Below are 57,671 nucleotides of genomic sequence, written 5' to 3'. Positions count from 1 at the left end.
GGGTGACGAGTGCCACGGCGACCAGCCCCACGAGCGTGACGGTGAACTTCGACCGGACCCTCGATCCGGCCAGCGTGCTCGCCAACGGCAGCCAGTTCACCTTCGACAACGGACTGGTGGCCTCGGCCGCTACCGTGTCGGACCGCCAGGTGCAACTCACCACCGGTACGCAGGTGCCCGGTACGCTCTACACGGTGACGGCGGCCTCCAGCGTGAAGGACACCCGGGACAGCGGCGTCGAGCCGACGGGCAACAGCACCACCTTCAACGGGTTCATCACGCCCGCCGAGCTGATGCTCACCGAGATCGCCCCCGGCATTACCGGCGCCACCAGTAGCCTGAACGGTAAGGACCTGGTGGAGCTGCTCGTGGTGAAGGGAGGCTCCGTGGACAAGTTCACCCTGACGCAGGGCGCGAGCCTCGTCCTGGCCACCTTCCCGAATATCGTGGTGACCACGGGTGACGTCATCGTCGTCCACCTCAGGCCCACCACGGCGCCCGCCGACGCGTCCGCCTCCGAGACCACCAGCAAGAGCGAGTTCCCCGCGAGCTCCTACAGCGCCAACTACGACAACGCCTGGGACTTCATCGGGAACGGCAACGAGATTGGCTATTCCCAGCGCGTGATCCGCGTGCGCAACGCCACGGGTGCCACCCAGGATGGCGCGGCCTTCTACCGCACGGGCGGCACGCCTCCCTCTGACTTCCTCGGGCAGCTTCAGTCGCTCCAGGACGAGGGGCAGTGGCTGCCGGCCAACTGCGGTGGTGTGCCCTGCACCGGTGGCACGACCCCCACCGCGGGACAGGTCTCCGTCGACTGGAATGGGGCGTCGAGCGACAAGACCATCACGGTCCGCCGCGTCAGCGCGACGGACAACAACCTGGCCAGTGACTGGGCCGTGGGTGCCTCCTCGTTCGGGTCGCACACACCATAGTCCGTAACATCCACGTGGGAGGGGCCGGACAGTCCGGCTCCTCCCGCGTCCCCGAGGAAGACCCTCACCCCAACCCTCTCCCAGCGGGAGAGGGAGCGCAGCGCGGGTCACCTCAGCGCCTCGGCTGGCGCCTCGCGGCGATTCCGTTCGCCAGCGCCACCTGCTGCTTCCAGTGCCCATAGAGCCGGCCCTGGGACGCCAGCCGATCCAGTTCCTTCTGGGTCTCCTCGTCCACCGAGCCCGGTGGTGCATCCCGGTACGGCGTCCCCGGCAGCGGCATGAACGTGTGCCCGTGCACCTTCGCCCCCAGCTCCGACAACCGCCGCATCAGCTCCAGCGTCGCTCTCACGTCCTCCGGCGCCTCTCCCGGCAGCCCGAGGATGAAGTCCACGTTCGGCACGAAGCCCATCTCCACCGCCAGGCTCGCCGCCCTCACCACCGTCTCCACGTCGTGCCCCCGGCGGCTCGCCTGGAGAATCCGCTCGCTCCCCGACTGGCCTCCGATGATGAGGTTGTCGTTGTCCACGTAGCGCTTGAGCAGCGCCAGTGACTCCGGCGTCACGTGCTCCGGCCTCACCTCCGAGGGGAACGTCCCGTAGAACACCCGCCCCCCGGGGCTCATCGCCTCGCGCACCGCCGCCAGCATCCGCTCCACCGCCTCCAGGTTCATCGACTCGTCCGCCGTGCCGTAGGACATGGACGTCGGCGTGATGAAGCGCACGTCCCGCTTCCCCGCCTCCCTCAACACCCGCGTCCACCGCGCGATGTTCTCCACGCTCCGGTGCCGGAACCTCGCCTTGTTCAGGAACGGCGTCTGGCAGAACCGGCACGCGTAGATGCAGCCCCGCGTGATCTCGATGGCCCCGAACATCCGGTGCCTCGCCGCGAATGGCGGGTACGTGTCCAGCACCACGCCCTCCCCTCGCCCCTGCGACACCACCTTCCCGTCCACCAGCCTCGACATTCCCCGCGTCTGCCTCGGGTCCTCGCCCCGCACCAGCCGGCCGAGCAGCTCCAGCAGCACGGGCTCGCCCTCGCCCACCCCCACCAGGTCGAAGCCTCCCCGCAGCGTCTGCTCCGTCTCCGCCGTGGCGTGCACCCCACCCGCGATGCACAGCACCTCGCGGCCCTCCAGCCGCTCCCGCAGCCACGCCAGCTCCTCCACCGCCCCGGGGAAGCTCGCCGAGTAGAACGACCACGCCACCACCACCCGGTAGCCCGCGTCGTGGCACTCGCGCACCGCGGCCAGCAGCGTCTCCCTGTCTCTCGGGAAACGCAGGGCCACGTCCTGTCCCACCGCATCCGCCTCCACCGCCCCCGCCAGCACGGTGAGCGCGTACTTGCCCGGGTACTGGTAGCTCAGCACCAGCGCGACCTTGTTCTTCGACGCCATCTCCCCTGAAAACCAACACGGCCCCCCCTTGTCAAATGGGCCGTCCGCCCGTCCCTGGGACGTCCGGCCATGCCGGAGGCCGCGTCGCTACGTGCCGACGCTCTCCACGGCCAGCCGCAGCTCGCGGAACAGCCGTGCCAGGTCCACGGGCCGGTAGTGCGCATTCAACCCGCTCGGGTTGGGGAGCACCCAGACGCGCGTGCCACCCAACGTCCACGGCTGGGCCCCCAGCGAGGCCCGGGAGTGTCCGAAGGCCGTGCGCCAGGCGCCAATTCCCAACACCGCCACGCACCGGGGACGGTAACGCCGCACCTTCGCCTCCAGCTGCCTCCCGCCCGCGGCGAGCTCCTCCGCCGTCAGCACGTCCGCGGACACGGTGGCCCGGTCCACCACGTTGGTGATGCCATAACCGAGCGTGAGCAACGCCTCCTGCTCGGAGGGCGCCAGCAGCCGGTCCGTGAAGCCCGAGGCATGCAGCGCCGGCCAGAAGCGGTTGCCCGGCCGCGCGAAGTGGTGGCCCACCACGGCCGAGTACACGCTGGGGTTGATGCCACAGAAGAGGATCTTCAGCCCGGGCGCGATGAGGTCCGGCATGTGGCGCCCCACCGCGGCGAGCAGCTCGTCCTTCGTGGGCCTGCGAGGTGACTTCAGACGTTCCTCCCGTGAGGTGAACCTATACCGTCTCCCCCGCCCTGGCATCCCCTTCGAATGGTGCACCGGTGGACGGGAGCCCTCCCCCCAGGCCCCCTCCCCTGCCCGGCGGGCGGCTACAGTCTTTGAGCCATGCGCTCCCTCGATATGACGCACGGGCCCATCGCCTCCGTGTTGGTCGCCAACGAGCTCGCCTCGCCCCAGAGCGACAGTCTGGACGTCGTGGTCCGCCTGCGGGACGGCCGGCGCTTCGGCCTCACCCTCTTCACGCTCGAGCACCTGCGGCGCCAGCTCGGCACGGCGCTCTGCTTCGTCGCCCCCCGGATGCTCCTCGTGAAGGACTTCTCCGACGAGGCCATCCTCGACGCGGTGCGCGCGGCCCTGAGCCAGGACTTCGAGCGGCTCGGCGTGCTGCAGCCGCTCATCAACCAATAGTCACGAACCAGGCATCACGCGCCCTTCGCGAGCGCCGCGAGCTGCTCCCACACCGCGCGCACGTGGCGCTCCTCGGTGCGCGGGGCGCCGATGGCCATGCGCAGCACGTAGCGCGCCGGCGCGCCGTCCACCCCGGGCAGCACCGTGTGGGTGAGGAAGGCCTTGCCGCTCGCGTTCAACCGCTCCAGCAACTGGCGGTTGCGCGCATCCGTGGCCGCGGGCTCCTCGCCGGGCGCCGGCCGCAACCGGAAGCACACCAGGGCCAGCGAGCGCGGCGTGGCCAGCTCGAAGCGCTCGTCCGCCTGGACCCAGGAGGCGAACCGCTCCGCCTGCCGCACGTGCTCGCGGATGTAGGCCCGCAGCCCCCTGGCTCCATAGTGGCGCAGCACGAACCACAGCTTCAGCGCCCGGAAGCGGCGGCCGAGCGGCACCTGCCAGTCCCGGTAGTCGATGACCGCGCCGCTCGCGGTGGCCGCGTTGCGCAGGTACTCGGGCATGACGCTCAGCGCTTCCAGCAGGGCCTTGCGCTCGCGCGTGTAGAAGGCGTTGCAGTCGAAGTTGGTGAGCAGCCACTTGTGCGGGTTGAAGGCGAAGGAGTCCACGGCCGCCAGGCCCTCCAGCATTCCCCGGTGCTCGGGGCAGACGAGCGCCGAGCCCGCCCACGCCGCGTCCACGTGCAGCCAGCCGCCCGCCGCGGTGACTCCCGTGCGCTCCAGCACCTGGGCGATGGCGCGCACCGGATCCATGGCGCCCGAGGAGGTGGTGCCCAGCGACGCGCACACGAAGAAGGGCTGGCGGCCCGCGGCCAGGTCCTCGCGGATGGCCCGCTCCAGGTCCTCCGGGCGCAGGGCGTACGCACCGTCCGTGCCGAGCTGGCGCAGGTGCACGCCGTCCGACACGCCACGCGCCACGCCGCACAGCATGGCCGCCTTCAACACGGACGAGTGCGCCTGCGTGGAGGTATAGGCCACCAGCTCCACCTCCCGGCCGAGCTCGCGCCGCACCCGCTCGCGCGCGGCGACCATGGCCACCAGGGAGGCCTCGCTGGCGGTGCCCTGGATGACGCCGCCGCCCGTGCCCGAGTCCGAACGGAAGGAGGCCGGCAGCCCCGTCAGCTCGGCCAGCCAGTCGAGCACGCGCGTCTCCATCTCGGTGGCGGCGGGGCTGGTGGACCAGAGCATGCCCTGCACCCCCAGGCCCGCGGACAGCAGCTCGCCGAGCACCGCCGGCCCCGAGGCGTTGGCGGGGAAGTAGGCGAAGAAGGACGGCGACTGCCAGTGGGTGAGCCCGGGCAGCACCACGTCCTCCAGGTCCTTGAAGATGGCCTCCCAGCCCGCGTCTCCGCCGAGCCCCTCCTCGGGCGGGTGCGCGGGGAGCTTTGCCATGACATCGCCCGGAGCCACCACCGCGCGTACCGGGAAGGACTCCAGCCGGGACCAGTAGTCGGCGATCCAATCCACCATCCGATGGCCCAGTCTCCGGAACTCCTCGGGGCTCAGGTGGGGCACCGCCCCTTCACGCGCGTCGCTCATCTCGGCTCTCCTCTCGGGGGTGGCCTCTCATACGACGGCACACCGGGCACGGGTAGCACCGAGTGGCAACGCGCCCAACACCCCTCTCCCCTCGGGAGAGGGACGGGGTGAGGGTGCCCGAGCCCGTTCTCCTGACCCGCGGGTCCCAATGGCGTCCCCGAGTGGAAGACAGTGCGAGGGGACAACCTGATTACATCCGAAACCCTCACCCCGTCCCTCTCCCGGAGGGCGAGGGGATATGGCCGCGGATCAGCGCATGCTCCAGCGCATGCTCCCAGCGGCACACTTTCGCGGACCTGCTCAGCGGCGCCGGGTGCGATGCAACAGGCCCCCGAGTCCCAGCAACGCCATCACCCACAGGGGCCCGCTCGTGCTCGAGCAACCCACCTGCAGTGGTGCCCCCTCGAACGTCGGTGGGGTGGCCCCCGTATCCGGCAGCGGAGAGCTGGGCACGATGGGCGGCGTTTCCCCATCCGGCGGAGTGCCCGCGTCCGGCGCCGGCGTGCCCGCGTCCGGCGTGGGCTGGGACACTGGTGGCAGCACATCCTCCAGCCGCGTCCCCTGCGTGAAACCGTCGTGGTACACGACGCCCACCGGCTGCACGGTGTCGCTGCGGTACAGGCCCAGCTTCAGGTAGATTCCATCACCCGGGTACATCGTCGCGTATGCGTACCGCGACAGCACGCGCTGGCCGTTGTGCCACAGCTCGACGAAGCCCACGGAGGGATCCGACGACCACTTCACGTGGAAGATGAAGTCCTGCCACTGCCCGCGCACCAGCGCCGTCTTCCACGGCGTCACGCTGTTCGTGAGCGTCAGCCGGAGCTCCTCGCCGTACACGAAGAACTCCACCGGCGGCGAGCCGCAGCACCCATTGTGGTGCCACTGGGTGAAGACCTGCCACGTCTTCGCGCTCGGGTAGTCCCGCGGGAACAGCACCTGCCAGCGGTAGTAGTACTCTGAGCCCTCCTTCTCGTAACCCTGGTAGACGAGCTCGTTGCGGTTGCCGCTCGAGTTGATGGGGTCATCCCCCTGCCTCACCGTGGCCTGGAGCGCGTAGCGCCCCTGGAACACCGGCGACTGCACCACCTGGAGCCGATCCGCGCTCACCTGCTGGGCACGCGTGTACTGGGAACTGTTGCCCGTCTCGAAGTCCCCCCGCCACACGACGTCGGCCCACGCCGGCCCCGGCATCAGGATGGCGAGCAGTGAAACCAGCAGTGCTCTCAAGGCGCCCTCGCTAATGTTTGACACCCAACGGCAAGGGCCACGCTCCCACGTTCCTCCTTTATTTCAAGCGGCTGTTATTTCTTTTGCCTTGACAGCACTACAGGCAAGCAAAGGAGCGATTGTCCCTCGGGGACAGGCATTTCCAGAGATGGATGGGATTAGCTGAACCGGACAGCCAGGCAGGCGGGCAACGCATGCGACGCGCCGCGTCGAAGCGGTAGGGCAGACGAGCGGCTGACGGAGTACCCGGGTGGTGTAAGGTGCCCCCCTTCTGCGGTCTCCCCGTGCGAGGGGAGCTCCGGGTGCTCCCATGCTCGTCCTGCGCGATGTCCAGAAGACCGACCTGCCCGGCCTGAAGCGGCTCGCCGCGGTGCTCAACACCGTCAACCTGCCCAACAACGAGGAGACGCTCACCGCCATCATCGACAAGTCCGTGAAGAGCTTCGCGGGCAAGGTGAAGAATCCCTTCGAGCGCGAGTACCTCTTCGTCCTGGAGGACGTGCGCAACGAGCTCATCATCGGCACGTCGATGATCATCGCGCAGCACGGCACCTACGAGGCACCGCACACCTACTACGACGTCTCCGAGCGCGAGCACTACTCGGCCACCATCGGCCGGCACTTCCGGCACAAGGTGCTGTCCATCGGCTACAACTACGAGGGCCCCACGGAGATCGGCGGCCTGGTGGTGGACCCGCCCTACCGCGCCACCCCGGACAAGCCCGGCAAGCAGCTGTCCTACGTGCGCTTCCTCTTCATGGCCATGCACAAGCGGCTCTTCCGCCCCAAGGTGCTCGCCGAGCTGCTGCCGCCGCTGTTGCCAGACGGACGCAGCCTCTTGTGGGAGGCGTGCGGCAGGAAGTTCACCGGCCTCACCTACCACGAGGCGGATCGCCTCAGCCGGCAGAACAAGGAGTTCATCAAGGAACTCTTCCCCAACTCGGACATCTACGCGTCGCTCTTCCCCGAGCGCGTGCAGAAGGTGCTCGGCGAGGTGGGTCCCAATACCAAGGGCGTGCAGCGGATGCTGGAGCGCGTGGGCTTCCGCTACGTGGAGCGAATCGATCCCTTCGACGGCGGCCCGCACTTCGAGGCCAACCTGTCGGACATCACCCTGGTGCGCCGCTACCGCTCCCTGAAGCTGGCCGATCAGGACTTCGACATGGAGGGCGACGACGTGCTCGTGTCCTATGAGCGCGAGTCGGGGCGCAACCGCTTCCGCGCGGTGCGCACCACGGCGCGCCTGGACGACAAGAACGCCTACCTGCCGGCGAAGGCCAAGGAACTGCTGGAGGTCCCGGCGGGCGCGAAGCTGTCCGTGATTCCCTTCGACTGACCTCAGCGCGCCAGGGACTGACGCACCACGCGGCGCTCGCCACGCAGCAGCGCCAACCACCGCTCCCCGGCCTCCACCGAGGAGCCCCCTGGCTCGGTCACCGCGAGCGGCAGGTGCGTCTCCCAGGTGACGGAATCCAACGAGGTGGGATCCAGATCCAACGTGCCGCCTCCAGCGAGCCCCACGCGCACCCAGGCATGGGGCCGGCCCGGTCCTCCGTCCACGACGAGCAGCCCGTGCACCAGCGCCACCCGCTGTCCCCGCCGCGCCGCGAGGGCCGCGAAGCGCAGCGCATGGGCCAGACACCCGCCCGCCTCGCCCTCGCCCCGCTCGCTCCAGTCCGCCGCCCCCGGGCCCTTCTCCGGAAAGGCCGCGTGCACCGACTCCGCGAGCGCCCGCGCCTCTCCGGCCCGCCAGTCCGTCAGCCAGCCCGGCCGCACCACGAGAGGCCAGGCAGGGGAGAAGGCGAGCGGACCCGACGTCCCCTCCACGGGCACGCCCGCCGCGAAGAGCTCCGGTGGCGGCCTCAGCCGCACGCCCGGTGCCACCACGGTGAAGCGCGATTCCCCGACCTCCAAGGCCGCCATCCGCCCCCGCTCGTCGTAGCGCGCGGTGAAGGGCTGGCCGAACATCGTCCCTTCCACCGTGTCTCCCCGCACGGCGGTGACGCAGTGCGGCCCCTCGCGGCCGGACAGCTCCTCCCGCCCCGTCACGCAGCCGGGAGCACGGGGACCCCGCCACAGCCACAGCGCCTGCGGGATGCTCGCGCGCCCCACCACCGTCTCCCCCGGCCCCACCTCCAGGGAGACCTCCCTCACCCGCTCGCCCACGTGCGCTTCCCGGGTATGCAGGTGGCGCGAGGTATAGGTGAAGCGCCTCACCTCGGGGGCGAGGGAGAGGGTGACGGTGCCCACCGGCACACCCTTCCAGGCGAAGACGAAACGGGTGGTCTCCTGGGGAGGAGGCGGCGAAGCGCCCCCCGCTGGCAGGGCGAGCAGGAGAGCGGAAACGAGCGGAAGCACCCCCCCAGTCTGCGCCGATTTGAGGACCCCGGCGAGAATGCACGATACGTTGGGACTCCGTTCACCCATGGTCGCCAAAAAGTACCTCTTCACCTTCATGGTCGTCGGGGGGCTCACGCTCGCCGTCGGCCAGGGCACCCTCCTCGGGCTCTTCACCAGCCACCCCCTGGACGCGGGCGGCTGGGCCGTGCTGCTGCTGGGCACCCCGCCGCTGCTGCTCACGGCGAGCTACCTGTTCTGGTACAGGTGGGCCGGCGAGCGTGCCGCGCAGCGCAGTCAGCTGCTCACCCGGCTGGCCGAGGGTGACCTCACCAACAACGCCTACAGCGGCGTGGAGGATCAGCGCGAGGTCCGCCGGCTCCTCTTCTCGCTGCGCCGCGCGCTCAGCCAGGTGCAGCGGGTGACGAGCAACGTGCGCCGCACCTGCCAGGGCGTGTCCGAGGAGGTCCGGGTGCTGCTGGAGGCCGCGCGCCGTCAGGGTGGAGCGGTGGAGCGCTCGCAGGAGTCGGTGAACAGCATGGGCCAGAGCCTCCAGGCCGCGGGCAAGCGCGTGGCCCAGCTGGAGACCTTCGCCCAGGAGACGAACAGCTCGCTGGTGGAGATGACCGAGCGGCTCGGGCAGGTGGCCGAGGCGCTGCTCTCCCTGGACGAGTTCTCGCACCGCACCACGCAGCAGGTGCAGGCCATGAGCGAGCGGCTGCACCACATCGCCTCCTCGGGTGACGAGCTGGSGCGYTTCGCCAGCGAGGCSGAGGCCTTCGTCCAGGTGGTGCACACCGGCATCGACGCCGTGCGCCAYCGGGCCTCGGAGACCAACCAGCTGGCCCACGCCGTGACGGCCACCGCCGAGCGCGGCGAGGTGCTCGTCAACGACTGCGTCCAGGGCATGTACCGGGTGGAGGAGACGGTCCGCAAGGCCGCCGAGCTCGTGGACTCGCTGGGCGTCCGTTCCACGCAGATCGGCCGCATCGTGGACGTCATCCAGGAGATCGCGGACCAGACGAACCTGCTGGCGCTCAACGCCGCCATCATCGCCGCCCAGGCCGGTGAACAGGGCCGTCCCTTCGGCGTGGTGGCCGATGAAATCCGCAGCCTGGCCGAGCGCACCGCGCGCTCCACGCGGGAGATCGCCACCATGGTGGGCGGCATCCGCCGGGAGGTGAACACGACGGTGTCGCTGGTGAAGGAGGGCCGCGAGCAGGCCAGCACGGGCGTGCAGTTGGGAGACCGGGCGGCCGAGGCGTTGATGGAGATCCGCACCATCACCCAGCGCACCTTCTCCGCGGTGGAGGCGATGCAGGCCGAGACGAAGCGGCTGGAGGCGCAAGGCTCCACGGTGGTGGAGGCCAGCCACCGGGTGGCGCGGCGCGTGGACGACGTGACCCGGGCCGCCATGGAGCAGGCGGGGCACGGACGCGAGCTGGTGCACCAGACGCAGCAGATGGCCAAGCTGGCGCAGGAGGCCTCGCAGAAGGCGGAGGGCCAGGCGCGCACGGGCAGGGACCTTTCCGGCGCGGTGGTGCGGTTGAGCACGGCCATCGAGGAGATCCGCGCGGCGCACGGCGTGTTGATGCGCGGGGACGCGGCCATCGGCGAGGAAGTGGCGCGGGTGCGTGAGGACGCCCTGCAGGTCATCCGCATTGGCGACGGGCTGAGCCGCACGGTGGAGCAGCTGGCGCACGAGGCGGCCAGCCTGGATGGCGAGGTGTTCCGCTTCCGGCTTCCGGCCCCCCACGCGGGAGGCACGGTGCGCGCGGGCATCCACCAGACGGCCTTCGTCCGGGCGCTGGGCGGGTTGGATCCGCTCTTCGCCGTGGACAACCAGTTGCTGGAGATGAGCTGCTGCGTCTTCGCCAACCTGTTGCGGCTGGATGACGGCGTGCTCGTGCCGGACCTGGCCGAGCGCTGGGAAGCGGACCCCTCGGCGCGCCGCTACCGCTTCTACCTGCGCCAGGGCGTCACCTTCCATGACGGGATGCCGTTGACGGCGCGTGACGTGAAGCGCCACTTCGAGCGGCTGTTGGACCCGGCGGTGAAGTCGCCGGACCGTGGACTGCTGGAGGACGTGGAGGGTGCCCGGGCCTTCGCGTCGGGCATGGCGCGCGAGGTGACGGGCATCGAGGTGCTGGATGACCAGACGCTGGAGATCCGGCTGGAGGAGCCCAAGGCCTTCTTCCTGCAACTGATGGCGCTGCCGCGCACGGCGGTGGGCCGGGTGAGCGCGAGCGGGCGGGTGCTCGGTACGGGCCCCTACCGGCAGGTGGAGTTCGGGCAGGAGCGCATCGTGCTCGAGCGCAACCCCACCTACTGGCGCAAGGGGCAGCCGCTGTTGGACAGGCTCGAGTTCCATCTGGTGGACTCGCGCGAGCAGGCCGTATTGGCCCTGCAGGAGGACAAGGTGGACATCGTCTCGCACCTGTTCTCCATGCACGTGGGAGCGCTGGAGCTGGACGGGCAGCAGGTAGTCACCAGCACCACGCCGTCCACGTCGTTCCTCGGCTTCAACCTGCGCGAGGCGCCATACAACGACGTGCGGGTGCGCAAGGCGCTCCGGGCGGGAATGGACTTCCAGGGGCTGGTGGAGCGCTTCCACAAGGGAGCGCGCATCGCCCGCACGGTGGCGCCGCCGGAGCTGCTGGATGACGAGGGCCTGCTGCCCGAGCCACGGCTGGACATCCCCCTGGCCGAGCGGCTGCTGCGCGAGGCCGGTATCCGGGTGCTACCGCTGACGCTCTACTTCGCGAAGGGACGCGACACGTCAGCCGAGGACGCCGTGCTCTTCCGCCCGCTGATCGAGGCGGGGCTGCTGGAGCTCAAACACGTGGAGCTGCGCGCGGAGGAATTCGCGGAGCGGCGGCGCGAGGGACGGCTGCCCGCCTTCCGGGTGGGATGGATCGCCGACTATCCCGACCCGGACAACTTCCTCCACTTCCACCTCAATTCGAAGGCGCAGACCGTCTACTCGATGGGCTACCGCAACGCGGAGTTCGACGCGTTGACGGTGGAGGCACGCACCACCATCGACCCGGAGCGGCGCAAGCAGCTCTACCGGCTCGCGGAGAAGATCGCCTACGACGAGTGCCCCATCATCCCCATCTTCCATCACCGTGTGTACGCGGCGGCGAGCGGGAGCGTGCAGGGACTGCGGCTGCACCAGACCCCTCCGCAGGTGCGCTTCGAGGACCTGTGGCTGGAGAAGCAGGAGCAGCCGCTGGAGCGGAGGAGCTGAGACTCAGGGGCTCGCGCGCCGCGAACCGGAGACGCCGGACGCCTGGGGCCAACCGCGCGTCTCCGCCGTGATGAACGGCTCGAGGTCGAACGCCTCCAGCCGCCAGGAGCCCTCTCGCTCGAGGGCGACGTAGACGGAGTGCCCCGCGTAGAGGGCTCCCACCACACGGGGATTGCCGGGCAGCGGGCACATCATCAGCTGCTCGCCCTCCGCGAAGACCTGGAGGTGGGCCCGCGTCACGCCTCCGAGCCGCATGCTCGTCACGGTGCTCACCCCACCGCCCTGGACGAGCGCGGCCTCATGCAGCACCCCGGGAGCCTCGTCCGGGAAGAGGGGCACCTCCCAGCGGACCGCACCACCCCGCGCGTCGAACGCGCGCAGCAGCACTCCCTCCTCCTCCGGAACGCAGGCCGTGCCGTCGGTGCGCGAACAGGTCCGGGCGAAGGCGTAACCGGTGTCTTCCAGCAGCAGCACGGGCTCGTCGAGCGGCCGGACACCCGGGGCGCCAACGTCCCACCGCGCCGCGGAGGGCGTCCCCCCATCCACGCCCACGAAGGCCCGCGCCCCCGCGAAGAGCCAGTCCCCCGCCACGGCCAGCGAGGCCCCCGACTCCGGCACCTCCTCGAGCAACGGGATGGACCGGAAGCCCGTGCCTCCGTCTTCTGGCTCGGCGCGAACCAGGGGCCCTCCCGCGGCGAAGAGGAACACCTCTCCGCGCGAGTCCAGCGCCACCCGGGCCTCTTCCGCGAAACCATCCAGGGTGCCCTGACGCAACACACCGCCGTCCGGGGTGAGCACCACCAGCGCCGAACTTCCACCCGCCCACGACACGAGCGACACCACGTTCCCCTCGGGTCCGAGCGCGACGCGCCCCACCCCGGTGGAGGGTCCCCCTGCTTCCGGAGGCGCTTCGAGACTCGTGAGGGGAACGCGCCACTGGGGAGCACCCGTCACCGAAGAGGCATAGGACTCGAGCGCTCCCGGCTCGTGCAGCACGACGCCCGCGTCCGAGACGCCGAGCAGCGTGCGCGCCGAGCCCTCCGGATAGGGCGTCTCGAAGCGCAGGAAGCCCTCGCTCGTATAGGACACCAACCGGCAGCCGGCATCGCCGCCGCACACCGACGCGAAGAGGGACTCCCCTTGCGAGAGCAGCACCGGCCCACCGGGAGTGAACGAAGGCTCGCCGCCGAGCTCCTGGGCGAAGGCGGGCACGAGCTCCGTCACGTCCGGACGCACGCACTCGCCGGACTGGCAGTGGCCCTCCCCCTGACAGGGCGTTGCGGGCGAGCAGAGGAGCCCCTCGGGCGTGGGGACCTCGCGACAGGTGCCGGAGAAGCACAGCTGGGCGGTGACACAGTCCACCTTGCCGCAAACGGAGAGATCGCGGGCATCCACCTCGGTGCACCCCTGCTCGCGGTCACACAGGCCCACGCGGCAGGGATTGCCCGACGAGGGACAGACCACGGGCGAGGTGATGCATCCCTGCTCCGGTGAGCACGCATCCCGGGTGCAGGGGTTGCCATCGTCACACGTGCGCGGCGAGCCCACGCAGGCTCCGGCCTGACAACGGCCGTTCTCCTGACACCGGCTGCCGGGGATGCATGCCGCCCCGTCCGGAGAGTCCGACTCCACGCACACGCCCGGCTCCAGCTCGAAGCGTGACTGGCGGCACGGCGCAGAGGGCACGCACACCAACGGCCGCACGCCCTGGCCTCGCAGGGCGACCTCCACCGAGCGCCCTCCGGAGGACAGCACCAGCGTGGCCTCGGCTGGACCATTGCCCGCCGGGAAGAGCACCTCCAGCGCCACGGAGCTGGCACCCGGGACGGACACCTCGGTCTCGGCCAGGGAGAAGGGGCCACCGCGCACCGAGGCGGAGACGATGACGCTGGCGCGGCCGGTGCCCACCACCGTCACGGAGCGGCGCGCCGTGTCGCCCTCGAGTACCCGGCCGAAGTCGAGCACCCGCGCCTCCACGTCGAAGTCTCCGCGAGTACCGCCCACGGGCGGCTCGTCACACCGGCAACCGCCAGCGAGCACGACTGCCACTAGAAGCAACAACCCGGGATGGGAGCGGAGCATGACCGCCACTTGATCGCGGCTCCGCGCGTCCGCTCAACGCCTCCCGAGGGCGACGGATGGATGAACGACAGTTGAGGGTGTCAGTGCTCAGCCCCGTTGCGTGGCAACGAACTCCGCGGCGAGGTCGAGGAACTTCATGATCACCTTGCCGTGGTCGCCACCGCAGTCGTCGAGAAACTTCTTCACCCAACCTCCACCCTCGGGAAATTCGTGCTTCACGTCCACGAGCCAGTCCACGAACCGGCCCCACTCCTCATCGGTGAAGCCGTTGCGGTAACAGCAGTGCAGATAGCCCGCGATATAGGACCACATGTTCTCGGCGTTCTCGGCCCCGAAAAAAAACCAGAAGGGCCGCCCCCTCCGGGCCTCCTCCCGGATCCCCATCAACACATCCAACACGAAGACCGGACGGTCACGCTCCGAAGGTGTCGAGTTCCGCGCGCTCATAGGAGGCTCACCACTTCCCAGAGAGGAACACCATCGTGCGCCACCAACCGTTTGAGGTATTCACTCAGAACCATTCCCTCGGGCCCGGTGAAGGCATCATAGACCTTGTCCTTCATCATGACCGCGTAGTGCGTGCCCATGTCGGATATCTGAATGGTGCTCTTCGGGTCCCCTGCTCGCATCTCCCAAGCCAGATAGGGCACCTTTCCAGGGGGCTTGAATCGGACGTACTGCGGACTGCCGCCAAAGGCCTTGAAGCCGTTGGAGATATCCCGGGCAACCTGCTTGCAAGGCCCCATCGTCCTGTTCACCGCGTTGTAGGCGCTCTGCATGGCCTGTAGCGCGGCGGGAACGGTGTTCCGGTTCGTCTGGAGCTGCCAGAGGGAGATGGCGCCAGCGATATCTCCTCGCGCCAGGGCCGCCAGCATCTTGATGCGGACCGTGTCCGGCACCATGGCCAGCAACACCGTCGTGGGGAGCCCCGGCGGCGAGGCGTGGAGAACACCTGGAGCCAGGAGACAAACCACGACCAGGAGAAGCCTGCAGGCTTTCGCGAACATTCCACGAGACGCTACCGAGGCCGATGGCCGGTAACAATTTGCGCGGCCGGCAACAGGTCCCGCACCGTGCTCAGGTGGCCTGCGCCTTCCGCTTCGCCAGGGCGCGCACCAGCGCCGCCACCATGCCCACCGCCACCAGCCCGATGACGGCCCACTGGTAGCGCCACATCAACGCCTCCAGCCGCTCCAGGTTGCCGCCCACCGCCGCGCCCAGCGCCAGCACCAGTCCCGTGTGCGCCATGGCCGACAGCGCCCCGAGAATCAGCGCGTTGCTGCGCGGCATGTGCGCCGCCCCCGCCGCCACGAAAATCAATCCCCGCACGCCCGGGATGAAGCGGTTGGCCAGCAGCAACCACGGCCCCTTGTGCCGCATCTGCGACTGCACCGCCTCCAGCCGCGCATGGGAAATGCCGAAGAACACGTCCCCAGGCTTCCGCTCGAAGCGCCCCACCAGCCACCGCCCCACCTGGTAGTTGATGAGCGCCCCCACCACACTCCCCGCCACCACCACCAGGAACACCAGGGGCCAGGGGTGCTCACCCCGTACCGCGTACACCCCGCCCAACAGCGTGATGGTGTCCCCGGGGAACGGCGGCACCACGTACTCCACCGCCGCCGCCAGCCCGAGCACCAGCAGCCCCAGCAATCCGATGTGGGAAATGAGGTTGTCGAGGTACTCGACCATGCCCCGGCAACTTAACCAGCGGCCACCGGAGGCGGCAGCACCACGCCGCCATATTGTGAAGCTTCCAGCGTCCCGCACGCCGCCCCGATGTCCTTGCCTCCCGAGTAGCGCCGCGCAATCGGCGCTCCCAGGATTTGCAGGTGGTCCCGGAACGCCTTCAACTCCTCGGCCGAGGGCGGCAGGTACTTGCCCGTCGGATCCGTCACATCAATCAAATCCACCTTGATGGGGATGCCCTCGAACGCCGCCTTCAGCGCCTCGGCATCCTCGCGCCCCAGGTTGAAGCCGCTGATGGCCACGTAGGCGATCATCGCCCGCTCGCGCCGCACCGTGGAGTACTCGCGGATGGCGTCGATCAGCTCCGGCAACGGGTGCGTCTTCTCGATGGGCAGCACCTTCACCCGCTTCTCCGGGATGGCGCTCGTCACCGAGAAGGCCAGCCGGTACGGGTGCCCCTCGCGCACGTAGCGCCGGATGGCCTGCACATGGCCCGCCGTGGAGAAGGTGATGGAGGGCCCGGCAATCGCGAAGCCCGCCGGGTGGGAGAGGATCTGCGCCGCGCGCAGCGTCTCCGTGTAGTTGAGCAGCGGCTCCCCCATCCCCATGAACACCACGCCGCGCACCGGCCGGTCCGCCTCGGCGCGGACCTGCATCACCTGGTCCAGAATCTCCCAGGTCTGCAGGTTGCGCTTGAAGCCCAGCTTGCCCGTCATGCAGAAGTCACACGCCAGCGCGCAGCCCACCTGGCTGGAAATGCACACCACGTACTTGTGGTCGAAGATGGGGATGCGCACCGCCTCCACCCGGCCCCCCAGGGGCGAGGCGAAGAGGTACTTCACGAAGCCGTCGTCGGCCTTGCGCCGCTCCACCACCTCCAGCCGCGTCATCTCCATGTTTTCCCGGAGGAAGTCCGCGACGCGCCGCGGTACCTGGGGCGCCTGGCACACCTCCTCGAGCGAGGAGGCCCCATGGGCGAACACGGAGGCGAACACCTTGCGCACGGCCACGGGCGAGGGCTCCGTGGGGGCGAGGGCCTGCTGCAACTCCGGCAACGACAGCGACTTCAGGTTGAGCTTCACGAGGCGGACTTGATGCGCGCGCGCAGGTATTCGGTGAGTTTCGCGGAGACTTCCTTCGGCATCTGCTGGGCCATCGCACGCTTACACAGCCCCGGCGTGGCCTTGTAGGTCCGCAGGAAATCGACACAGGGCGCGCACCCGGACAGGTGCTCCTTCAGGTGTCGTGACTCCTCGGGCGTCATCTCGCCATCGAGGAAGTTCAACAGGAGGTTGATGGCGTCTTTACACGTGTACATCCGAACCTCGGCCGTGGCCTGCCTCGTCATTCACGAAGATGCCTGGCCTCCTGATGGGTTTCACCCGCCCGCACTGCCCTGATTGTAGAACTGGTCGATGGCTTCGCGAAGCGCGAGCCGGGCGCGATGCAACCGGCTCTTGATGGCGGGAATGGAATCCCCCGTCACCTCGGCGATCTGTTCGTAACTGAGGCCCTCGACGTCTTTCAAGAGAAAGACTTCCCGGTACCCCTCGGGCAGGCGGTCGGCCGCCCCCTGGATGGCCCGCCCCAGCTCGGCATCCAGAATCTTGCCCTCGGCGCTCCGGCTCCAGTCCTGGAGGGGGTACTCAGCCAGGCTCCCCCGCTCGGTGAACTCCGGGCCCTGGATCTCCTCCTCGGCCGCCTGCACCACCCGCCGGTGCCTCAGCCGCATCAGGGCGTTGTTGGCGGCAATGCGGTGCACCCACGAGCCGAAGGCCGCGTCCCCCCGGAAGTCCTTGAGGTGTTGATAGGCGGACAGAAAGGTGTCCTGGGTGATTTCGGCGGCATCCGCCTCGGAGCGCGTCATCCGCAGCGTCAGGCCGTACACCTTGTCCCGATGGGCCTCCACCAACGCCTCGAAGGCGCTGATGTCGCCGGCCTGGGCCCGCGCCACGAGCTGCCGATCCTCATCCCGGACGGCCTCGTCGGACATCTCGTCGGACATCTCGTCGGACATTAGGGGCGCACCCTCCCAGCCAAGCCGAGCCCCGTCAAGGCCGCTCTCCGCGACGGCGGACAGGTGGACGGCTCACGTGTTGACTGCCTCGGATCCACAGCCGGTACGGCTCCAGGGCCCACTCCCCGGCATAGTCCACCCCGATGCGCGGGCCCCGCTCCACCCGGGACTCCGGCACCGGCTCACCCCGGGTCAAATGGAGGGCCGCGTCCTGCAAATCCCAACGGTTGTGGGCCAGCGTCAGCCCCAGGGCCCGGCACAGCCGCCCCGGCCCGTCCGTCCGGACATCCTCGGGCAACCCCTCCACCGGCTCCACCGCCCGCACCAGCACCGCCGAGCCCACTCCCTCCTGGTCCGTCACCACGTTGAAGCAGTGGTACATGCCATAGATGAGGTAGACGTAGGCCCGCCCCGGTGGACCGAAGAGGACCTCGGTGCGGGGCGTGCGCCCCTTGGAGGCGTGGCAGGCCAGGTCGTGCTCCCCCACGTAGGCCTCCGTCTCCACGATGCGGCCCACCCGCCGCCTGCCCCCCTGCTCGAAGACCAGGTGGGTACCCAACAGCTCCCGGGCCACGGTGAGCGCGGGGCGCGCATAGAAGGAGACGGGGAGTCGCACGGAACGAGAACGGATGCCGCCGCTTCCGCCTGCCGTCAATGGCCGGGCCGGGAGAGCCCCCGGAATGTCTCCCCAGGCCGACAGGCGGCCACGGCGCCGCCAGACTGGGCAGAAGGACAGTTCACACCGGGGGGCACGTGATGCATTGTGCGCCCACCATGGCTTCCACCGGCCGGATTTCCGGTCTCCTGCTTCCGCTCTTCTCCCTCCGCTCGAAGAACGACTTCGGTATCGGCGACTTCGGCGGGTTCGACGGCCTCTTCCAGTGGATGGAGGCGGCGCGCCAGCGCCTGCTGATGCTGCTGCCGCTCCTGCCCACGTCTCCGGGCGACCCCAGCCCCTACTCCACGCGCTCGGCGTTCGGGCTCAACGCGCTCTTCATCAACCTGGAGATGCTGCCCGAGTTCCACGCCACCGGCGGCGAGGCGGCGCTCTCCGGCGAGGAGAAGCAGCTGCTGGCCGAGGCGCGCGCGGCCCCCCGCATCCGCTATGACCTGGTCTTCCGCCTCAAGGGCGCGGCGTTCCGGCGGGCCTTCGACCACTTCGACCGCACCGAGTGGCCCCACGCCCCGCGCGCGAAGGAGTTCGACACCTGGCGCAAGCAGCAGGGCGAGTGGCTGGAGAGCTACGCGCTCTACACCGCCATCTCCCAGGACCGGCACCAGAAGCCCTGGTGGGAGTGGCCGGAGCCGCTGAAGAACCGGCACCCCGAGGCGCTCGCGGCCGAGACGGCGCGGCTGGAGCACGAGGTGCGCTACCACGCCTGGCTGCAGTGGGTGGCCGAGGCGCAGTGGAACACGGTGCGCGAGCGGGCCAAGGCGCGCGGCGTGCTGCTGTGCGGGGACGAGCCCTTCATCATCGGCCAGGACAGCTCGGACGTGTGGGCGCACCCGGACATCCTGCGCCGCGACGCGCGCCTGGGCGTGCCGCCGGATGCCTTCTCCGCCACGGGCCAGGACTGGGGCCTGCCCTACTTCGACTTCGAGCGGATGGAGAAGGACGACTACGGCTGGCTCAAGTCGCGCGCCGTCAAGGCGGCCAGCTACTACGACCTGCGCCGGGTGGACCACGCGGTGGGCTACTTCCGCCAGTGGATCCGCGACGAGAAGACGCCCACCGGCCGCTTCATCCCCGACACCGAGGAGGCCTGGAAGCGCTCCGGCGAGAAGAACTTCCGCCTGCTGTCGAAGGACGCGGGCATCGTCGCCGAGGACCTGGGCGTGATTCCGCCCTTCGTGCGCGCCATCCTCAAGGACCTGGGCCTGCCGGGCTACCGGGTGATGCGCTGGGAGCGCGACGACGCCGTCTACCGCAACCCGCATGACTTCCCGCCCGTGTCGCTCGTCACCACCGGCACCCACGACACCGAGCCCGTGGCCGACTGGTGGGAGAACGCGGCCACCCAGGACGAGCGCCAGGCCATCGCGCGCGTCTACCCCGAGTTCCAGGGCCTCGGCGTCACGCGCGAGTTCACCCCGGAGCTCCACCGGGCCATGCTCGCCGCCGCGCTCAACTCGGGCAGTGACTTGTGCGTGCTGCCCTGGCAGGACGTGCTCGGCACGCACGACCGCATCAACCTGCCGGGCTCCATGAGCGACGCCAACTGGTCCTACCGCATGAGCCAGAACGTCGAGGACCTGCTCTCCAACGAGGACACGCGCAAGGCCGCCGAGCGGCTGGGCCTCCTCACCGCCTCGGCCCGCCGCTGAGGTGTCCGCACCGGCCCGGGTCCCTCTTCACGAGAGGGGCCCGGTGCCCGCGCCGCCAGCAACCGCGTGGCCCCAAGCCGCGCTACCTCGGCTCCATGCACTTCACCTGGCCGGGGAAGCCGTCGAAGATGGCGCACTCGTTGCCCTGCTTCGCGCACTGGAGCCGCTCGCACACGTCGAGCGTGAGGCACAGCGCGGGTGAACGGCCGTACTCGAAGAACACCTCGAGGCAGGCCTCGTCCTGGAATCGGCAGCCGAGGGTAGTGCAGTACTCGAGCTGCCTGCCCGGCACACCCAACGTCTGCCCTTCCTTGATCTGCACGATCTCATCATCGGTCACACCACACGAGGTGAGCACCACCAGCGCCGCCGCCAGGAATCCTCTGATTGGCCATGACATACGGCCCCACTCTGGAGCAGGCGGGCTCCGGATGCACGTCCCACGCGTCTCCTGGCGCGCTCCAGCGGACAGAGCCAGCTCCCCGGAGCGCGGGAAATGTCCGCTGGCGGAGACGCTCCACTCCTGGAGGGTGCATCCCATGCCGTCCGGACTATGTATTCCGGGTGGACGTCTCGGACTCTCATCTTCGCCAGATACTTCGCGGTACCAGTCTCCTGCTCCTCCTCGCGACCGGGTGCGGCACGACCTCGGGCGCCACCCGGCCGGACCAGCCCAAGGTGGTGGACCTGAAGATCGAGGGCGCCGGCGAGGTCAAGGCCTCCGCCATCAAGGAGAAGATCGTCACCAGTGAGACGCCCTGGTGGGAGCCGCTCAACCCCTTCGTGGGCCCCAACTACTTCGACGAGAACGCGTGGCTCGCGGACCTGCGGCGCATCAAGCGCTTCTACCAGTCGCAGGGCTACTACCAGATGCAGCTCGAGTCGGAGCAGCTCCAGGACACGGTGGTGCGCCAGGGGGAGGACGGCGTCGCGCTCCGGGTGAAGGTGCGGCAGGAGGGCGAGCCCACCCGGGTGGGCACCTTCGAGGTGAAGGGGATGAAGGAGCTGCCCCCGGAGCACGTCTCACGGGTGCTGGCGGAGCTGCCGCTGCGGCAGGCCCGGGAGGGCGAGGAGCGGCCCATCTTCCGCGAGGAGGGCTGGGAGGAGACGAAGGCGCTGATGCAGCAGCGCCTGCGCGAGCTGGGCTACGCCGAGGCGGAGGTGGGCGGCGAGGTGCAGGTGGACCTGGCCACGAGCGAAGCGAAGGTGCTGCTGGAGGTGAGACCGGGCCCGCGCTACCGCTTCGGCAACATCTTCGTGGCCACGGACGCCAATCCGCAGGTGAAGCCGCTGCGCATCATCGAGCAGGCCCAGGGCGCCATCCGCAAGGGCGAGTGGTACAGCGAGTCGGCGCTGTCCGAGGCCCAGGCGCGCATCTTCCGCATGGGCGTGTTCGGCGCGGTGAAGGTCAACCGCGGCGCGCCAGACCGGGAGGCCCGCACGGTGCCGGTGGTGGTGGACGTGCGCGAGGCGCCCTTCCATTCCATCCGCCTGGGTGGCGGCGTGGGCCTGGACGCGGCCCGGCAGGAGGTGCGCGCGGTGGGCGAGTGGACGGACCGCAACTTCCTCGGCGGCCTGCGCCGGCTCACCGTGGGGGGCCGGGTGGGTTATGCCTTCATCCCCGACATCCGAGCCGCGTTCGATCGGATCGACACGGATGGAGACCGCGTGCCGGACTCGCCCAACCTCAGCACCCCGCACGGCCTCGTCTTCCAGCTGTCCACCCAGTTCGAGCAGCCGCGCTTCGTCGCCCGCGACCTGCGGCTGCAGACGACGCTCAGCGCGGAGCGCGGACTGGAGCAGGCCTACAACTTCATCGGCGGGCGCCTGAGCGGCGGCGTCATCTGGGAGCCCCTCCCCAGGTTCTCCCTCTTCCCCAGCTACAACCTCGAGGTCTACCGGCTCCAGGGCCAGCGGGGCCTGGAGGATCAAACGACCGTCCCGCCCCTCGTGCTGGGCTGCCCCCCGAACAGTGGCTCGGACACTTGCAACATCTCGGTGAGCTACCTGGAGCAGATCGCCGAGTGGGACCGACGCGATGACATCATCGCGCCGAAGCGCGGCTTCTATACCGCGCTGTCGCTGCAGGAGGGCGGTGGACCCCTCCAGGGCGACTACACCTTCCTGCGGGTGCTGCCGGACGTGCGCGGCTACTACACGTTCGGAGACAGTGACCGCTTCACCCTGGCGGCGCGGCTGCGGCTGGGCACGCTGCTGACGGCCGTGGTCACCAATGAGGCGGGCGAGCGCATCCGGCAAGAGAGCGCCATCGTCAACCGCTTCTTCGCCGGCGGTGGCTCGTCCATGCGCGGCTTCAACAGCCGGCGGCTCGCCCCCATGAACAGAATCAGCCAGGAATCCAACGTGTCGCCCGTGGACCAGATCGTCCCCATTGGCGGCAACAGCCTCTTGGAGACCTCGGTGGAGCTGCGCATGAAGCTGATCGGCAATCTGTACCTCGCCGCCTTCCACGACACGGGCCTGGTGGGCGCCGGCCCGCTGAACTTCGGGCCCCATCAGTCCGACGTCCGCAAGGAGAGCAGCCGCGTCTTCGGAAGCCACCACTACCAGGCAGTGGGGCTCGGCGTGCGCTACGTGACCATTGTCGGGCCCATACGGCTGGACCTGGCCCGGAGGTTGAACATTGGCCGGCCCCTGCCCATCTTCGACCCCACCAGCGGAGCACCCGAGACCCTGGGGGGACTGGGGGATTGCTTCGGACTCGGTGGGGTGACAGCAGGCGCCGCGGCCACCAATTACTACGCGGGAAGCCCGGAAGGGCTCTGCACGTTCTTCCTGTCAATCGGAGAAGCGTTTTGAAGAAGCACCGGAGTCGATGGCTGCTGTGGGGCCTGCTCGGTCTCCTCGGGCTGGTGCTGGTGCTCGTGGCCGGCGCCCTCATCTATGCCACCGGACCCGCCGGTGAGGCCCGCATCCAGGCCCTCGCCGTCCAGCAGGCGAACGAGCAGCTCTCGGGCAGGGTGGAGCTGGGTGGGCTCGACCTGGGCGTGCGCTCCGCCGTCCTCACCGGGGTGAAGCTGTACGACCCCGAGGGCGAGCTGGTGGCGGAAGTGGACCGGGTGGAGGCACGGCTGGCGCTCCTCCCCCTGCTGAGCAAACACGTGGTGCTCAGCTCCGCGCTCGTGGAGCAGCCCCACCTCTACCTCCACCAGGACGAGCGCGGCCTCAACCTCTCGCGCGCCATCGAGCCCCGGAATCCCAAACCCGAGGATCCCAACGCGCCGCGCGGCACGTTGCGCTTCACCCTCGAGAACCTCCAGCTCGAGAATGGCTCCGTCGACTACGTCGCGGAGGCGCCCGAGGGCAACCGCGAGGTGCGCCTGGATGACCTGGATGCCTCGGGCACGGCCTCCTGGGCCTCGGCCACCGAGGCGCTCGACGCGAAGCTCGACGCCACCGCCAGCCTCGGCAAACCCCTGGCGGGCCCCGTGCGTCTGGCGCTGAAGGCCGGAGGCGAGGAAGGCAAGCTGAGCGCCGGCGTGGACATGAGCGCCCCGGGCCTCGCACTCCAGGCCACCGGCGGGCTGGAGGGCGAGAAGCAGGCCCGCGTCGAGGTGAAGCAGCTCAGCGTGGCCCCGGAGACGGCACGCGCCTTCCTGCCCTCCTACCCGCTGGCCGCGCCCGTCACCCTGTCGGGCACCGTGGCCCTGGCGGGTGACACGGTGCGGGTGGACCTGGATGCCCAGGCCGCCGACGGCACCGCCGAAGTGGAGGGAGCCCTGGATGTGGAGCAGCTGCGCACCGATGGGATGACGGCCCGCGTGCGCCAGCTCGACCTGGGGAAGCTGCTGGGCGGCGGACCGAGCACCGTGCTCGCCGCGGACCTGCGCGTCACCGGTGGCGGCAAGAGCCTGGAGACCCTGGATGGCACGGTGGACCTCACCCTGCCTCCCTCGCAGGTGGGAGGCCGGACGCTCGGCCCGGTGGAGCTGCACGCGAGCGCGAAGCAGGGCCGCTTCGAGCTCTCCCAACTCCAGGCCCAGGTCCCCGGCGCCAGCCTCAGCGCGCGCGGCGGCGGCACCCAGGAGGACATGCGGCTCGAGGGCCGGCTCGTGGCCTCGGACCTGGAGGCCTTCGCCAACACCGTGGGCCGGCTGGGTGACGGCAAGCCCCTGCCCCTCTCGGGCCGCGGCGCGCTGGACTTCACCGTGTCCGGCCCCGTCCGCCACCCCGCCGCCAGCGTCAAGGGCGGCTTCGAGTCCCTCGCCTGGGCGGAGACGTCCGTGCAAGGCCTCAGGCTCGACGCGCGCGTGCCGGACGTCACCCAGCCGCTCACCACGGATGCCAGGCTCGAGGCCACGAAGCTGAGCGCCGGCGGCCGCACCTTCGAGGACCTGACCGCCTCGCTCGTCACCCGCGACCGCGCCCTCCAGGCCACCGTGACCACCGGCGGCGCCACGAACCTCCTCGTGTCCCTGAAGGGCACCGTGGACAAGGACAACCAGGGCCTCGGGCTCGACACGCTCACCCTGCGCTACCCCGAGGCCGGATGGACACTCCAGCGCCCCACCCACCTGGGCTGGGGCAACGGCCGCGTGGAGGTGGCCACGGAGAAGGAGCCCCTCCTCCTCACCTCCGGGCCTCAAGCCCTCTCGCTGTCGCTGCGCATGGAGGGCGAGCGCATCAACGCCCGCACCGAGCTGCGCGACTTCGACCTCGGACGGCTGCCCAAGGCCTTCCTGCCCGCGACGCTCGACGTGGACGGCCAGCTCTCCGGCCAGGTGGCGGTGAGTGGCCGCATGGCCCGTCCGGACGCCACGGTGGACCTCACCCTGCGCGGGGGCCGCTACCAGCAGTACGCGGACCTGGGCTTCGACCTGAACGGCCGCTACGTGCGCGACCGCGCCACCGGCACCTTCGCCGCCAACGCCCCCGCGGGCCGCATCTCGGCGAAATACGACGTGCCCGTGCAGGCGCTGATACAGCACCGCCGCGAGCCCGTGGACCTGGAGCTGACCCTGGACCATGTGGACATCGGCCCCGCGCTGCGCATGGCCGGACAGCCCGAGTCCGCCACCGGCATGCTCTCCGGCACCATGACGCTCAAGGGCATGGCGAATGATCCCCGCCTGCAACTCGCGCTGAAGGGCGAGGGGCTGCGTTACTGGGGTACACCGTCCCAGCAGCCTCCGCCCGTGGTGCTCGCTCCGGGCGCGCTGCCTCCCGAGCTGCGCGGGGAGCCGCTCGGCTTCGAGCTCACCGCCCGCTCCGACGACAAGGACGGCACGCTCAGCGCGAGCCTGGATCTGCACGGCATCGGCTCCAAGGCCACCGCCCACCTCGCGACGCCCTTCACGCTCGGCCGGTTGCTGACGGACCCGCCCTCGGCGGCCCAGATGCTGGACACGCCCATGCGCGAGCTGCGCGCGGAGGTCAGCGAGCTGCCGCTGGGCCTGCTGTCGCAACTGGGCGTGGCCGATCGCGCGGGCGGCCTGCTGTCGATGACGGCCAACGTCACCGGCCCCCTGCTGGCGCCCGTGGGCGAGCTGAAGCTGGAGGCGAAACGGGCCACGGTGAATGGCATCCAGCCGCTGGACGGCAACCTCGCGCTGAACACGGACAAGGACTCCGTGAAGCTGCAGCTCGTCGCGCGGCGGGAGAGCACGCTGCTCGCGCAGGTGGATGCCCACGTCGAGGCGCCCATCGCCGCGCTGCAGGACCAGGAGGTGGTGGGCTACATCCCCTTCACGCTGGCGGTCCGGGCCGGCCCCATCTCCCAGCGCGAGCTGATGGGCCTGGCGTCCTCTAGCACCGGAGGGCGGCCGGCCTCGGTCTGCCGGACCGAGGAGCAGGACTCGCGGAGCACCGACCTCCAGAACGTCCTCTCGCTGAACCTGCGGGCGCGCGGCACGCTGGCGGACCCACAGGTGGACCTCACGGCCGGAGTGCAGAACATCGGCGTGAGCCAGATTGGCCTCGGCCAGGCCCGCCTCCACTACACCTATGGAGACGCGCGCTCCGTGTTCAACGCGCTCCTCTCCGCGCCCGGGGGCGGCACGCTGATGGCCAAGGGCCAGGTGACGCAGGACCTGTCCCTGCCCACGCTGCGCAGGGGCGTGAACTTCGCCCGGGTGCCGCTGGAGGTGGAGGCGGACGCGCACCAGTTCGACCTGTCCTTCCTCTCCGGCTCGCAGCTGCCCATGGTGCGCAGCATCGGCGGCGTGCTGCGCATGGAGAAGGTGCACGTGGGCGGCACGCTCGGAGCGCCCACCTACCGGGGCACGCTCGAGTGGGTGAAGGGCCGGCTCGCCCTGGAAGGCATGGGCGACTACCAGAACATCCACGTGGCGCTCGACGTCACCGACAAGCACCTGAATCTCTCGGACCTCTCCGCGAGCAGCGGCGGCGGCACGCTGAAGTTCCAGGCCAAGGCGAACCGCACCTCGGCGGAGGCGTACGCCCTCACCGGCGAGGGCAACCTCGACAACTTCCCGCTCGTCTACGATGACCAGCTCCTGGCCCTCCTGCGGCTGCGCACCCAGTTCGAGGGGGAGGTGTCCAGCAGTCTCGTCAACCTGCGCAACCTCGTCATTCCCGAGGCCCACATCACCCTGCCCGAGGCCAAGCGCAAGGATCTCCAGGCACTGGCCCGGCCCGAGGGCATCGTCCTGGTGTGCAACGGGGCACCGATGAAGGCACCCAAGCAGAAGCAAGCGGCTCCCACGGCCGGCGCGGCGAGCCCGGGAACGGCCACGGGAGGCGCGGGCCCGGTCCATGCGGACGAGAAGCCGCAGCGCCAGTTCATCGTCAATGTGAACGCGCCGAAGAACCTCTGGGTGCGAGGCTCGGACGTCAACGCGGAGCTCGGCCTGTCGGAGAACTTCCGCGTCGAGTACTCGGACGCCACCTCCATCTATGGAGAGGTGCGCGTGCTGCGCGGCGAGGTGGAGGTGATGGGCCGGCGCCTCACCATCCAGGACTCCAGCCAGGTGCGCTTCACGGGCCCGGCGGCCACGCCCTACATCAACGCCACGGCCGAGTACGCCAACGAGCGCGCGGGCGTGAAGGTCTTCGTCACCGTGCGCGGGCAGGGCAAGGAGTTCACCATCAAGCCCACCAGCGAGCCGCCGCTGCCGGAGACGGAGATCTACACGCTGCTCGCCACGGGCCGGCGCACGCTGAAGGCGGGCTCGGGCGCGTCGATGAACCAGGAACAGGTGGCCTCGGTGCTGGGCTCGGCGCTGGCCTCGCAGGCGCGCAAGGCACTGGCCGCGAAGCTGCCACTGGACGTGCTCACCATCGAGGCCGGCGAGGAGGGCTTCTCGGGGACCCGGCTGGAGGTGGGCACGTACCTCACGGATGACCTGTACCTGGGCTACAGCGGACGCCTGGGAGCCACGCAGACCCAGTCCACCACCCGGCGCGAGAACAACAACTCCGTGCGGCTGGAGTACCAGTTCAGCCCGCAGTGGAGCGTCGAGGGCGAGTACGGAGACGCCCAGCAGGGCGCCGCGGACGTCATCTGGAGCAAGGACTACTGACGGCCCGGCGGCTTGACGGGTGTGCTCGCGCTCCCGTGTAGTTCCGCGACCGCGTTCTTCCGTCCACGCGGCTCGCCCGGGAAGGCGGCATGTCCACTCGTTTCACTGGACCATCCTCGGGGGTGCGGCTGCGCCCCCGGTTGGCCGGTCAGGTACTGCTTCTCCTCTTCCTCTTCACCGCGTGCGCCACGGGGCATGCGCCCCCTCCGGCTTCCACACCTGCCCGGAACTCCGGCACAGCGGGCACCACCGTGTACGAGGTGGTGGTACTCGAGCCGGGCCATGTGACGACACGGCCCGTGTCCATCGGCAGGACCGAGTTCCAGCGTTCCTTCCAACGGCTCGTCCGCGAAGTGCAGGTGGGGAAGAAGACGCCCCAAGAGGCCGCACGCGAACTGCTGAAGGGACAGGTGGAGCAGCAGGTGGAGTGGCAACAACTGGAGGGCGTGTGGCTGGCCGAGGTACACAAGGACCGCGTCCTCACCCTGGTGCCCCAGGATGAGAACAGCCGCCTCATTCCCGAAGCGGACGAGGCCCTGCGGAGCAGGTACGTGCAGTGGTGCGCGAGACGGGGTGGAGGTGACTGTCTGCACCTGTTCGACGACGGGCCCTACCTGCGCACGGATGACCGGCGCACGCTGGCGCTCGCGCTTTCCTTCGGCTCGGTGCTGGATGAAACGCTTGAGGCCCTGGGACGGGAGCTGAATCCGCGCGTGCTGGTGGCCACGTGTTTGTGGACCGTGAGTTTGTATCTGGCGTTGTGGCTCGTGCCCGAACCGACCACGAAAGCACTCGCCGCGGGCCTGTCCGTGATTCTCGTGGCGTGGCTGGGCGTGGACACGGTGTGGGGGTTGATGGACGGCTGGGCGCGTCTGGCCACCCAGGCCCATCAGGCCACCACCTTCGACGAGCTGCGCGAGGCCGGTGAACAGTTCGCCAAGGTCCTGGGAAAGGACGCGGCTCGGACGATGCTCCTGGCGGTCGGGGCATTAACGGGGCGCACGCTGGGGGAGATTGCGGCGCGGGTGCGCTCCATGCCGGGGTACAGCGCGGCGGGGGCACAGTGGGAGGCGCAGGGCGGAGCCGCGGTCCTGGGCAGCTTGCAGGTACGCGGAATGGCGGGGGCCAGAGAGGACGCGCTCGCCGTCGCGGTGGAGGCAGTGGAGATAGTGGCGGCCGCTCCAGAAGGAGCCCTCGCGATGGCAATGCTCAGCCACAACGGTTCGGCGAGCGCGGCTGGTCCGGCTCCTGGGGGGAACTTCGTCACCACCGTCCTGCGGCACCGGGGTGGCAATCAGCAGGTGGTGCTCGGCAATGGCCAGCGCTGGCACCTGCCGCGCGGCAGGTCACTCAAGGACATCCCGGCGGAGGATCCACTGGGGGACGAGCTCCAGGCCGCGGCCAATCAACTGGCGAAGCAATGGAGGCCAAGCGATCTCACGCGCGATGAGAAAGCGGCCATCGATGAGGCGCTCGCGGCGGGCAATCACTTTCAAGCATCCCGGCTGGAGGGACAGGCCCGTGGACGCTGGGTAGAGAAACAGCTGAAGAAGATGTTTGAGCATCTGAAGTGGAACCACCGCGGAGTCGATGTCACGGGCCCCGCAGGGCAGGAGTACCACTATGAGGTACTCGCCGGGTCAGCGGACAATTTCGGGCGCCACGGTCGCCGAATGTATGACGTCTTCTTCCGGATGATCTTCTTCTGATAGGAGGCAGCGGAGCGCATGAACGTCATCTACGAGAACCAGGAGATAGAAGGCGAGCGGCTGGAACTGATCGATAATAAAGAGGGCAACTACTATCTCGGTCCTCACCTGACGCTGCGGCGCTGCACCGTGGTGACCCGTGTGAGTGCGGGCTGGCTGCACATCCGGCCCACGCGCTTCATCGACTGCACCATCCAGGTGAAGCAGGAGTTGAAGAACCATGATTGGTCGAGCGCGTTCCTGAAAGGATGCCAGTTCACCGGCCGCCTGACGGGCTGTGACTTCGGACACCGCCTCCCTGACGACTGGCCACCAGGCCGGGAGAATGGCGGTATCGAAGACTGCGACTTCACCGAGGCTCGACTTCAGGCTTGCCGCTTCCATGGCTGTGACATGCGTACCCTGCGCCTGCCCCTCTGGCCCTGTTTCACCATCCTGGACCCCATCGGCAGGAGCCAGGAATTGAACAGCCTCAAGTGGCCAGGCCGGTCTCACATCATCGTGGTCAGCCTGCACACCGACCCGCCCTCCACCGTGGCTGTGACCTATCACGCCCCAACGGTCGCGAAGCGGTACGGCACCACCCCCGAAGAACTCAAATCCGTCCTCGAGAAGCTCGACTACGTCGTCTACTGACGGCTCACCGCCCCGCGGGCCGCAGGCAGTCCAGCTCCAGGTCCAGCAGGAAGGACAGGTAGGCGTTGTCGCCCACCTGCGCGCGAGCCTCTTCCACCCGTGCCCGCGCCGCGTCCCACTCCCCTCCCCGCTTCAGCCGCGTGGACTCCAACACCCGCCGGTTGGCCTCCAACTCGCGCGCGAGCCGCTCCCCGTCCAATCCCTCTCCACGCACCAGCGAGGGCCGCTCCGCCATCGCGAGCAGTGCCTCCGGGTCGAACGGCTTGTCCGCGTTGAAGAGGAAGTACTCCACCGCCGGGTGGTCATCCGTCACCGGCGCATAACCCCGCGACCAGCGCCGCAGCGCCTCCGTGCCCGCCACGTACGTGCCCATGAGGCCATACGGCGAGGTGAAGCCCACGTCCGCCAGCGAGCGTGCCACCGACGCCTGCGCCCACCGCGTCTCCCAGCCCGCCACGTCCACCCCCAGCGGCCGGTCCGCCGCCACCAGCACCGCCTCGTAGTCCGAGGGAATCCACAGCGTCACCTCGGAGAAGGCCTCCAGCAGCGAGACCACCATGCCCCGCGTCAGGTTGTCCGGCTGCTGTTGCAAGGGAATCCACTGCGCCAGCACACCTCCCGGCGTCAGCCGCTGCTTCACCTCCCGGTAGAACTCCGTGGTGTAGAGCCCCACCACGCCCGCCGAGCGCGGCGGCGGCGGCTCGAAGGAGATGACGTCGTAGCGGCCCTGGGAGGCCAGCAGGAAGTGCCGCCCATCGTCGAACACCACGTGCGTGCGCGGATCCTCCGCCGCGCCATGGTTGTGCTCGGCGAAGTGTGGCGCCGCGGCCAGCACGTCCGGATTCGTGTCCACGATGGTGAGCGAGCGCAGGCCCGGGTGGCTCGCGAACGAGCCCGCGGTGCTGCCCGTGCCGAAGCACACCTGCAGCACCTCCTTCGGCTCCGGGTGCAGCAACATGGGCAGGTGCGCCAGCGTGGCCATGTAGCGCTTCCTCGGCAGCGCCGTGTTCGCGTACGACACCGAGCCGAACAGCAACTGCTGGTGGCGGAAGCCCTTCTCCCGGCATCCCGGGCCACACGCGTACAGCCCCGAGTCACACACCGACTCGCTGTCGTACTCGAGCACCGCCAGCGCTCCGTCCACGCCCTCGCGCACGAAGCGCACCCGGGAGTCCACGTGGTCGGCGAAGGCGCGCACCAGCAAATCCCCCGGCACCATCACCACCGCCACCCCGAGCAGCGCCGCCCCCGCCCACATGCTCCGCCGGGCACGCGGTTGCGCCTCCGTGTCCAGCGCCTGCACCCCGAGCGCCAGCGCCATGTTGAGCGCGCACACCAGGACGAACGTCCACTGCGTGCCCATCGCCGGCACCAGCACGAAGCCCACCGCCAGCGAGCCCACGATGCCGCCCAGCGTATTCACCGAGTACAGCAGGCCCACGTTGCTGGCCGCGTTCGCCACGTGCCGCGTGGTGAGCTGCACCACCAGCGGGAAGATGACGCCGATGAGCGAGGCGGGCACGAGGATGACGAGCGCCGCGTGCAGCAGCATGCCCACGTATACGGCGTTGGGGCCCCAGCCGCCCACCAGGCCGGCCAGCAACTGGCTCACCGGGCGAGACATGCCCAGCAGCGCCATGGACAGCAGGCCCGCGAAGGCGAGCAACGACTCCACGGTGACGAAGAGCTCCAGGTCCCTCACCCGCCCGGCCAGCTTCAGCGAGTACACGAACCCTCCCACCACGAGCCCCAGCAGGAACGTCACCAGGAGGATGGTGAAGGCATACGTGGTGGAGTCCAACGAGGTGGACAGCAAGCGGAACCAGAGCACCTCGTAGGAGATGGACGCGAAGCCGCACAGCGCGAAGGCCGTGACGAGCAGCGTGCGGCGCGAGCCCTGGAAGGCCGAGGCTTCACCCGAAGCCTCGGGCGCCGCGGGCGTGGGGGTGGAGAGCGGCTCGGGGCGCAACCACAGGTGCAGGAGCACCACCCCGAGCCCCACGAGCACGTTGAGCCCCGCGGCGATCGCCGCCGTGCGCCACAGCCCCACCGCGCCGATGAGGTAGAAGCCCGCCACCCCGCAGCCGAGCGCCGCGCCCAGCGTGTTGAGCGAGTACAACACCCCGAAGGAGCGCCCCAGGCCCTCCAGCTCACGCGCCACGAAGCGCATGAGCACGGGCAGCGTGCCTCCCATGAAGAAGGTGGGCGGCAACACCAGCAGGAAGGCCAGCACCCCGCGCACCGGCAACGGCCCTCCACCCGGCAGACCCAGCGCGGAGAGCCCCTCGGGCAGCGAGGCCAGCACCCGGGTGATGCCCAGCGCGAGCACGCCCGTGGCCACCTCCAACAACCCGTACGCCAGCAGCGGATGCTTCAGCCTGTCCGCGACCCGTCCCCACCCCAGGCTGCCCAGCACGAGCCCCGCCAGGAAGGCGGACACCACCAGGCTCGCCGCGAACGTGGTGTGGCCCACCACCAGCGTCAGGTAGCGGACCCAGATGACCTCGAAGACGAGCCCGCTCATGCCCGAGGCGACGAAGAGCAGACCCACGGCGGCGAATACCCTGGCGGAGATGCGATTCACGGGAGGTACGACTCTACCCCGACTCCCGACTCTCCGCCGGTTCGTCCGCTCGCCCGGCGTGCGGGCTCAGCGGCCCGGGCCCCTCCCCCGCCTCAGGAACTCCAGCCGCTGCCGGGCTCCCCGGTGCTGCGAGTCGAACCGCAACGCCTCCTCCAGCCGCTCCTTCGCCCGCGGCAGGTCCCCCTGGCGCGCGTAGACGTCGGCCAGCACCACCAGCACCTCGGCGTTGTACGGCTGCATGTCCAGGGAGCGCTCCAGTTCCTGGATACCGGTGGCCAGGTCTCCCCGGCGCAGCGCCAGCTGGCCGAGCATCACGTGGGGCATCGTCAGCCCCTCCGACTCGGGCTGGTGCGCCAGCGTCTCCAGCGCCGACACGCCTCGCGGGTCTCCTACGCCCGCGAGCGGAATGGCGGCGGCCTGCCGCACCCAGAGCGACTTGTCCTTCAGCAGCGGGGCGAGCACGTCCACCACGTCGCGCGTGCCCGTCAGGGACAGTGCCTCGGCGAGGTCCGAGCGCAGGCCCGGATCCGTGGCAGTGGCGAGCGCCGCCTTCAACGCGGGCACCGCCTCCTTGCGGAAGCGCTGGGCCAGCAACTGGGCCGCCACGCCGCGCAGGGCCGGTGCCTCCTTCCTGTCCGCCAGCACCTGCTCCAGCGGCCCGCGGCTGTCCGCCGCCGTCTTCACCGCGATGGCATCCGCCAGCCGCATGCGCCGCGCCTGCCGCTGCTTCGCGTTGGGCCACCACTTCTCCAGCGACTCCGCCATCGCCTCGGGTGAGGCCTTCTCGTGCGTGTGGCACGCGTTGCACGCGTTGGGGATGCCGTGCTTCACCGTGTTGCGCGGCACCGGCACGTCGATGGCGTGGTCCGCGAAGTGGTCCAGCACGCCCGACACCGTCGGCGGCATGTGGCAGGCCACGCAGTCCCGCGCCTCGGCCGAGGTGTGGTGCGTGTGCCGGGAGCCCTCGGCGGCCTCCTTCGCATGGCAGCCCTGACAGCTCGCCGAGCCCACTGTCATGCCCTTCGCGAGGTGCTTGGGCTGTTTGATTTCATTGTCCGCGTGCTCCGCGTGAGGCGCGGTGTGGCAGGTGAGGCACGTGGCGCCGCCCTGCAGGTAGCAGCGCGACTGGGTGAGGGCCTGGTACTCGAAGCTGGACGTCTTCGGGCGCCCGTCCTCGAAGAAGTCGCCGGAGCGCTGATTGCCCAGCAGCACCACCATGGGCAGGTAGTAGTCCTCGTAGCGCTTGCCCGGCTGATACCGGTGCGCCGCGTCCAGCAGCGGGAAGAGCGTGCGGTGCGGCCCGTGGCACTGCGCGCACACGGCCAGCGCCTGCTGGGGCGGAAGCTTCGACGGCTGGATGATGTCCTTCGTGAGCTGCGTCTCCACGTGGCGCGCGCCGGGACCGTGGCAGCTCTCGCAGGCCACTCCCGCGTCCGCGAAGCCGGTGCTCCACTTGTGGCTGCCCCGGTCGTAGCGCGTGTTGAGGCCGGTGACGTGGCAGTCCAGGCACGAGTGCTGGCTGTTGCGCTGCCAGTTGGCCCAGAAGAAGGGATGGTCCGGCGTCAGCACGCCCTGCTTGGACTCGGAATAGTCCACCCACTCGCCCTTGCCGGTGACGTGGTAGTAGATGGGCAGCACCTGCCAGCGCCCGTCCGGCATCATCGTGACGGGGTCCTGCATCCGCTTGCCGCCCACCACCCAGTGCACCGGATACGCCCCGAGCGCGCCACCCGGCCCCTTCGTGCGCATGGCGTAGTGCGCGTCCTGGGAAATCATCCACGCCTCGCTGGAGTCTCCCTTGTAGTGGGCGTTGTCGAAGTCGCCGACCACGTACTCCGGAGTGGCCTCCGAGAGCGCACGGGCATGCCAGTCCTCGCGCCACGCGGCGTGCTCGCCGTCATGGCACTCGCCGCACTTCTCCGAGCCCACGTAGCCAGGAGGCGGAGGCAGCAGCTCCGCCGTCACCTTCTGCCCGGGCGGAGGGGCCATGGGTGCCGCGGCCGGAGCGGCACGCACGGCCGTGTCCTTCGGAGCGGAGGCGGGGGATGGCGCGGCGGGCGGAGCGTCCGGCGTGGCCGGGCGCCAGAGGACAGCCCCACCCGCCAACACGAGGAGGACGGCAACCGCGAGGACGAGCGTACGGGAGCGGGACATAGACCTCTCTCAACCGTGCATTTCCCGCCGAGGGGCCGTACCCCCCGGGCCCTGGGACGTGGAAATCTCCCGGCGCACGGTGGCCGTCAGGACCTGGAGGTCCACCGGCTTGTCCAGGAAGGCACTCACTCCCAACCGCCGCGCGGCCTCACGCGTCGCGTCATCCGCGAAGGCCGACAGGAGGACCACCGGGCAGAACAGCCCGGCCGCCTGCGCCCGGGTGAGCACGTCCAGCCCGGTGAGCCCCGGCATCCGCACATCCGACAGGATGAGATCCGGCGGCAGCAGCGGACCGCCGCACACCCGCGTCAGCGATACGTAGTCGGACAGCTCGAAGCCATCCTCCAGCGCGACCACCGCGTAACCCGCCCGCGCCAGGGTCAGCGTCAGGAGCGAGCGCAACTCGGTATCGTCCTCGGCCAGCAGGATGCGCGGCGGGTGGGGTTCCGAGGGAGGGGAAGACATCACGGCACACCACCCAGGCGGAGAGGGAACTCCCTCCTCAAGCAGGGTCCATGCCAAAGGGCTCCCCCCTCTCACGAGAGCCATCCGTCCGGGAGCCGGGCCGGGACATTCTGCCCCACGGGGGCACTCTGCCCCGGGCCGCCCCGCGTCGGGCACCCATCATCTCCTCCAGCGCCGCCCTCATGACCCGAGCACGGCACCCCGACAGGCGATATCCAGGGAGTTCCCCGGATGGGAGCAGGCCGGCCCCCATCCGCTTCACCCCTGGAGAGTCACGCTTGAGCTCGAGCACCAACCGTCACGACCTGTGGGCGCCGGAAGCGCGCGCCAACCCCCTGCCCGTCTACGCCCGCATGCGGCAGGAAGCCCCCTTCGTCCGGCTGTTCGACCCCTACTACAAGAACCCCGTCTGGGTGGCGACCCGCTACAAGGACGCGGTGGAGCTGATGCGCGACCCGCGCTTCACCAAGGACGTGCGCAAGCTGCCCGACAGCTCGCCGACCAAACAGAAGCGTTCCGGCGAGAACGGCGTCTTCAACCAGCACATGCTCTCGGCGGATCCGCCGGACCACACGCGCCTGCGCACGCTGGTGTCCAAGGCCTTCACCCCGCGCCGCGTCGAGGAATTGCGCCCGCGCATCACCGCCATCTCCCACCGGCTGCTGGACGCCGTGCAGGCCAACGGCTCCATGGACCTGCTCGACGCCTACGCCTTCCCCCTGCCGGTGACGGTCATCGCCGAGATGCTCGGCGTGCCCCAGGAGGACCAGGACCAGTTCCGCGAGTGGACGAACATCGTCGTCAACCCGCCCCTGGATGGGAACATGGAGGCCATCCAGAAGGCGGGCTTCCAGTTCGCCCAGTACTTCCAGGGCATGATGGCCCGGCGCCGGACCGAGCCTCGGGATGATCTGCTCAGCGCCCTGCTGGCGGTGGAGGAGCAGGGAGACCGGCTCACGCCCGCCGAGCTCATCAGCATGCTCTTCCTGCTGCTGGTGGCGGGCCACGAGACGACGGTGAACCTCATCGGCAATGGCGTCTGGGCGCTGCTCAACCACCCGGAGCAGCTGGAACGGCTGCGCGCCAACCCCGCCCTCATCGAGTCCGCGGTGGAGGAGATGCTGCGCTTCCGCGGCCCGGTGGAGACCAGCACCCAGCGCTGGGCCACGGAGGAGCTCGAGTTCCGCGGCCAGGTGATTCCCGCCGGCGAGAGCGTGGTGGCCTCGCTGCTGGCGGCCGACCATGACCCCGAGCACTTCCCCGAGCCGGAGCGCTTCGACATCACCCGCGAGCCCAACCGGCACATCGCCTTCGGCTTCGGCATCCACTTCTGCCTGGGCGCGCCCCTGGCCCGGCTCGAGGGCACCATCGCCATCAACCTGCTGCTGGAGCGGATGCCCCGGCTGCGCTTCGCGGAAGACCCAGCCCGGCTGCGCTGGCGCGACGGCATCCTCGTCAACGGACTGCAGCACCTGCCCGTGGCCTTCTGAGCGCGCGCCTTCCGGGCGCCCCCAGGGGAGGTTCATGCGAGGATGGGTAGCGCATGAACATCCCCTGTCCCCACTGCCAACGGCCCATCACCCCCGGAGTCACGACGTGTCCGGGTTGTGGCGCCTCACTGCTGCGAGAGTCGACCCCGGGCAGCGCCGAGCCCACGTGCGCCTACCACCCCCACCGGGTGAGCCTGGCCATCTGCGACCGCTGCGGCACCTTCGCCTGCGCCGAGTGCCTGCGGCTCAATTCGCGCCAGGAGGTGGTGTGCCAGCGCTGCCATGCGCTCGAGAACGACTCGCCCCTGCCGTGGGATCAGCGCGAGGAGCTGGGCACGTTCACCGCCTGGTGGAAGACGCTGGTGAGCGTGATGTTCCACCCGAGCACCTTCTCCACCGCCCGTCCCGACGGCAACGCCGGCGAGTCCCTGCTGTTCACGGTGCTGTGCGCCATGCCCAGCTGCATCGTGGGAGGCCTCTCCTATATGGGTGGCATCGCCTCCATGCCCCTTCTGCTCCCCGAGGAGGCCCGGTCCACGGGGAACTTCCCCACGTGGATGGGCCCCCTCATGTTCGTGGCCATCATGGTCGTGGGCCCGCTGTTCTCCGTGGCCTACGCCATCATCCAGGCGGGGCTCGACCACCTCGTGCTGAAGATGGGAGGCGTCACCCGGGGCTATTCGGTGACGCTCCGGGCCCACGCCTTCTCCGGGGCGCCCCTGGTGATCGGCGCGGTGCCGTGCATCGGCCCCTACGTCGCACTCATCTGGATGCTGGTGGCCCGCGTCCATGCCTACCGCGGGCTGCACCAGACGAGCTGGGGCGTGGCGCTGGCGGGATGCCTGGCCGTGCCCCTGCTCTCCTGCTGCCTCGTCGGCGTCACCGTCTTCTACCTGCTCAGCTTTCTGCGCGGTGGCTTCAACTGAGCCGCCCCCCGCTCAGAGGGCGTAGGAGGCGTAGCAGCTGCCCACCGGGCCAGCACCCGTGATGGGAGCGCTCGGAGCCGAGAGCCACGCGCCCTCGGCGCCGCACTGGTGCCACTGGGAATCCCCGCTGGACTGCACGCACGTGCGCGACGGCACCGAGCGGCCCAGCGTGGCGGACGAGCAATACGGCCAGGACGCCGTGCAGTTGGTGGGCTTGGTGGTGGTGCCCGCCGTGAAGGTGCCGTCGGCCTGGCACTGCCGCCAGATGGCGTCCGAGGAGCTCTGCACGCACACGCCCACGGCCACGTTCGCATCCACCGTGCCCGAGTAGCACGTGACGGTGCTGCCGCCGGTGCCCCAGTTGTACTCGCCCTTGAACTGGTTGTACTTCACCGCCACCAGCGACGAGCCGCCAATGTCGTTCCGGCCGCACTGGATGGCGTACGCGCCCACCCACGGGGTGTACGTGTAGAGCGCCGCGGTGGCCTTGTTGGCCGGCCTCACCGAGCACGGATCCGACGTGCTCTTCGTCACGCCCGGCTTCCACCCGGAGATGGTGGCCCGGCCCGCGTCCAGGTCGGTGAGGTAGCCGCGCAGCTTCTTGGCCGAGCACTCGATCTGCTTGCCGAAGCCCGCGTAGGAGCTGCTGCACCCGCCGCTGTCCGGGCAGCCACAGCCGGTGGCCTTGGCCAGGTTGGTCGAGGTGCCGCTGGTGATGAGGCTCGACTCCGTCTGGATGCGCGCCAGCATGTACAGCGGGCTGATGGTCTGCAGCTTGGACTGCTCCACGATGAGCGTCGCCGCCGTCTTGTTGCTCCAGGCCGGATCCTTGTAGGTGGCCAGGTACGAGCCCTTCTGCTGCAGGAAGGCCTGCACCTGCGCGACGGTAATCCACTGGCCGCCGGTGATGTCCGTGTCCTCGAGCAGCCGGTGCATGTCGTACTCGGTCGTGGCCGGCTCGAGCACCTGGCCCGTGAGCTCGTCCACCACCACCTCGTCCTCGGACGGACCGCAGCCCACGGCCAACAGGGCGGGCAACAACAACAACGTGTAGCGCAGCTTCATCGCGTGCCTCGTTCATGGCCGTGGAACCGGAGGGGGGAATCCCGGCTCCACGGCGGGGGGGAGGACGCGTCTTAACATCAGAGAAGACCGTATTTCCCGTTTCTTCTGAATGTTGGAAGAATCCAACATTCATCAGGGGAAGCGCTTACTTTCCCAGGCGGCGGCGGGCGCGCTCGCGAGCGGCCTCGAGCGCCGAGTCCACGCTCCGCTCCTCGCGCGGCTTCGTCTCGGGCGAGGCCGGGGCTTCCGGAGCCGGTCCCGTTCCGGCCGCGGGCTTGCTCGAGGGACGAGGCGAGGCGGAGGGAGCCGGCATGCCCGGCACCGCCACGGCCGCCGGGGTGGAAGCCGCCACCGCGCGCCGGAGCCTCGGGCCCGACAGGAAGCGGCGCACCACCACCTCCGCCAGCAGCACCGCCACCGCCAGGGCCACCATCCAGGGCGCCAACGCCACGCGGCCTTCGGACTCGGGCGCCTCCGCGAAGAGGCCCGTCATGGAGAGCCGCTCCAGGCCTCCGCCCACGGCCGCCACCCCGCGCAACACCTCCAGGCCCTCCTGGGCATTGCCGGGCTCGAACTCGGGCGCGTAGGGCAGCGTCACCGGAGGTGCCCGCAGCACCCGAGTGCCCAGCTTCACCACCGGGTGCCACGTGCCGCTGCCCGGCAGCGTGTACTCGGCCGTCACCCGGTCCTCGTCCTCCCAGCGCATGGGCAGCTCCACCGGCGCGCCCCTCCCGTCTCCCGGCAGCAGCACCAGCGAGGGCAGCGCACCCGGCAGGGCCTCTCCCGGCGCGAAGTCCAGCGTCACCCGCAGCAGGTTGCCCCGCCGCTCCGAGCGCGCCACCGCCTCGCCCTCCTCGCCCGCGCCACCCATGCTCCAGCGCACCATGCCCTCCAGCGCCGCGCGCAGGCCGCTCCAGGTGCGCAGCTCACCGGTGAATTCGCCATCCACCTCCGCCATGAAGGCCACCACCCGCCCCGAGCCGCGCGGCCACAACGCCAGCACCGGCGCCGCGTTGTCATCCAGCGTCCGCATCGCCACGCTCGCGCGCGGCCGCAGGTACGTGAGGTTGTAGCCACCCACCTGGGGCAGCCCCAGCGACGGCAGCCTGCCGAGCAACGGCAGGTCCGGCGCCGCCTCCAGTGAGGCGGGCTCGTCCACGAAGGTGGCCCGCGCCACGGCGATGGTCTCCTGGCTGAAGATGCGCGGCAGGCTCATCGCGTCCTCGGCGAAGTAGATGCGGCCTCCGCCCCTCGTGGCGATCTCCTTGAGCAGCTCCGCGTCCGAATCCTTCTCCGAGCCCAGGCCGATGACGGACACCGTCACCTTCTGGCCCTGCAGCTCCGAGAGCGTCCTCATGAAATCGTCCGGCTCCTCCGAGTCCGCCGCGTCCGAGAAGAGCAGCACATGCCGCGTGAGCTTGTCGCTGCGCAGAATCTGTTTGCGGCCCGCCCGCAGCGCCTCGCCCACGTAGATGCCGCCTCCGCCGCTGAAACCGCGCGACACCTCGTTCAGCGGCAGCCCGTTCTCCACGGGGCTCATCGGGAAGATTTCGTGCACCTGGGTGTCCACCATGTGCACGGACACCTCGTCCTTCTCGTTGAGCAGGGTGAGCGCGCCCACCACGCCCTCGGCGGCCAGCTCCATCTTCGTGCGTCCGTCCGGCACGGTGGCGCCCATGGAGCAGCTGCAATCCATCAGCACACTCATGGCCAGGGCCGTGCGGCGCTGCTCCTCGCGCATCTCCAGCGACACGGGCAGCAACGGCTCCACCGGCGAGCGGCGGTAACCGCCCTCGCCGAAGCTGGAGCGGCCGCCCGTCATCACCAGCCCGCCCCCGGCCTGCTCCACGTACGAGGCCAGCACGTTCAGCGCCGGCTCGCCGAGCTGGTTCGCGTCCACGTTCTCCAGCACCACCGTGCCCACGCCGTCCAGGGCATCGAGCGTCACGGGGAAGGGCGCGCGCACCTCCAGCAGCAACCCCGCCGAGCGCAGCGCCCGGGCCAGCGTGCCCTCCGGCTGCGCGGTGAGCAGCAGCACCCGGGGAGGCCCCTCCACCCGCAGCACCGCCTGCCCCACGTCGTTCTCCACCACCCCGTCGCCAGGCGCCACCACCGTCAGCCGGTAGGCCACGAGGCCCGGCTCCTCCACGAGGTCGCGGAAGGGCAGCAGGTTGGGCCCGGCCTGGAAGTCGAAAGGCCCCTTCACCAGCACGCGGCCATTGCGCTCCAGGCTCACCGTTCCGGAGACAGGCGCCGAGGCCACCACCACCCCGGTCATCTGGAAGGGCTCGTGCGCCCTCACCGCGGCCGGCACGTCCAGCGAGAGCACGGCGAGGTCGAGCGGGGAGTCCTCGCGCGCCACCTGGCGGAAGTCCACGGCGATGCCCCGCGCCGCCAGCCGCCGCGCCGCGCCCCGGGCGTCCGCGCCAGTGGCTCGTCCGTCGGACACCACCAGCACCCGGCCCGTGCGGCCCGGAGGAATGAGGGCCCCCGCCGCGTCCAGCGCCGCCGACAGGTCCGAGGCCTCCGTGTCCACCGGCCGGGTGAAGCCGCCGAAGCGTCCCGCCTCCGACAGAGCCTGCTCCACCCGGGCCTCACGGCCGAAGGAGATGACGCCCACCCTGTCGCCGGTGCGCCGCTGTGTCTCCAGCAGGCCCACCAGCTCCGAGGCCACGCGCCCCGCGTCGGTTGGCATGGAGCGCGAGCGGTCCACCACCACCACCACGTCACTGCCCGCGTGGCGCAGCACCCACTCGGGGCCGGCCAGCGCGCCCACCACGAGCAGCAACAGCGCCCACCGCAGGGCCATGGGAGGACCGGGCCGCTGGCCGCGCTTCCACAGGAAGAGGCCCAGCGGGACGAGGAGCACCAGCGCCTGCGGCAGGGAGAAGCTCATTCGGGAGGGAACCGGCCTCGCTCACGGAGGAGGTTTCTCCATGCTACCCACCCCGCCCTGGCTGGGGAAAGGGGACCCTCGCGCTAGGGAACGTCCACCGCGCGCCCTCCGAACGGAGGATCCGCCTGGATGGCCTGGGCGAGGCGATCGGCGAAGGCCTGGCCCTCCCGGGCGTAGGCGTCCGTCTCCCGCGCGTCCAGCCGCACCCGCACCGCCGACATCGCGATGCCGCCAACCACCACCTCGATGATCAGCGCACCGCTCCGGTCGCGCAGCAGCCTGTAGAGGAGCGGGCTTTGGAGCAGGACCTCCTCGTCGCTCAAGGGATCTCCTCGACCCGGGCCTGCGCAACCGGAGCGTTGATCACCATTACCTCCGGCACCCCTCCCGACGTGAAACCGCCGAACTTGAAGCAATCCGTGTCCTCGGCGCTGGTGCACTTCCACACGCCCGGATCGCTATCGACGGGCAGACGCACGCAGACCCCGCTGGCATCGAGGTCGAGCGTCATCATCCGCAGCGTCCCCTCGAAGTTCTTGGCCGGCAGACCGAGCGCCTTGCCGAGAACCTCCGGGTCATGTGTGCCGCCCTTCATCGAGTCCTGGACGGCCTTCTGGATGACGCTCGCTGGCGCCGCGAACAGGTAGCAACCGGTGTCGTTGCAGCGGCCAAAGTTCTTCGCGTTCGTCTGGACGACGAACGTCTGGTAGGCGCTGTCCTTCATCAGCCACGACACCTGACGGCCGGGGAACTTCTCGGCGATGTGCTTCTCGATGGTGTAGGGGCTGGCGCGCTCATCCGCCTCCCGGGAGATCTGGGCCTGCGTGGCATCGCACCGCGCGATGAGTGGCTCGGGGGCCGGACGGGTGGGGGTGGCGGGAGGGGTGGTGACACAACCGGACGCGACCAGGACCCAGAACAGCGCGACAATCTTCTTCATGGAGGCCTCACCGGGGCAGCGGGAAGAGGCGCAGCGTATACCAAGGGTTGGCGTCCTCTTCGTCAGATGCTCACTGCCTCCGTCCCCGCTTGGGGGAACCACCGGCTACGGCCTTTCCTCCACTCTTTGCCTTGAGGGGACGGGACCTGGTCGCACGCTTTCCGGTGACGGACCTCCGAGCCAGCACATCCGAAAGGTGGTTGGCGCGCAGCGCCCGTTTGAGCCAGCGATCGAGCAAGGCCAGATCGGTACAACCCAGGATGCGCTCACGGGACTCACCATCCACGTAGAGGGCGCGAGCAGCGAGGACCCGAAGCACGCCCTCGGCCAGTCCCTCGACCCTTCCTTCGGCCCGCCCCTTGGCCAATCCCTCGATTCTTCCCTCCTCCCGCCCTTGCCGGCGTCCCTCCGCCCGGAGTCGCTGTCCCTCCGTCCACATGAGTGCCTCCACTCGCTGTTCTCGCAGCACGCAACCTAACACCCGCCGGGTGACTTTTCCAGTAGCCTTCGTCCCCCGTTCCCGGAGGTAGTGGATGACCGCCTCCAACTCCCTCCTTCCCTGCGGTGAGCCGTAGACTTTCTTGAACAGGTCTACCTGGTGCATCAGGCGCCTGTTCAACTCCCGGGTACTGGTCAGACGAAGCAACACCAGGGCCAATTGAAGCGGTCATGAGGTCCGGACATGGACACTGGCCCGGAGCACACGCCGGGCCAACGCCACCGGAGAGGGAAACCGGAGCCCGGGCACCATCCACGAAAGTGGAAACCGTCTCCGCCCTCGTCCGTCCAGGCCAGCGCTCGGGAAGCTCAGGGCCCGGTCAGTGGCGCAGCAACCACGCCGCGAACGGTCCCCAGGCCAGCGCTGGCGCGTCCTCCGCGTACAGGAGATCGCCATGGCCGAAGTCCTCGGCGACCCGCTCCGGCCCGAACCGGCGGACGACGAGCGTGGTGACATCAGACGACGAGACCCGCGTCGTCGAGTACAGACCGTGGTCGCCAAACCCGCCCGCGGCGCCGAGATAGAAGAGCGGGACGCGGATCTTCGCCAGCTCGGGCCTGGGCGTGGTGCCGCACCAGATCTCATCGAACTCCGCGGTCTCGCGCATCGACTGGTGCGGCGGCGCGCTGGCGAACCACGCGCTCACGCGCTCCTCGGACGACTCGCTCAACCCCGTGACATTGCCATCGGCGTCGAAGCTCGGCGCGCTCAAGTGGTACAGCGGCGTGTACGGCGCGAGCCACCAGGTCAGGCCCGCCAGCGTGAGCACGACTCCGCGATTCGTGTAGGACGGGAACAAGGGCGAGGGCTCATCGGGCAGGCTCCGAGCCAACTGGCCCGCCGTGATGAACAAGCTGTTGCTGGAGTCGGTCACCCCCTGCGCCAGCGCGTCTCGTCCCGCCGCGGCATTGGCGCACGCCAGGGTCCGCAGATCAGCGTCCTCGGGCGAGAGGTCGTAGTAGATGTCGAGCGCGGCGATCGCCGAGAGGTGACGGCCATCGGCGGCGGCGTACGCGTAGGTGAGCTGGGCGCCATGCGAGAATCCACCGAGGACGATCCGGCCCGGATCGCGGTCGGTGACGGTCCGCGTCGCCCGCGCGAAGGCGAGCGCGACAGCGGTGTCACCAATCGCCTGGCCGACGCCCATCCCGCCCATATCGGAGATGTCACCGTCTTCGGAAGGCAGCGTCCAGCGCCGATCGACGCCCCATGCGTCGATGCCGCGGGACACCAGATACGGGGCGAGCCCCGGGGCCGGCGACGCGGGATTGCCGAGCGACGGCACGAAGTTCGTGACGAAATTGGCGAAGTCTCCGTGCATCAGCATCACCGCGCGCGTGGTCGGACGCGGCCGCCACGGCGAGAGCTCGCGGACGACCCGGTGAACGCGCACGCGTGCGTTCGGCGTGGCGCCGACGCGGAGGTCGAATTGATAGTGATAGATGTCGCCGGAGACGTGCTCGCGCGTCACCGCGAACGGTGCGCTGACGGAGGCGAGCTGTTCCGCTTCTACGCGCGTGGAAGTGGACGCGAGCGCGGGCCCGCACGCGACGAGCACGGCGATGGCCAGACCAAGACGAGACATGGTGGGAAACTCCTGGGGGCGAGCCGATATCGCGCAGGGATGACGTCAGCTCGTTCCCGGATGCGAGAGTGGATACCTCATCCGTGAAGCATCCCCGACATATCAGACAGATACATCTTCAAGGGATATCGCGTGCGCTCGAGCGGTTTTCTCGCCCTCTCATAAACGCACCAGGAATGAGGCTCACTTCACCTCGGTGCGCCGCGTGATGTGGAAATCCGCTATCAGCGCCGCCAGCAGCACCAGCAGCGGCCAGCGCGCCCGTCCGGGAGCGGTGCCGCCCGCCTCGTCATCCCCCTCCGCCTGCGCGGGCCTGTCGCCCTCGCCTCGCCCGCGCAGGTCCGACTCGCGGGCATCCAGCGGCAGCACCTCCACCACGTCCACCGGCTCGCCGTCCCGCTCCAGCGAGTAGCGGCCGGGCACCGCGGGAGGCGGCAGGCTCAACGCCCCCGCGCCGAAGAGGGGCCGCGTTCCCTCCGGTCCCTCCAGTGCGTAGCGCGCGCCCGGCCGCGTCACCACCGCCAGGGTTTCACCGAGCGAGAGCTGCCGCCGGGGGAAGCCTTCCTGCGAGCGCCGCACCTCGCGCAACAGGTTGCCCAGCAGCACCGGCCACGAGGGCGTGCGCTGCACGTTGGAGCGCGAGAGGTCCACGTTGAGGTGCACCCGCCCCTCCGCCTCGGAGAGCAGCACCACCGAGCCCGCCGTCATCAGGGGCCGGCCCGGAGGAGGCTCGGCACCGGCCGCCCAGCGCACGCCGCCCAGTTGCACGTCATCCAGCAGCGGGTGTCCCTTCTCCGCGAAGAAGGGGCCCACGAAGGTGCGCACGGCGCCGCCCACGCCCACCGTCAACCGCGCGTCCGAGCCCCGGGGACCCACCACGAGCGCCCCCTCTCCAGGCCCCTGCTCCACACCCGGCGACACCGCGAGGAAGCGCTCCAGCGCCGAGCGTGCCGGCGCGTCCAATCCCTCGGCCAATGCCACGCGCACCCGCCGCTCCGGGGCAGGAGGGAGGCGGGCCTCGCCGTCCTCGGGCAGCGCGTCCGGCGGCAGGGACACCTCCACGTCTCCCGCGTTCTCGAAGGTGAAGCGCAGCGTGGCCGCGCCCTCCTCGGGCAGCCGCACCCGCTCGCGCCGCTCGGTGCCTTCCTTCGCCCCCGGGCCGGGCCGGGCCACCGCGCGCACCTCCGTCTCCTCGGGCCCCGTGCCGAAACGCGCCACCCGCAGCGTCACCGTGGCCGTGGAGCCCTCGTCCCTGCGCCACGCGGACACCAGCGCCACGTTGTCCCGAGGGGCGCCCAACGCCGTCCACCGCACCGCCTCGGGCACGGCCATGCCCTCCGTGGGCGGAGCATCGGTGAGGAAGTGCACGTGCCGTCCCGGGCCCGCCAGTTCCTGGGCCCACAGCAGCGTGGGTGCCACGTCATGGTCCGCGCCCAGGGCCCGGAAGGACTCCAGCGCGGCCAGTGCGCGCGAGGGCTCCGCCTCCGGCCCCGCCAGCACGCGCGGCACCGTGCCACTGGCCAGCACCGTCACGCTCGTGGCCTTCTCCTCCTCCACGCGCCGGGCCGCCTCCGCGCGCACCTTCTCCAACACGGGGCGTCCGTCCGCGCCGCGCGCCGACATCGAGAGGCCGCCGTCCACCACCAGCACCACGTGCCGCGTCCGGGCCTCCTCGCCCAGGCGCACGTCCGCGAGGAAGAGGGCCGCGGCCACCACCGCCAGCGCCTCCAGCAGCAGCGAGGCCTCGCGGGTGAAGCGCTCGAAGCGCGGGCCGGCCTCGGCGCGGTGGCGAGGCGTGCGCCAGAGGAAGAGGGCACTCACCACCACCGGCTTCTGCTTGCGCCGCAGGAAGTAGGCCGCCACCAGCGGTGCGAGCGCCCCCAGCGCCAGCAGTCCCCAGGGAAAGCCGAAGCTCATGCCACCCCCGCCGGGAGGAACAGGGGCCGCAGCGCTCCGGCCACCAGCGTGCGCAGGGCCTGGGGCGCGGGAGCCACCAGGTGCACCGCCCGGGCCCTCGCCGCCGCGGCCCCGAGTGCCTTCTGGTGCTCGGCGAAGCGCCGGGCGTAGGCCGCCAGCACTTCTTCCGTGAGGAGCTCCTCCAGCGCCGCGCCGCTCTCCGCGTCCACCAGCCGCGCGCCCTCGCCGCCCGTGGGCTCCAGGTCCTCCGCGTCCAGCACCTGCACCAGGAAGAGGACCGCGGCCCCCTGCGCCAGCCGCGACACCAGGGCCGGCAGCGGCGCCTCGAAGAGGAAATCGCTCACCACCACGCGCAGCCCGCACGGGCGCAGCGGTGGCAGACGTCCGAGCGCGGCGTGCAGATCGTCCTTCGCATCGAAGGTGGCGGAGCGCAGGGCGGAGCGGCACACCTGGCCCTGGACGCGCTCGGGGCGCGCGCCGCCCACCAGCAACGTGGGGCTGAGTCCCTGGTGGGCCCCCACCTCCGTGGCCAGCAATGCCAGCTCGCGCGCGCACCCGGCCTTGCGCGGCGACAGCGCCATGCTGCGCGAGCCGTCCAGCAGCACCTCCAGGCGAGGGGACACCTCGTCCTGACGCACGCGCAGAATCAGCTCGCCGGTGCGCGCCACCGCGTTCCAGTCCATCTGCCGCAGGTCGTCTCCCGGCTGGTACGCGCGGAAGTCATGCAACTCCAGCGAGGAGCCGGCCGAGGCCGCGCGCACCTCGCCCACCCGGCCGCGTTGAGGCGTCCGCGGCAGGGCCAGCGCGAGGCCCGGGGCCAGCCGGGCCACCTCCGCCTCGTCGAAGTCCAGGGCGGTGCTCATGAGGCGGCGTGGGCCCGGCGCTCGCGCTCGACGAGGGCCCGGTCCGCGGCGAAGGCGGTGAGCACGGCCACCAACCACACGCAGGCGAGCAGCCCCAGGTTCATCTTCGGCTCGTCCAGCGAATAGTTGTAGTCATTGAAGTTGTCCATCCCGACGAAGGGATTGAGCAGGTTGAAGAGCGGGTCATCCACGCGCTGGTCGAAGAGGACGGCCAGCAGTGGCAGCAGCGCGCCAGCCAGGCCCGACAACGAGAAGAAGAGGACGCGCACCACGGCCGGGGAGGCGAGCCGGTCCGATTGCGGCAGCCGCCCCACCACCAGCGGCAGCGACAGATAGAAGAGCGTGTAGGCCGGTGCGGCGAGTACCCCGAGCAGATGGGCCTCGCCGGAGCCGCTGCCGCTCCCGGAGATGAAGAAGAGCCCCAGGCACAACGCCGTCCAGCCGAGCATCAGCAGCACGACGAGCCGGAAGCCCCGCACCGCGCCCGGACGCAGGAGGCTCCAGGGACGGGTGTGGGCGCGCAGGGCCCGGGCCTGGCCATCCACGTCCGTGGCCACGAAGATGCCAACGACGGCCAGGTGCACACACCCCAGGACGCTCGCCCCCGAGGCCGCGCTCCCCGATGGGGAATCCCACAACGACAGTCCCAGCAGCAACACGCCGGTGAGCCCCATCTGCAGGGTGAGCGCCAGCCGGGGGCCCCACGTGTAGTTCTCCGTGGCCAGCGACAGGCGTGCGGCGGCCGTCTCGAAGAGCAACCACCCGTTGGTGAGCATCACCCAGAGGCAGGCGCCGACGGCGATGAGGAAGTCATCCCCGCGCGCGACGGAGCGGTAGCCCTGCTCGCTCAAGAAGAAGGCGGCGATCAACCCGTACAGCAGCGCCATGCCCAGGGAGCCCAGCAGGACGAGGTGCACCAGGGCGCGCCCGATGCGTCCATCCGCGAGCGTGGCGGCGCACACCGCCACCACGGTGAGGAAGAAGAGCCAGCTGGCGCCCAGCACGAGCACCAGGAGGATGGTCGGCAGATCGATGCCGTTGAGGTAGTAGCTGAAGAGGAGGAAGGGCCCCACGGCGGAGGCGTACAGCGCGGCCTGCACCAGGAAGGAGGCCACCTTGCCGCGGAGAATCCTCCGGGGCCCCAGGCCAGTGAGGATGAGCAGCACCCACGTCTCGTCCTCGCGCTCGCGCGCCAGCGAGCGGTAGGCGCTGTAGGGGATGATGAAGAAGTGCACCACCGCCAGGCAGACGTAGAAGCCGAAGAAGAAGCCCTGGCCCTTGGTGGAGAGCGTGCCTTCCCGCGTGGCGACATAGGCCACCATGGAGAGGATGAAGCAGGACAGCAGCATCAGCCCGAAGCTCACCCAGAAGACGCGCGAGCGCAGGCCCTGGCGCACCTCCTTCACCACCAGCGGGTTGAGCCTGTCACCCAGCCGCTCCAACAGTCCGGGCCGGGCCTCCTCGCGCGGGGCGGTGCCCGCGGTGTCCGTGGCGAGCGCGCTCACGCCACCCTCCCCTTCGTCACGTGCATGAACGCATCCTCCAGGTTGCGCTCGCGGTGGCTGAAGGCGCACACCGGCACGCCCGCCCCCACCAGCGCCGCCAGCACCCGCGCCGCCGACTCGTCCACCCACTGGCCCGTGGCGCCGCCCTCGTGCTCCAACCGGACCCGCAGCGCGTCGCCCTCGCGCGCCACCTGCTTCACCCGGGGCTGCTCCAGCAGCAGCCGCTCGGCGCGCGCCCACACCGCCTCGCCCTCCTCGCCCGGGAAGAGGCGCACCATCAACTCCGCCACCGCCGTCCCCGTGGCCTGCGCGAGGATGTCCGCCACCCGGCCCGTGGCCAGCAGCCGGCCCTGCTCGATGATGGCGCAGGTGTCACAGATTTCCGCCAGCTCGGTGAGGATGTGGCTGGAGATGAGCACCGCCTTGCCCTGGTCCGCGAGCGCGCGCAGCAGCTCGCGCAATTCAATCCGGGCACGCGGATCCAAGCCGTCCGCCGGCTCGTCGAGGATGAGCAGCTTCGGGTCGTGCAGCAGCGTGCGCCCGAGCGCCACGCGCTGCTTCATCCCCTTGGAGAGCGCGCTGGTGAGCTTCTCCTGGAGGGGCACCAGCCCGGTGAACTCCATCACCGAGGCCACGCGCCGGGCCCTCTCCTTTCCTTGGAGGCCGTAGGCGCGAGCGAAGAAGTCGAGGAACTCGAGGACGGTGACATCGTCATAGGTGCCGTAGCGGTCCGGCATGTAGCCGATGAGTGGCCGCACCTTGTCCGGGGTGTCCACCAGCGAGTGCCCGTCCAGCGTCACCTGGCCCGCGTTGGGCGTGTCCAGGGTGGCCAGGATCCGCATGGTGGTGCTCTTGCCGGCCCCGTTGGGCCCGATGAAGCCCAGGATGGTGCCCGCCTCCAGCTCGAAGGACACGTCGTCCACCGCGCGCAGGGCGCCGTAGTCGCGCCGCAGTCCCTTCACCTCCAACAGGCTCATGGTCCGTCCACCCTTCCCTGCACGAAGTGCGCGCCCTCGTGCAGCTCCGCCGGGAGCGCCGCCGAGGGCAGCAGTCCCGGTCCCTTCAGCTTGGCGACGAAACCGCCCTCTGGCAGCGGCCCATCCAGCGTCTTCCAGTCCACGCGGGTGAAGCGGCGATTCACGGGTACGGAGAAGTCCACCATATTGAGGAAGGACACCTTGTCCTCGGAGGGGGGCGCCAGCGTGGCCTCGCCCTCGGCGCCGTCGGCGAGCGCCGGCAGTTCCCACAGCTTGCCGCCGAGCCGCACGTAGCCCGACGCCAGCGGCGCACCGAGCGCGTTCTGCACGCGCAGCTCCTCGCCCTCGCGGCGCACGCCGAGCCGGGCACGAGAGGGCAGCATCGCCACCTCGCCCCACTCGCGGTAGGTGCGCGAGGGCAGGAAGCTCCCCGTCACCGCCATGCCATTCGTCCAGTCCGCTTCCGTGGCCTGCGACTCCCACTCCTCGTCCGGACCGATCAGCGCGGCCATCGCCGGGAGGTGCAGGCCCTCCGGCTCCAGGTTGGCGTAGTAGCCACCGATGCCCACCATCAACGCCCGGTCCCTATCCCGGTCCAGCCAGATGAGGCTGTAGCGGGAAGCATGGAGGGCGAAGCCCTCCACGAGCACGGACCAGGCGACGATGGCCAGGCACGTGACGAGTGCCACCGAGGGCACGGCGATGAGCAGCGCCACCGGCCCCTTGCGCCGGGCGAGCATGAGGCCCCCGGGCCCCACCGCCAGCACGAAGAGGGTGATGAGGAGCAGGAAGCGGCCCACCGGCGCCTGGACTCCGGGCAGCAGCGGCACCTCGCCGTTGTTCAGCAGGTGGTTGTTGAAGGGCCCGCGTTGCCAGCTCGGCGGAGGCCCCGCGGGAGCGACGACGCTCACCTGGCCCCGCTCCGGATCCTCCATGCGGTCCACGTCGGCGATCATCCCCTCGCCGCACTCCTTCGCCTGCGCGCACACCCGCAGCCGGCCGAAACCGTAGGGAACCACGCCCGTGGGCATCTGGGTGAGCAGCGGCAGGCGCGCCACCACGTCGCGCGGTGGGCGGAGGAGGACCAGGTAGCCGCCGGTGGCGGCGTAGGCCTCGAGCGCGCTCCACGCATCCGCCGGAAGCGCGGTGACGTCTCCGGCCACCACCACCATCCGATGACCCACGTAGAGGGCGAGCTCGCGCGGCGCGTCCCGTGGCTCGATGAAGCGGACCGACAGCTTCGGACTCTCCTTCACGCGGGACACCTTCGTGCCCGACACGAAGGCCTGCTCCGAGCCCAGCACGAGCACCGGCTGGCCTATCGGGTCCACCGAGTAGAAGTTGAAGGGCCGGAAGGTGCTGCCCGGGCTGCTCACCCTCACCATTCCGCCCTCCGAGGTGCTGGGAACGGGCACCCAGGCGGAGAGCCGCTGGCGGGGGCCCACCTCCACCTGCCGCGAGGACACCTGGGAGCGGCCCACCCGCTGCGACTCGACGCGGATGCTCACGGCACGCGGGGTGGCGCCCGGGTTGAAGAGCACCACCTCCAGCGGGATGTAGCCGCCCGCGGGGCGCAGCACGCTGTTGACCACCGTGACCTTCAGGTCCCCCTCGGAGATCTCCCCGGGCTGGCCCAGCACCTCCTGGTAGCCGCCAACCTGGTCCTCGCGCATCCTGAGGCCCTCCTCCTCGGAGGCCTCCTCGACGGCGGGCTCCTCCTCGGTGGCCGGGGCCACCACCGCCGTGGGCTCGGTGGCCACCGCGAGCGAGGGGCACACCGCCAGCAGCAAGGCGAGGAGCGCGGCGGGAAGACGCTCACGCACGGGGCACCTCGGGGACGGCCTGGAGCAGGGCGCGCACCACGTCCTGGGCGCCCACCTTCTCCAGCGAGGCCTCGTAGGCAAGCACCAGGCGATGGTTGAGGACGGCGGGGGCGGCGGCCACCACCTCGTCGAAGCCCATGTTGGGCTTGCCCCGCATCAACGCGAGCGCCCGCCCGGCCGAGGCCAACGCCAGCGCGGCGCGAGGGCTGGCCCCATAGCGGACGAAGCGGCGCACGGGCTCCGGCGCACCCGGGGCGCGCGGGTCGCTCGCCTCCACCAGCCGGCCGATGAAGTCCGCCACCGGCACGGGCAGGTGAACCCGGTCCACCGCGGCGAAGAGGGAGGCGAGTCCCTCGGCGTCCGTCACCTGCGGCAACACGGGCGGCGTGCCGCGCACGCGCGTGGTGAGCAGGGTGGTGAGTGTCTTCGCGCCCACGGGCGGCACCTGGACGCGGAAGAGGAAGCGGTCCAGTTGCGCCTCGGGCAGCGGGTAGGTGCCCTCCAGCTCGATGGGGTTCTGGGTGGCGAGCACGAAGAAGGGCTCGGGCAGCGGGCGCGTCTGGCCGAGCACCGTCACGCTGCGCTCCTGCATGGCCTCCAGCAGCGCGGACTGCGTCTTGGGGCTGGAGCGGTTGATTTCGTCCGCGAGCACCACGTTGGCGAAGAGGGGCCCCTCGCGGAAGGTGAAGTCGCGGCGGCCCTCGCCCTCGAGGATGTAGGTACCGGTGATGTCGCCGGGCAGCAGGTCCGGGGTGAACTGGATGCGGCGGAAGGGCAGCCCGAGCAGCCGCGCGAGCGCCTTGCACAGCTCCGTCTTGCCCAGGCCCGGCAGGCCCTCCAGCAACACGTGACCGCGCGCGAGCACCGCCGCCGTCACCTGCTCCACCACCTGCGTCTGGTCGAGCAGCACCTGATTCAGCCCCTTCTGAAGCTGCGCCACCCTCTCCGCCGCGCCCTGCACCTCGGCGGGGCTCAACAGTTCCGACACGGCCGACTCCTCTCCTAGGGTTCCCCCCCGAAATACCGCTTCACCAGGTCCCGGTTGCGGGGCAGCAGCGGCCCCGCCGAATGTCCCGCCTCCGCGTCGCCCTGGGCGCCCGTCCCCTGCGCACCGCCACCTCCACCTCCACTGCCCTCGCTCCGCTGCGGTTCCGCGGAGCGCAGGCCCCACAGCCCCTGGGCCTCGCCCCCCTGCCCCTTCGGCAGCGGCTTGAAGGCGAGCCGCTCCGGATCCATCTGCGCCTCGTCGCCGAAGACGAGCGGCTGGCTCTCCCCGCCCCGGCCCACACCGCCCTTGCCCTGCCGCGTCTGGCGGCTCGCGTGGCCGCCCTGGCGTCCCTGTCCCTGCCCCTCGCCCTCTCCGTCTCCTGGCCGCGAGCCGTTGCGCCCGTTCCCGCCGCGCCCGTTGCCCTGGCCGAAGCGCTGCTCCAGCTCACGTTGGCGGCGCTCGAGCGTCTCGCGCAGGCTGGCCACCTCATCGCGCGAGCGCGCACCTCCGCCGCCGCCCTGCTTCGCCTGGGCCTGCTGGCCGCTGGTGCCGCCATCGCCCGCGCCCGGAGCACCACCACTATTGCCGGAGGCGGGGTTTCCATCCTCCTGGCCCTGTTGCTGCTGGGGCCGCGCGGCATTGTCCGCGCCCAGCGCCATCAGCGCGTTCTCCAGGGCCTCGCGCTCCCGGGCGGCGGCCTCGGCTCCGGAGGCGGCGTCCAGTGACTCCTCCAGCTCACGAGCGGCCTCGGACGCGGCGGCCAGCTCGGCGGCGGCCTTCGCGGCGCGGGCCTCCAGCGACTTCTCCAGGCTGTCGGCGGCCTCCCAGTCGGCGCTGTCGAAGCGGCCCTCGGAGACCTCCTCGGACAGCCGGCGCAGCTCCTCCTCCAGCGGGGTGCCCAGCGGCTCCTCACGGGCGAGCGCCTCGGCCTTGGCCTGCACGGCGGCCACCTTCGCCGCGGCGGCCGCGTTGGCGGGGGGCGCCCGGCGCGCGGGCAACGGCAGGAGGAATCCGATGACGAGGAAGGCGAGCGCCGCGAGCAACGCGCCCACCGGGCGTTTCCAGGCCACGGGTGGCGGCGTCACCGCGCGGGCGTACTGGTTGACGGAGAGCTCCCACTCGCCCACGGGGCGCTCCAGCCGGGTGAGCAACAGCCCGCCCGCGCCGGCCGAGCGATCCGCCAGCACCGCCGCATGCGCCAGGGACACGCTCCGGGCCCGGGCCCGGACGAGCCACCACGCGCCCGCGGCGAGCAGCGGCACCGGGAGCACCCAGGCTGCGGCGTCGCGCAACAACATCCGGGCCAGCACACAGCCCGTGGCGGCGGACCACACGGGAGCCACCGCCGCCTCCGTCCAGAGGACGGCGTTGAGACGCCGCCGTACGCGCCGGACAGGAGCGAGGACGAGGGCCTGCAGGCGGCGTTCATCGCTGGCGGGCATGAGGACTCCGAGTCTCGGACACTCGGAGGCCCTTCCACAAGCCACCTGCTCCAGGGAGAAAGGCGAGGAGCTGGACGGACGGGTCAGAGACCTCCCGCACACTGTACGTGCGAAGGGAGGTCAGCATGCATCCATGGCTCCGGGTCACCGCACAGTGGGTTCTGCTGTCGCTGGCGCTTGTCGGAGCGGGCCCGGGCACATGTGTCGGCGGCCACGTTCCGCCATCCATGTTCCAGTTCCAGAATGTCGTGCCCTATAGCCCTCCACAAGGTGGAGGATGGAAGGTGGCCCAGGTGACCATCCTGCTGGGCAGGCTTTCTCCCCATTTTCCCGAGGCCGCCAGTTGCGACATCGAGGTGGGCGTTCCGGAGAAGAACTGGAAGGGATGGGTGCTGGATGAATTCGCCCAAACAGCGGCCGCCAGGGCAGCGGACGAGGCCGCACGTATCGTCTTACGGGAGCGCCTGCCGACTGCTCTGGCCTGTAAACAATTCAGGGAACATATGGAGCGCATCCTGGCGGACAAGGCCATCGGTTCCATTCCTGGTGCCAAGGTCAACGGCTTCAAGGAAGTAGGCGTGCCTCGGAGGACGTTTCCGTGAAGCACAAGCCCCGCACGTCTCAAGCACGGTAGAAGGATCGAGTGCCTTCTCCAAGAATGGAGCCCCCAGCGGGAAGCCCCCTTCATGAATCCAGAACCGACAGCAGAGGCGCTCGTCCAACTCCTCCACCGCTACTACCCGGCTGGTCTCGACAATGAGGATCCGCGATACAGGGAGTCAGAAGAAGGCCAGCGCCTCGAAGCGCTGCTCCAAGCCCACATGACTCCTTCACCGGGTTGGCAGGCCTTCAAACTGCGGCTCCACCAGGAACTCCCCGACTGTTGGCTCTGGGACGCGACGGTACCTTCACACGACCCCTGTTATGACTGTCGCGTTTCCCTGCCAGGCTTTCAGGTGGGGGACTCCCTGTACGATTGCGTCGTCTGCCTGGTGAGCAAGCTCGCCCCGGTGTACGCGCTCTATGCCTCCCATACAGACAAGAACGATCCTGGCGAGACGGGCCACTGGCTGCGCTTTCCACCGTTGCCCCCCAGGTTCCAGGCCCACGAGGCCAGGCTCGCCACACTCATCGAGTCCACCTTCGGCTACACCCACCTGTCCAACGACATCCTCTTCACCCCCGTGCCGGACCTTGTGCCCCGAACGGCCAACTTCGGGCTCGGCAAGGCGCAACTCATTGACTGCCTCTTCACCCGGCACCGCTGGTAAGACGAGACACCTCGGTTGTCCCACTTGGAGTGGACCAATGGGTTCTTCAACGAATCCACAATGAACCAGAGCAGCGTGTCAGGACTTCGAGTGCGCGCCGTCTCTCTTCCCAGGGTGATTCGAGGGACACCTCGAGCACCCCGATGAGGCCCGTTCCGCCCGGGGCGGCGGCGGTCTGCAAAACCGTTGTTGCCGGGTTCAACTCCCGGACGGGCCTCCACCTCTTCCCCACCCCGCGAAACCGCCACGTCCCGCGTGGCTACTGTTGCGGCGGCGGCTGCTCGTCCTGGCTGGCCGGGTCCTCACTGCCGCCCGTGCCCTGCTGCGAGCCACGGCTCGTCACGTCCACGCGCAGTGCCGTCGGCTCACCGCCCACATCCTGGTACGAGGCGCGCACCTGGCTGCCCTCGGGGATGTCCGCGCTGGAGGCCTGGCGCCCATCCACCAGCACCTGCGTCTGCGCGTTGAGCTGCAGGCGGATCTGCGGCTGCCCCGCTCCGCCCGAGCTGCTCAGCAACAGCTCGTCCGGGCTCGCGCTCACCACCTGGCCCGTCACCAGTTGCTGGAGCTGCTGGTTTCCCTGCAGCTGGGCGTTCTGCTGCTGGGTGCGCGCCACCTGCTCCTGCTGCTGCGCGGCCTGCTGCTGCGACTGGGCCAGCTCCTGCTGCTGCTGACGCTGGGCCTCCAGGGCCTGCTGCTGGGACTGCTGGACCTCCGCCTGCGCCTGCGTCGCCTGATTGGAGGCCTGCTGCTGGGCCCGCTGGGCCTCCTGGAACTCCTGCTGCGCCTTGGCCTCGGCCTCCTGCAATTCCTTCCGCGCCTTCTCCACGTCCTGGCGCGCGTCGGCCACCTGCTTCTGCTCATCCGTGGCCCGCTCCTGGACATCCTGGGCCTGCTCCATCGCCTGCCGCGAGCGCTCCTGGGCCGCCTCCACCTGGGCGCGCGCGTCGTTCTGCACATCCTGCTGCTGCTGTTGTTGCCCCTGCTGCTTGCAACCGGCCGTGACGAGCAACGCGGCCACACCGGCGGCCAACCATCCCGAGCCCTTGAACATGGACCCCTCCTGTCAGTGACGAGACAAGGCAAAGATGGAGACCCCCCGCGTGACGCCAACCCGGAGTGCCCTCGCGGAGGGCTGCCCTGGCCGCCTGCCCTCCCAACGTGGATGCCGGGCCGAACGCACCGGGCGTGAACCCTTGCGGCTGGGGCGCGAAAATTCCCGCGTCACCGGAAAGTGAGCCCTAGCATACACGGTTTTACGTTTTATAAGCGACGTTGACGGTAGTTCCTCTTCCCACACACGATTCGTTTTCAACGGCAGCCCTTACAGGGGGGCCGCTCCATCCGCAGAACGTTTGAGGTGAAGAGCGAATGACGCTGAAACAAGCGTTGATTTCGGGGTGCGCACTTGCACTCCTTTCCGTCGAAGCCAAGGCGCAGGAGCAGGGCGCGCCCACCGAGGCTCCGCAGCCGGCCGCCCCCGCGGCCCCGGCCCCGGCTCCTTCCAACATGCGCAAGATCACCGGCAAGGTGCTCGATGCGCTGACGAACGATGGGCTGCCGCTCACGCGCGTCATCATCAAGGGCACCACCAAGGGCGTGGAGACGGAGCTGGACGGCTCCTTCTCCCTGGACATCCCCCAGGGCCCGGTCACGCTGCTCTTCTCCAGCCAGGACCACAAGGACCGCGAGGTCGTCGTCGGCGCCAGCCGTGACACCGTGACGGTGTCGCTGGACGCCACCTTCGTCGAGGAGATGGTGGTGGTGGGCCGCGCCAGCGAGCTGGCCCGCAAGCACCTGGCCAACTCGGTGGCCTCGGTGAACAACGAGGACCTCAACCGCGCTCCCGCCGCCACGGTGGACCAGGCCCTCCAGGGCAAGGTGGCCGGCGCCAACATCCAGAGCAACTCGGGTGCTCCGGGCGGCGGCATGCAGCTGAAGCTGCGCGGCGTGTCCACCGTCAACGGCTCCAGCGCGGTGCTCTACGTGGTGGACGGCGTCCTCATCAGCGACGTGGCCATCGCCTCGGGCGTCTACCAGCTCACCGAGTCGGTGCGTGGCTCCAACCCCTCGGCCACGCAGGACAACCAGGTCAACCGCATCGCGGACCTCAACCCCAACGACATCGAGAGCATCGAGGTCCTCAAGGGCGCGTCCGCGGCGGCCATCTACGGCTCCAAGGCCAGCAACGGCGTGGTCATCATCACCACGAAGAAGGGCAAGGCCGGCGCGCCCCGGGTGGACGTCACCCAGCGCGTGGGCATGTACTCGCTCTCCAACACGCTCGGCTCGCGCCCCTTCACCTCGCGCGACCAGGTGGTGGAGCGCTACGGCGAAGAGGTAGCGGCGCAGTACTGGACCGGCAGGAATTTCAACCAGGAGGCCCTGCTGGCCGGCCGCCGGGACATCTCCTACGAGACGCTCGCCAGTGTGAGCGGCACCTCGGGTGACACCCGCTACTTCGCCTCGGCCATGGTGAAGGATGACAAGGGCATCATCCAGAACACCGGCTACCAGAAGCAGTCCTTCCGCCTCAACCTCGGGCAGAAGCTGGGCAG

Annotated in this window: 45 protein-coding genes and 1 tRNA gene (2 of these 46 running past the window's edge); 15 read left to right on the top strand and 31 right to left on the bottom strand. The window is 70.1% G+C overall.

What is annotated here, in order from left to right; genetic code table 11:
* On the top strand, positions 1 to 935 hold the 3' end of the coding sequence (locus BO221_RS01195; protein WP_073558492.1) for a chitobiase/beta-hexosaminidase C-terminal domain-containing protein. Its footprint begins 2,842 nt before the window's first position; 935 of the gene's 3,777 nt are visible here — the last part of the coding sequence; its start codon lies off the left edge, out of view; it ends in the stop codon at positions 933 to 935.
* Positions 936 to 1,047: 112 nt separating this feature from the next.
* On the opposite strand, the gene BO221_RS01190 is transcribed toward BO221_RS01195, so the two are convergent.
* On the bottom strand, positions 1,048 to 2,328 hold the full coding sequence (locus BO221_RS01190) for a TIGR04013 family B12-binding domain/radical SAM domain-containing protein (protein WP_073558491.1): 1,281 nt from the start codon (positions 2,326 to 2,328) through the stop codon (positions 1,048 to 1,050).
* 87 nt (positions 2,329 to 2,415) lie between these two features.
* On the bottom strand, positions 2,416 to 2,922 hold the full coding sequence (gene mug, locus BO221_RS01185) for a G/U mismatch-specific DNA glycosylase (protein WP_073558490.1): 507 nt from the start codon (positions 2,920 to 2,922) through the stop codon (positions 2,416 to 2,418).
* A 189-nt stretch (positions 2,923 to 3,111) separates the two neighbouring features.
* Between mug and BO221_RS01180 the strand changes: the two genes are divergently transcribed.
* A complete protein-coding gene (locus BO221_RS01180) occupies positions 3,112 to 3,414 on the top strand; it encodes a hypothetical protein (protein ID WP_143195202.1) in 303 nt (100 codons plus the stop codon).
* Between the two features lie 14 nt (positions 3,415 to 3,428).
* Here the strand turns inward: BO221_RS01180 and BO221_RS01175 are convergent, their stop codons facing one another.
* Positions 3,429 to 4,946: a pyridoxal-dependent decarboxylase gene (locus tag BO221_RS01175; protein WP_073558488.1), complete on the bottom strand. Its 1,518-nt coding sequence runs from the start codon at positions 4,944 to 4,946 to the stop codon at positions 3,429 to 3,431.
* Between the two features lie 300 nt (positions 4,947 to 5,246).
* Positions 5,247 to 6,176 (bottom strand): heparin lyase I family protein, encoded by a 930-nt coding sequence (locus BO221_RS01170; protein ID WP_073558487.1) that lies wholly within the window; start codon positions 6,174 to 6,176, stop codon positions 5,247 to 5,249.
* A gap of 310 nt (positions 6,177 to 6,486) precedes the next feature.
* On the opposite strand from BO221_RS01170, the gene BO221_RS01165 reads away from it, so the two are divergent.
* Complete coding sequence (locus tag BO221_RS01165; protein ID WP_073558486.1) at positions 6,487 to 7,512, top strand: arginine N-succinyltransferase; 1,026 nt, start codon at positions 6,487 to 6,489, stop codon at positions 7,510 to 7,512.
* Positions 7,513 to 7,514: 2 nt separating this feature from the next.
* Here BO221_RS01165 and BO221_RS01160 read toward each other — a convergent pair whose 3' ends face one another.
* Positions 7,515 to 8,534, bottom strand: coding sequence for a lasso peptide biosynthesis protein (locus BO221_RS01160; protein WP_073559387.1), 1,020 nt, complete (start codon positions 8,532 to 8,534; stop codon positions 7,515 to 7,517).
* A gap of 67 nt (positions 8,535 to 8,601) precedes the next feature.
* On the opposite strand from BO221_RS01160, the gene BO221_RS01155 reads away from it, so the two are divergent.
* Entirely contained in the window at positions 8,602 to 11,763 is a 3,162-nt protein-coding gene (locus BO221_RS01155; RefSeq protein WP_073558485.1) for an ABC transporter substrate-binding protein, read from the top strand.
* 3 nt (positions 11,764 to 11,766) lie between these two features.
* On the opposite strand, the gene BO221_RS01150 is transcribed toward BO221_RS01155, so the two are convergent.
* The 8 genes from BO221_RS01150 to BO221_RS01115 all read right to left on the bottom strand — a co-directional run bounded on the left by BO221_RS01150 (position 11,767) and on the right by BO221_RS01115 (position 18,167).
* Positions 11,767 to 13,845, bottom strand: coding sequence for a hypothetical protein (locus tag BO221_RS01150; protein WP_073559386.1), 2,079 nt, complete (start codon positions 13,843 to 13,845; stop codon positions 11,767 to 11,769).
* An 87-nt stretch (positions 13,846 to 13,932) separates the two neighbouring features.
* Positions 13,933 to 14,292 (bottom strand): hypothetical protein, encoded by a 360-nt coding sequence (locus BO221_RS01145; protein WP_073558484.1) that lies wholly within the window; start codon positions 14,290 to 14,292, stop codon positions 13,933 to 13,935.
* Entirely contained in the window at positions 14,289 to 14,819 is a 531-nt protein-coding gene (locus BO221_RS01140; RefSeq protein WP_143195201.1) for a hypothetical protein, read from the bottom strand. The genes BO221_RS01145 and BO221_RS01140 overlap by 4 nt, the downstream gene beginning before the upstream one ends.
* Positions 14,820 to 14,922: 103 nt before the next feature.
* Complete coding sequence (locus BO221_RS01135) at positions 14,923 to 15,537, bottom strand: DedA family protein (protein WP_073558482.1); 615 nt, start codon at positions 15,535 to 15,537, stop codon at positions 14,923 to 14,925.
* Between the two features lie 11 nt (positions 15,538 to 15,548).
* The gene (locus BO221_RS01130; protein ID WP_073558481.1) at positions 15,549 to 16,616 is read right to left on the bottom strand and encodes a radical SAM protein; all 1,068 of its coding nucleotides are present in this window, start codon (positions 16,614 to 16,616) and stop codon (positions 15,549 to 15,551) included.
* Entirely contained in the window at positions 16,613 to 16,852 is a 240-nt protein-coding gene (locus BO221_RS01125; RefSeq protein ID WP_043413687.1) for an anti-sigma factor, read from the bottom strand. Before BO221_RS01125 ends, BO221_RS01130 begins: the two co-directional genes overlap by 4 nt.
* 60 nt (positions 16,853 to 16,912) lie before the next feature.
* Positions 16,913 to 17,527 carry an RNA polymerase sigma factor gene (locus BO221_RS01120; RefSeq protein WP_143195288.1) on the bottom strand — a complete coding sequence of 205 codons (615 nt, stop codon included), beginning with the start codon at positions 17,525 to 17,527 and terminating at the stop codon, positions 16,913 to 16,915.
* 58 nt (positions 17,528 to 17,585) lie between these two features.
* The gene (locus BO221_RS01115; protein WP_073558480.1) at positions 17,586 to 18,167 is read right to left on the bottom strand and encodes a DNA-3-methyladenine glycosylase; all 582 of its coding nucleotides are present in this window, start codon (positions 18,165 to 18,167) and stop codon (positions 17,586 to 17,588) included.
* Between the two features lie 158 nt (positions 18,168 to 18,325).
* Between BO221_RS01115 and BO221_RS01110 the strand changes: the two genes are divergently transcribed.
* Positions 18,326 to 19,876, top strand: coding sequence for a 4-alpha-glucanotransferase (locus tag BO221_RS01110; protein WP_073559384.1), 1,551 nt, complete (start codon positions 18,326 to 18,328; stop codon positions 19,874 to 19,876).
* An 82-nt stretch (positions 19,877 to 19,958) separates the two neighbouring features.
* Here BO221_RS01110 and BO221_RS01105 read toward each other — a convergent pair whose 3' ends face one another.
* Positions 19,959 to 20,276 (bottom strand): hypothetical protein, encoded by a 318-nt coding sequence (locus BO221_RS01105; RefSeq protein WP_073558479.1) that lies wholly within the window; start codon positions 20,274 to 20,276, stop codon positions 19,959 to 19,961.
* A gap of 164 nt (positions 20,277 to 20,440) precedes the next feature.
* On the opposite strand from BO221_RS01105, the gene BO221_RS57215 reads away from it, so the two are divergent.
* The 4 genes from BO221_RS57215 to BO221_RS01085 all read left to right on the top strand — a co-directional run bounded on the left by BO221_RS57215 (position 20,441) and on the right by BO221_RS01085 (position 29,723).
* Positions 20,441 to 22,696 carry an autotransporter assembly complex family protein gene (locus BO221_RS57215; protein WP_073558478.1) on the top strand — a complete coding sequence of 752 codons (2,256 nt, stop codon included), beginning with the start codon at positions 20,441 to 20,443 and terminating at the stop codon, positions 22,694 to 22,696.
* A complete protein-coding gene (locus BO221_RS01095) occupies positions 22,693 to 27,378 on the top strand; it encodes a translocation/assembly module TamB domain-containing protein (RefSeq protein ID WP_233165565.1) in 4,686 nt (1,561 codons plus the stop codon). The genes BO221_RS57215 and BO221_RS01095 overlap by 4 nt, the downstream gene beginning before the upstream one ends.
* Positions 27,379 to 27,467: 89 nt before the next feature.
* On the top strand, positions 27,468 to 29,087 hold the full coding sequence (locus BO221_RS01090) for a hypothetical protein (RefSeq protein ID WP_073558477.1): 1,620 nt from the start codon (positions 27,468 to 27,470) through the stop codon (positions 29,085 to 29,087).
* An 18-nt stretch (positions 29,088 to 29,105) separates the two neighbouring features.
* Positions 29,106 to 29,723, top strand: coding sequence for a pentapeptide repeat-containing protein (locus BO221_RS01085; RefSeq protein ID WP_073558476.1), 618 nt, complete (start codon positions 29,106 to 29,108; stop codon positions 29,721 to 29,723).
* 4 nt (positions 29,724 to 29,727) lie between these two features.
* On the opposite strand, the gene BO221_RS57005 is transcribed toward BO221_RS01085, so the two are convergent.
* From BO221_RS57005 to BO221_RS01070, 3 genes are all read right to left on the bottom strand, one after another.
* Positions 29,728 to 32,307 carry a fused MFS/spermidine synthase gene (locus tag BO221_RS57005; RefSeq protein ID WP_073558475.1) on the bottom strand — a complete coding sequence of 860 codons (2,580 nt, stop codon included), beginning with the start codon at positions 32,305 to 32,307 and terminating at the stop codon, positions 29,728 to 29,730.
* Between the two features lie 66 nt (positions 32,308 to 32,373).
* Positions 32,374 to 34,461, bottom strand: a complete 2,088-nt coding sequence (locus BO221_RS01075; RefSeq protein WP_073558474.1) for a HEAT repeat domain-containing protein — start codon at positions 34,459 to 34,461, stop codon at positions 32,374 to 32,376.
* 9 nt (positions 34,462 to 34,470) lie between these two features.
* On the bottom strand, positions 34,471 to 34,926 hold the full coding sequence (locus BO221_RS01070; RefSeq protein WP_073558473.1) for a response regulator: 456 nt from the start codon (positions 34,924 to 34,926) through the stop codon (positions 34,471 to 34,473).
* A gap of 278 nt (positions 34,927 to 35,204) precedes the next feature.
* Between BO221_RS01070 and BO221_RS01065 the strand changes: the two genes are divergently transcribed.
* Both BO221_RS01065 and BO221_RS01060 read left to right on the top strand, forming a co-directional pair.
* Entirely contained in the window at positions 35,205 to 36,416 is a 1,212-nt protein-coding gene (locus tag BO221_RS01065) for a cytochrome P450 (protein ID WP_073558472.1), read from the top strand.
* 53 nt (positions 36,417 to 36,469) lie between these two features.
* Positions 36,470 to 37,342, top strand: coding sequence for a YIP1 family protein (locus tag BO221_RS01060; protein WP_073558471.1), 873 nt, complete (start codon positions 36,470 to 36,472; stop codon positions 37,340 to 37,342).
* A gap of 12 nt (positions 37,343 to 37,354) precedes the next feature.
* Here the strand turns inward: BO221_RS01060 and BO221_RS01055 are convergent, their stop codons facing one another.
* The 13 genes from BO221_RS01055 to BO221_RS00995 all read right to left on the bottom strand — a co-directional run bounded on the left by BO221_RS01055 (position 37,355) and on the right by BO221_RS00995 (position 53,842).
* Positions 37,355 to 38,407, bottom strand: coding sequence for a hypothetical protein (locus BO221_RS01055; protein WP_073558470.1), 1,053 nt, complete (start codon positions 38,405 to 38,407; stop codon positions 37,355 to 37,357).
* 145 nt (positions 38,408 to 38,552) lie between these two features.
* Positions 38,553 to 41,303, bottom strand: a complete 2,751-nt coding sequence (locus BO221_RS01050; RefSeq protein WP_073558469.1) for a VWA domain-containing protein — start codon at positions 41,301 to 41,303, stop codon at positions 38,553 to 38,555.
* An 83-nt stretch (positions 41,304 to 41,386) separates the two neighbouring features.
* Positions 41,387 to 41,626 (bottom strand): hypothetical protein, encoded by a 240-nt coding sequence (locus BO221_RS01045; RefSeq protein WP_073558468.1) that lies wholly within the window; start codon positions 41,624 to 41,626, stop codon positions 41,387 to 41,389.
* On the bottom strand, positions 41,623 to 42,243 hold the full coding sequence (locus BO221_RS01040; protein WP_143195199.1) for a hypothetical protein: 621 nt from the start codon (positions 42,241 to 42,243) through the stop codon (positions 41,623 to 41,625). Before BO221_RS01040 ends, BO221_RS01045 begins: the two co-directional genes overlap by 4 nt.
* Positions 42,244 to 42,313: 70 nt before the next feature.
* Positions 42,314 to 42,847 (bottom strand): hypothetical protein, encoded by a 534-nt coding sequence (locus BO221_RS52185; protein ID WP_198956044.1) that lies wholly within the window; start codon positions 42,845 to 42,847, stop codon positions 42,314 to 42,316.
* Positions 42,848 to 43,061: 214 nt separating this feature from the next.
* A complete protein-coding gene (locus BO221_RS01030) occupies positions 43,062 to 44,327 on the bottom strand; it encodes a hypothetical protein (protein WP_073558466.1) in 1,266 nt (421 codons plus the stop codon).
* Between the two features lie 183 nt (positions 44,328 to 44,510).
* Positions 44,511 to 46,244 carry a VWA domain-containing protein gene (locus tag BO221_RS01025; protein WP_073558465.1) on the bottom strand — a complete coding sequence of 578 codons (1,734 nt, stop codon included), beginning with the start codon at positions 46,242 to 46,244 and terminating at the stop codon, positions 44,511 to 44,513.
* On the bottom strand, positions 46,241 to 47,107 hold the full coding sequence (locus BO221_RS01020; protein WP_073558464.1) for a DUF58 domain-containing protein: 867 nt from the start codon (positions 47,105 to 47,107) through the stop codon (positions 46,241 to 46,243). Before BO221_RS01020 ends, BO221_RS01025 begins: the two co-directional genes overlap by 4 nt.
* Entirely contained in the window at positions 47,104 to 48,612 is a 1,509-nt protein-coding gene (locus BO221_RS01015; RefSeq protein WP_073558463.1) for an ABC transporter permease, read from the bottom strand. The genes BO221_RS01020 and BO221_RS01015 overlap by 4 nt, the downstream gene beginning before the upstream one ends.
* On the bottom strand, positions 48,609 to 49,589 hold the full coding sequence (locus BO221_RS01010; protein ID WP_073558462.1) for an ABC transporter ATP-binding protein: 981 nt from the start codon (positions 49,587 to 49,589) through the stop codon (positions 48,609 to 48,611). Before BO221_RS01010 ends, BO221_RS01015 begins: the two co-directional genes overlap by 4 nt.
* Positions 49,586 to 51,412 (bottom strand): hypothetical protein, encoded by a 1,827-nt coding sequence (locus tag BO221_RS01005; protein WP_083680614.1) that lies wholly within the window; start codon positions 51,410 to 51,412, stop codon positions 49,586 to 49,588. The genes BO221_RS01010 and BO221_RS01005 overlap by 4 nt, the downstream gene beginning before the upstream one ends.
* Positions 51,405 to 52,400, bottom strand: a complete 996-nt coding sequence (locus BO221_RS01000; protein ID WP_073558461.1) for a MoxR family ATPase — start codon at positions 52,398 to 52,400, stop codon at positions 51,405 to 51,407. The genes BO221_RS01005 and BO221_RS01000 overlap by 8 nt, the downstream gene beginning before the upstream one ends.
* Positions 52,401 to 52,414: 14 nt before the next feature.
* Positions 52,415 to 53,842: a hypothetical protein gene (locus tag BO221_RS00995; protein WP_073558460.1), complete on the bottom strand. Its 1,428-nt coding sequence runs from the start codon at positions 53,840 to 53,842 to the stop codon at positions 52,415 to 52,417.
* A 125-nt stretch (positions 53,843 to 53,967) separates the two neighbouring features.
* On the opposite strand from BO221_RS00995, the gene BO221_RS00990 reads away from it, so the two are divergent.
* The 3 genes from BO221_RS00990 to BO221_RS54720 all read left to right on the top strand — a co-directional run bounded on the left by BO221_RS00990 (position 53,968) and on the right by BO221_RS54720 (position 55,333).
* Complete coding sequence (locus tag BO221_RS00990) at positions 53,968 to 54,444, top strand: hypothetical protein (protein WP_143195198.1); 477 nt, start codon at positions 53,968 to 53,970, stop codon at positions 54,442 to 54,444.
* Between the two features lie 390 nt (positions 54,445 to 54,834).
* Complete coding sequence (locus BO221_RS00985; protein WP_143195197.1) at positions 54,835 to 55,113, top strand: hypothetical protein; 279 nt, start codon at positions 54,835 to 54,837, stop codon at positions 55,111 to 55,113.
* A 147-nt stretch (positions 55,114 to 55,260) separates the two neighbouring features.
* A tRNA-Cys gene (locus tag BO221_RS54720) sits at positions 55,261 to 55,333 on the top strand.
* Positions 55,334 to 55,372: 39 nt separating this feature from the next.
* On the opposite strand, the gene BO221_RS00980 is transcribed toward BO221_RS54720, so the two are convergent.
* A complete protein-coding gene (locus BO221_RS00980) occupies positions 55,373 to 56,167 on the bottom strand; it encodes a hypothetical protein (RefSeq protein WP_073558457.1) in 795 nt (264 codons plus the stop codon).
* Between the two features lie 317 nt (positions 56,168 to 56,484).
* Here BO221_RS00980 and BO221_RS00975 point away from each other — a divergent pair, with 317 nt between their 5' ends.
* A protein-coding gene (locus tag BO221_RS00975) for a SusC/RagA family TonB-linked outer membrane protein (protein ID WP_198956043.1) crosses the window boundary here: on the top strand, positions 56,485 to 57,671 show its start. 1,813 nt of this gene lie beyond the right edge of the window; only the first 1,187 of its 3,000 coding nucleotides appear in the window; its start codon is at positions 56,485 to 56,487; its stop codon lies off the right edge, out of view.

This window comes from Archangium sp. Cb G35 (genome assembly GCF_001896145.1).
GTDB lineage: Bacteria > Myxococcota > Myxococcia > Myxococcales > Myxococcaceae > Archangium > Archangium violaceum.
This window is presented reverse-complemented; position numbering and strand designations above follow the sequence as displayed.

Coding starts and splice junctions, on each gene's coding strand:
- BO221_RS01145 (WP_073558484.1), bottom strand. CDS start 14,292: ATGAGCGCGCGGAACTCGACACCTTCGGAGCGTGACCGTCCGGTCTTC.
- BO221_RS01150 (WP_073559386.1), bottom strand. CDS start 13,845: ATGCTCCGCTCCCATCCCGGGTTGTTGCTTCTAGTGGCAGTCGTGCTC.
- BO221_RS01190 (WP_073558491.1), bottom strand. CDS start 2,328: ATGGCGTCGAAGAACAAGGTCGCGCTGGTGCTGAGCTACCAGTACCCG.
- BO221_RS01135 (WP_073558482.1), bottom strand. CDS start 15,537: ATGGTCGAGTACCTCGACAACCTCATTTCCCACATCGGATTGCTGGGG.
- BO221_RS01120 (WP_143195288.1), bottom strand. CDS start 17,527: ATGTCCGACGAGGCCGTCCGGGATGAGGATCGGCAGCTCGTGGCGCGG.
- BO221_RS01025 (WP_073558465.1), bottom strand. CDS start 46,244: ATGAGCTTCGGCTTTCCCTGGGGACTGCTGGCGCTGGGGGCGCTCGCA.
- BO221_RS01085 (WP_073558476.1), top strand. CDS start 29,106: ATGAACGTCATCTACGAGAACCAGGAGATAGAAGGCGAGCGGCTGGAA.
- BO221_RS01010 (WP_073558462.1), bottom strand. CDS start 49,589: ATGAGCCTGTTGGAGGTGAAGGGACTGCGGCGCGACTACGGCGCCCTG.
- BO221_RS00980 (WP_073558457.1), bottom strand. CDS start 56,167: ATGTTCAAGGGCTCGGGATGGTTGGCCGCCGGTGTGGCCGCGTTGCTC.
- mug (WP_073558490.1), bottom strand. CDS start 2,922: ATGCCGGACCTCATCGCGCCCGGGCTGAAGATCCTCTTCTGTGGCATC.
- BO221_RS01055 (WP_073558470.1), bottom strand. CDS start 38,407: ATGAAGCTGCGCTACACGTTGTTGTTGTTGCCCGCCCTGTTGGCCGTG.
- BO221_RS01175 (WP_073558488.1), bottom strand. CDS start 4,946: ATGAGCGACGCGCGTGAAGGGGCGGTGCCCCACCTGAGCCCCGAGGAG.
- BO221_RS00990 (WP_143195198.1), top strand. CDS start 53,968: ATGCATCCATGGCTCCGGGTCACCGCACAGTGGGTTCTGCTGTCGCTG.
- BO221_RS00995 (WP_073558460.1), bottom strand. CDS start 53,842: ATGCCCGCCAGCGATGAACGCCGCCTGCAGGCCCTCGTCCTCGCTCCT.
- BO221_RS01070 (WP_073558473.1), bottom strand. CDS start 34,926: ATGTCTTCCCCTCCCTCGGAACCCCACCCGCCGCGCATCCTGCTGGCC.
- BO221_RS01040 (WP_143195199.1), bottom strand. CDS start 42,243: ATGAAGAAGATTGTCGCGCTGTTCTGGGTCCTGGTCGCGTCCGGTTGT.
- BO221_RS01180 (WP_143195202.1), top strand. CDS start 3,112: ATGCGCTCCCTCGATATGACGCACGGGCCCATCGCCTCCGTGTTGGTC.
- BO221_RS01090 (WP_073558477.1), top strand. CDS start 27,468: ATGTCCACTCGTTTCACTGGACCATCCTCGGGGGTGCGGCTGCGCCCC.
- BO221_RS01110 (WP_073559384.1), top strand. CDS start 18,326: ATGGCTTCCACCGGCCGGATTTCCGGTCTCCTGCTTCCGCTCTTCTCC.
- BO221_RS01105 (WP_073558479.1), bottom strand. CDS start 20,276: ATGTCATGGCCAATCAGAGGATTCCTGGCGGCGGCGCTGGTGGTGCTC.
- BO221_RS01165 (WP_073558486.1), top strand. CDS start 6,487: ATGCTCGTCCTGCGCGATGTCCAGAAGACCGACCTGCCCGGCCTGAAG.
- BO221_RS01020 (WP_073558464.1), bottom strand. CDS start 47,107: ATGAGCACCGCCCTGGACTTCGACGAGGCGGAGGTGGCCCGGCTGGCC.
- BO221_RS01050 (WP_073558469.1), bottom strand. CDS start 41,303: ATGAGCTTCTCCCTGCCGCAGGCGCTGGTGCTCCTCGTCCCGCTGGGC.
- BO221_RS01075 (WP_073558474.1), bottom strand. CDS start 34,461: ATGTCCCGCTCCCGTACGCTCGTCCTCGCGGTTGCCGTCCTCCTCGTG.
- BO221_RS01030 (WP_073558466.1), bottom strand. CDS start 44,327: ATGTCTCGTCTTGGTCTGGCCATCGCCGTGCTCGTCGCGTGCGGGCCC.
- BO221_RS52185 (WP_198956044.1), bottom strand. CDS start 42,847: ATGCACCAGGTAGACCTGTTCAAGAAAGTCTACGGCTCACCGCAGGGA.
- BO221_RS01060 (WP_073558471.1), top strand. CDS start 36,470: ATGAACATCCCCTGTCCCCACTGCCAACGGCCCATCACCCCCGGAGTC.
- BO221_RS01125 (WP_043413687.1), bottom strand. CDS start 16,852: ATGTACACGTGTAAAGACGCCATCAACCTCCTGTTGAACTTCCTCGAT.